General features: G+C 52.3%; 61 protein-coding genes, 1 pseudogene and 1 riboswitch (1 of these 63 cut by a window edge). Of the genes and pseudogenes, 58 read left to right on the top strand and 4 right to left on the bottom strand.

The annotated features are described in order from the left end of the window. The 15 genes from ilvB to B5E82_RS11610 all read left to right on the top strand — a co-directional run. Window positions 1–872: the 3' portion of a biosynthetic-type acetolactate synthase large subunit gene (gene ilvB / locus B5E82_RS11680; protein ID WP_087307713.1), read on the top strand. It extends 805 nt beyond the left edge of the window; the window shows 872 of its 1677 coding nt (coding positions 806–1677); its start codon lies off the left edge, out of view; the stop codon is at window positions 870–872. A 134-nt stretch (window positions 873–1006) separates the two neighbouring features. Continuing rightward, window positions 1007–2365 (top strand): L,D-transpeptidase family protein, encoded by a 1359-nt coding sequence (locus B5E82_RS11675; protein ID WP_162610767.1) that lies wholly within the window; start codon window positions 1007–1009, stop codon window positions 2363–2365. A gap of 144 nt (window positions 2366–2509) precedes the next feature. After that, window positions 2510–3589, top strand: a complete 1080-nt coding sequence (gene serC / locus B5E82_RS11670) for a 3-phosphoserine/phosphohydroxythreonine transaminase (protein ID WP_087307711.1) — start codon at window positions 2510–2512, stop codon at window positions 3587–3589. Window positions 3590–3592: 3 nt separating this feature from the next. Beyond that, window positions 3593–4756: a phosphoglycerate dehydrogenase gene (locus tag B5E82_RS11665; RefSeq protein WP_087307710.1), complete on the top strand. Its 1164-nt coding sequence runs from the start codon at window positions 3593–3595 to the stop codon at window positions 4754–4756. Continuing rightward, on the top strand, window positions 4756–6003 hold the full coding sequence (locus tag B5E82_RS11660; RefSeq protein ID WP_087307709.1) for a DUF1015 domain-containing protein: 1248 nt from the start codon (window positions 4756–4758) through the stop codon (window positions 6001–6003). Before B5E82_RS11665 ends, B5E82_RS11660 begins: the two co-directional genes overlap by 1 nt. Window positions 6004–6180: 177 nt before the next feature. Then, window positions 6181–6609: a DUF6465 family protein gene (locus tag B5E82_RS11655; RefSeq protein ID WP_087307708.1), complete on the top strand. Its 429-nt coding sequence runs from the start codon at window positions 6181–6183 to the stop codon at window positions 6607–6609. Window positions 6610–6818: 209 nt separating this feature from the next. Beyond that, on the top strand, window positions 6819–8018 hold the full coding sequence (locus tag B5E82_RS11650) for an ABC transporter substrate-binding protein (protein ID WP_087307707.1): 1200 nt from the start codon (window positions 6819–6821) through the stop codon (window positions 8016–8018). 124 nt (window positions 8019–8142) lie between these two features. Next, window positions 8143–9027 (top strand): branched-chain amino acid ABC transporter permease, encoded by an 885-nt coding sequence (locus B5E82_RS11645; protein WP_087307706.1) that lies wholly within the window; start codon window positions 8143–8145, stop codon window positions 9025–9027. A 14-nt stretch (window positions 9028–9041) separates the two neighbouring features. Continuing rightward, a complete protein-coding gene (locus B5E82_RS11640; RefSeq protein ID WP_087307705.1) occupies window positions 9042–10130 on the top strand; it encodes a branched-chain amino acid ABC transporter permease in 1089 nt (362 codons plus the stop codon). Next, a complete protein-coding gene (locus B5E82_RS11635) occupies window positions 10123–10974 on the top strand; it encodes an ABC transporter ATP-binding protein (protein ID WP_087307704.1) in 852 nt (283 codons plus the stop codon). The genes B5E82_RS11640 and B5E82_RS11635 overlap by 8 nt, the downstream gene beginning before the upstream one ends. 1 nt (window position 10975) lies before the next feature. Beyond that, on the top strand, window positions 10976–11683 hold the full coding sequence (locus B5E82_RS11630) for an ABC transporter ATP-binding protein (RefSeq protein ID WP_087307760.1): 708 nt from the start codon (window positions 10976–10978) through the stop codon (window positions 11681–11683). Window positions 11684–11802: 119 nt separating this feature from the next. Next, the gene (locus tag B5E82_RS11625) at window positions 11803–13083 is read left to right on the top strand and encodes an adenylosuccinate synthase (RefSeq protein ID WP_087307703.1); all 1281 of its coding nucleotides are present in this window, start codon (window positions 11803–11805) and stop codon (window positions 13081–13083) included. A gap of 13 nt (window positions 13084–13096) precedes the next feature. After that, window positions 13097–13720 carry an HAD family hydrolase gene (locus tag B5E82_RS11620; RefSeq protein WP_087307702.1) on the top strand — a complete coding sequence of 208 codons (624 nt, stop codon included), beginning with the start codon at window positions 13097–13099 and terminating at the stop codon, window positions 13718–13720. A gap of 167 nt (window positions 13721–13887) precedes the next feature. After that, entirely contained in the window at window positions 13888–14226 is a 339-nt protein-coding gene (locus B5E82_RS11615; protein ID WP_087307701.1) for a PadR family transcriptional regulator, read from the top strand. Next, window positions 14216–15832: a permease prefix domain 1-containing protein gene (locus B5E82_RS11610; RefSeq protein ID WP_087307700.1), complete on the top strand. Its 1617-nt coding sequence runs from the start codon at window positions 14216–14218 to the stop codon at window positions 15830–15832. Before B5E82_RS11615 ends, B5E82_RS11610 begins: the two co-directional genes overlap by 11 nt. Window positions 15833–15911: 79 nt before the next feature. On the opposite strand, the gene B5E82_RS11605 is transcribed toward B5E82_RS11610, so the two are convergent. Continuing rightward, window positions 15912–16109 carry a hypothetical protein gene (locus B5E82_RS11605; protein WP_087307699.1) on the bottom strand — a complete coding sequence of 66 codons (198 nt, stop codon included), beginning with the start codon at window positions 16107–16109 and terminating at the stop codon, window positions 15912–15914. Between the two features lie 548 nt (window positions 16110–16657). Between B5E82_RS11605 and B5E82_RS11595 the strand changes: the two genes are divergently transcribed. The 3 genes from B5E82_RS11595 to B5E82_RS11585 are packed head-to-tail and all read left to right on the top strand — an operon-like array spanning window position 16658 to window position 19005. Then, window positions 16658–17428 carry a hypothetical protein gene (locus B5E82_RS11595; protein ID WP_087307697.1) on the top strand — a complete coding sequence of 257 codons (771 nt, stop codon included), beginning with the start codon at window positions 16658–16660 and terminating at the stop codon, window positions 17426–17428. A gap of 11 nt (window positions 17429–17439) precedes the next feature. Continuing rightward, complete coding sequence (locus tag B5E82_RS11590; protein ID WP_087307696.1) at window positions 17440–18696, top strand: aminotransferase class III-fold pyridoxal phosphate-dependent enzyme; 1257 nt, start codon at window positions 17440–17442, stop codon at window positions 18694–18696. A 12-nt stretch (window positions 18697–18708) separates the two neighbouring features. Continuing rightward, the gene (locus B5E82_RS11585; protein WP_087307695.1) at window positions 18709–19005 is read left to right on the top strand and encodes a hypothetical protein; all 297 of its coding nucleotides are present in this window, start codon (window positions 18709–18711) and stop codon (window positions 19003–19005) included. Window positions 19006–19113: 108 nt separating this feature from the next. Here B5E82_RS11585 and B5E82_RS11580 read toward each other — a convergent pair whose 3' ends face one another. From B5E82_RS11580 to B5E82_RS11570, 3 genes are all read right to left on the bottom strand, one after another. After that, window positions 19114–19365 (bottom strand): TIGR03905 family TSCPD domain-containing protein, encoded by a 252-nt coding sequence (locus B5E82_RS11580; RefSeq protein WP_087307694.1) that lies wholly within the window; start codon window positions 19363–19365, stop codon window positions 19114–19116. Between the two features lie 32 nt (window positions 19366–19397). Further along, window positions 19398–20126: a YoaK family protein gene (locus tag B5E82_RS11575; RefSeq protein WP_087307693.1), complete on the bottom strand. Its 729-nt coding sequence runs from the start codon at window positions 20124–20126 to the stop codon at window positions 19398–19400. A gap of 151 nt (window positions 20127–20277) precedes the next feature. Beyond that, the gene (locus B5E82_RS11570) at window positions 20278–21918 is read right to left on the bottom strand and encodes an ABC-F family ATP-binding cassette domain-containing protein (RefSeq protein ID WP_087307692.1); all 1641 of its coding nucleotides are present in this window, start codon (window positions 21916–21918) and stop codon (window positions 20278–20280) included. 310 nt (window positions 21919–22228) lie between these two features. Here B5E82_RS11570 and B5E82_RS11565 point away from each other — a divergent pair, with 310 nt between their 5' ends. The 40 genes and pseudogenes from B5E82_RS11565 to B5E82_RS11350 form a co-directional block, all read left to right on the top strand. Next, on the top strand, window positions 22229–22894 hold the full coding sequence (locus tag B5E82_RS11565) for an HD domain-containing protein (RefSeq protein WP_087307691.1): 666 nt from the start codon (window positions 22229–22231) through the stop codon (window positions 22892–22894). Between the two features lie 121 nt (window positions 22895–23015). Next, a complete protein-coding gene (locus B5E82_RS11560; protein ID WP_087307690.1) occupies window positions 23016–23867 on the top strand; it encodes an aldo/keto reductase in 852 nt (283 codons plus the stop codon). Between the two features lie 134 nt (window positions 23868–24001). After that, window positions 24002–25378: a PhoH family protein gene (locus B5E82_RS11555; protein WP_087307759.1), complete on the top strand. Its 1377-nt coding sequence runs from the start codon at window positions 24002–24004 to the stop codon at window positions 25376–25378. 303 nt (window positions 25379–25681) lie between these two features. Continuing rightward, the gene (locus B5E82_RS11550) at window positions 25682–26125 is read left to right on the top strand and encodes an Hsp20/alpha crystallin family protein (protein WP_087307689.1); all 444 of its coding nucleotides are present in this window, start codon (window positions 25682–25684) and stop codon (window positions 26123–26125) included. Window positions 26126–26227: 102 nt separating this feature from the next. Then, window positions 26228–27286, top strand: coding sequence for a DnaJ C-terminal domain-containing protein (locus B5E82_RS11545; protein ID WP_206415684.1), 1059 nt, complete (start codon window positions 26228–26230; stop codon window positions 27284–27286). A 270-nt stretch (window positions 27287–27556) separates the two neighbouring features. Then, window positions 27557–28420: an energy-coupling factor transporter ATPase gene (locus B5E82_RS11540; protein ID WP_087307687.1), complete on the top strand. Its 864-nt coding sequence runs from the start codon at window positions 27557–27559 to the stop codon at window positions 28418–28420. After that, complete coding sequence (locus B5E82_RS11535; protein WP_087307686.1) at window positions 28405–29268, top strand: energy-coupling factor transporter ATPase; 864 nt, start codon at window positions 28405–28407, stop codon at window positions 29266–29268. The genes B5E82_RS11540 and B5E82_RS11535 overlap by 16 nt, the downstream gene beginning before the upstream one ends. After that, a complete protein-coding gene (locus tag B5E82_RS11530; protein WP_087307685.1) occupies window positions 29265–30068 on the top strand; it encodes an energy-coupling factor transporter transmembrane component T family protein in 804 nt (267 codons plus the stop codon). The genes B5E82_RS11535 and B5E82_RS11530 overlap by 4 nt, the downstream gene beginning before the upstream one ends. 20 nt (window positions 30069–30088) lie before the next feature. Further along, a complete protein-coding gene (truA, locus tag B5E82_RS11525) occupies window positions 30089–30871 on the top strand; it encodes a tRNA pseudouridine(38-40) synthase TruA (protein ID WP_087307758.1) in 783 nt (260 codons plus the stop codon). 77 nt (window positions 30872–30948) lie between these two features. Then, a riboswitch (TPP riboswitch) is annotated at window positions 30949–31052 on the top strand. Between the two features lie 105 nt (window positions 31053–31157). Then, window positions 31158–31790 (top strand): YkoF family thiamine/hydroxymethylpyrimidine-binding protein, encoded by a 633-nt coding sequence (locus B5E82_RS11520; RefSeq protein WP_087307684.1) that lies wholly within the window; start codon window positions 31158–31160, stop codon window positions 31788–31790. Between the two features lie 6 nt (window positions 31791–31796). After that, entirely contained in the window at window positions 31797–32387 is a 591-nt protein-coding gene (locus B5E82_RS11515) for an ECF transporter S component (protein ID WP_087307683.1), read from the top strand. Next, entirely contained in the window at window positions 32380–33867 is a 1488-nt protein-coding gene (locus B5E82_RS11510; protein WP_087307682.1) for an ABC transporter ATP-binding protein, read from the top strand. The genes B5E82_RS11515 and B5E82_RS11510 overlap by 8 nt, the downstream gene beginning before the upstream one ends. Next, window positions 33864–34580: an energy-coupling factor transporter transmembrane component T family protein gene (locus B5E82_RS11505; protein ID WP_087307681.1), complete on the top strand. Its 717-nt coding sequence runs from the start codon at window positions 33864–33866 to the stop codon at window positions 34578–34580. The genes B5E82_RS11510 and B5E82_RS11505 overlap by 4 nt, the downstream gene beginning before the upstream one ends. A 45-nt stretch (window positions 34581–34625) precedes the next feature. Continuing rightward, complete coding sequence (locus tag B5E82_RS11500; protein WP_087307757.1) at window positions 34626–35855, top strand: radical SAM protein; 1230 nt, start codon at window positions 34626–34628, stop codon at window positions 35853–35855. 17 nt (window positions 35856–35872) lie between these two features. Continuing rightward, on the top strand, window positions 35873–36436 hold the full coding sequence (locus B5E82_RS11495; RefSeq protein WP_087307680.1) for a hypothetical protein: 564 nt from the start codon (window positions 35873–35875) through the stop codon (window positions 36434–36436). 206 nt (window positions 36437–36642) lie between these two features. After that, window positions 36643–37071 carry a 50S ribosomal protein L13 gene (gene rplM / locus B5E82_RS11490; RefSeq protein WP_087307679.1) on the top strand — a complete coding sequence of 143 codons (429 nt, stop codon included), beginning with the start codon at window positions 36643–36645 and terminating at the stop codon, window positions 37069–37071. A 30-nt stretch (window positions 37072–37101) separates the two neighbouring features. Next, window positions 37102–37494, top strand: a complete 393-nt coding sequence (gene rpsI / locus B5E82_RS11485; RefSeq protein WP_087307678.1) for a 30S ribosomal protein S9 — start codon at window positions 37102–37104, stop codon at window positions 37492–37494. A gap of 452 nt (window positions 37495–37946) precedes the next feature. Then, window positions 37947–38768, top strand: coding sequence for a ParA family protein (locus B5E82_RS11475; protein ID WP_087307677.1), 822 nt, complete (start codon window positions 37947–37949; stop codon window positions 38766–38768). Continuing rightward, window positions 38725–39690: a ParB/RepB/Spo0J family partition protein gene (locus tag B5E82_RS11470; RefSeq protein ID WP_087307676.1), complete on the top strand. Its 966-nt coding sequence runs from the start codon at window positions 38725–38727 to the stop codon at window positions 39688–39690. Before B5E82_RS11475 ends, B5E82_RS11470 begins: the two co-directional genes overlap by 44 nt. Before the next feature lie 12 nt (window positions 39691–39702). Next, window positions 39703–39978 (top strand): DUF5720 family protein, encoded by a 276-nt coding sequence (locus B5E82_RS11465; RefSeq protein WP_087307675.1) that lies wholly within the window; start codon window positions 39703–39705, stop codon window positions 39976–39978. Window positions 39979–40005: 27 nt separating this feature from the next. After that, on the top strand, window positions 40006–40203 hold the full coding sequence (locus B5E82_RS11460; protein ID WP_087307674.1) for a hypothetical protein: 198 nt from the start codon (window positions 40006–40008) through the stop codon (window positions 40201–40203). A 69-nt stretch (window positions 40204–40272) separates the two neighbouring features. Next, window positions 40273–41145: a DUF6017 domain-containing protein gene (locus B5E82_RS11455; protein ID WP_087307673.1), complete on the top strand. Its 873-nt coding sequence runs from the start codon at window positions 40273–40275 to the stop codon at window positions 41143–41145. Window positions 41146–41193: 48 nt separating this feature from the next. Beyond that, complete coding sequence (locus B5E82_RS11450; protein ID WP_087307672.1) at window positions 41194–41556, top strand: DUF7768 domain-containing protein; 363 nt, start codon at window positions 41194–41196, stop codon at window positions 41554–41556. After that, window positions 41549–41860 (top strand): DUF5720 family protein, encoded by a 312-nt coding sequence (locus B5E82_RS11445; RefSeq protein ID WP_087307671.1) that lies wholly within the window; start codon window positions 41549–41551, stop codon window positions 41858–41860. The genes B5E82_RS11450 and B5E82_RS11445 overlap by 8 nt, the downstream gene beginning before the upstream one ends. A gap of 100 nt (window positions 41861–41960) precedes the next feature. After that, window positions 41961–42461: a PcfB family protein gene (locus B5E82_RS11440; RefSeq protein ID WP_087307670.1), complete on the top strand. Its 501-nt coding sequence runs from the start codon at window positions 41961–41963 to the stop codon at window positions 42459–42461. Then, window positions 42458–44287, top strand: coding sequence for a VirD4-like conjugal transfer protein, CD1115 family (locus B5E82_RS11435; RefSeq protein WP_087307669.1), 1830 nt, complete (start codon window positions 42458–42460; stop codon window positions 44285–44287). Before B5E82_RS11440 ends, B5E82_RS11435 begins: the two co-directional genes overlap by 4 nt. Before the next feature lie 214 nt (window positions 44288–44501). After that, window positions 44502–44642, top strand: coding sequence for a Maff2 family mobile element protein (locus tag B5E82_RS11425; RefSeq protein ID WP_087173337.1), 141 nt, complete (start codon window positions 44502–44504; stop codon window positions 44640–44642). 375 nt (window positions 44643–45017) lie between these two features. Further along, window positions 45018–46937, top strand: coding sequence for a TetM/TetW/TetO/TetS family tetracycline resistance ribosomal protection protein (gene tet / locus B5E82_RS11420; protein ID WP_070087585.1), 1920 nt, complete (start codon window positions 45018–45020; stop codon window positions 46935–46937). Between the two features lie 190 nt (window positions 46938–47127). Continuing rightward, window positions 47128–47994, top strand: a complete 867-nt coding sequence (locus B5E82_RS11415; protein ID WP_070087584.1) for an AraC family transcriptional regulator — start codon at window positions 47128–47130, stop codon at window positions 47992–47994. Window positions 47995–48197: 203 nt separating this feature from the next. Further along, window positions 48198–48511, top strand: a pseudogene (locus B5E82_RS11405) (sigma-70 family RNA polymerase sigma factor); the annotation flags it as partial. A gap of 62 nt (window positions 48512–48573) precedes the next feature. Then, window positions 48574–49392 (top strand): TrmH family RNA methyltransferase, encoded by an 819-nt coding sequence (locus B5E82_RS11400; RefSeq protein WP_070087583.1) that lies wholly within the window; start codon window positions 48574–48576, stop codon window positions 49390–49392. 252 nt (window positions 49393–49644) lie between these two features. After that, window positions 49645–50067: a sigma-70 family RNA polymerase sigma factor gene (locus B5E82_RS11390; RefSeq protein WP_070087582.1), complete on the top strand. Its 423-nt coding sequence runs from the start codon at window positions 49645–49647 to the stop codon at window positions 50065–50067. Continuing rightward, on the top strand, window positions 50060–50257 hold the full coding sequence (locus B5E82_RS11385; RefSeq protein WP_070087581.1) for a helix-turn-helix domain-containing protein: 198 nt from the start codon (window positions 50060–50062) through the stop codon (window positions 50255–50257). The genes B5E82_RS11390 and B5E82_RS11385 overlap by 8 nt, the downstream gene beginning before the upstream one ends. 760 nt (window positions 50258–51017) lie before the next feature. Further along, entirely contained in the window at window positions 51018–51416 is a 399-nt protein-coding gene (locus tag B5E82_RS11380; protein ID WP_066522956.1) for a plasmid mobilization protein, read from the top strand. Then, a complete protein-coding gene (locus tag B5E82_RS11375; RefSeq protein WP_066522957.1) occupies window positions 51388–53004 on the top strand; it encodes a relaxase/mobilization nuclease domain-containing protein in 1617 nt (538 codons plus the stop codon). Before B5E82_RS11380 ends, B5E82_RS11375 begins: the two co-directional genes overlap by 29 nt. Further along, complete coding sequence (locus B5E82_RS11370; protein WP_079699043.1) at window positions 52994–53380, top strand: cysteine-rich VLP domain-containing protein; 387 nt, start codon at window positions 52994–52996, stop codon at window positions 53378–53380. The genes B5E82_RS11375 and B5E82_RS11370 overlap by 11 nt, the downstream gene beginning before the upstream one ends. Window positions 53381–53512: 132 nt before the next feature. Further along, on the top strand, window positions 53513–54247 hold the full coding sequence (locus tag B5E82_RS11365; RefSeq protein WP_066522992.1) for a replication initiator protein A: 735 nt from the start codon (window positions 53513–53515) through the stop codon (window positions 54245–54247). Then, on the top strand, window positions 54244–55086 hold the full coding sequence (locus B5E82_RS11360; protein WP_066522962.1) for an ATP-binding protein: 843 nt from the start codon (window positions 54244–54246) through the stop codon (window positions 55084–55086). The genes B5E82_RS11365 and B5E82_RS11360 overlap by 4 nt, the downstream gene beginning before the upstream one ends. Before the next feature lie 14 nt (window positions 55087–55100). Beyond that, window positions 55101–55289, top strand: a complete 189-nt coding sequence (locus B5E82_RS11355) for a transposon-encoded TnpW family protein (RefSeq protein ID WP_066522963.1) — start codon at window positions 55101–55103, stop codon at window positions 55287–55289. 111 nt (window positions 55290–55400) lie between these two features. Next, window positions 55401–56797 (top strand): recombinase family protein (locus tag B5E82_RS11350; protein WP_087307755.1); only part of this gene is annotated, 1397 nt, incomplete at its 3' end.

The following is a 56797-nucleotide window of genomic DNA, read 5'->3' as shown; positions in this document are numbered from 1 at the left end:
GTGATCTGCTGATCACCATCGGCGCCAGATTCAGTGAGCGTGTGACGGGAGACGCTTCCCGGTTCGCGAAGAAGGCGAAGATTCTTCAGATCGATATCGATCCGGCTGAAATCAACAAGAATGTGATTGTAGACAGCAGCATCATCGGTGACGTGAAGTCGGTGCTTCAGGTGCTGAACCCGAGGCTTCCTGAAAAAGAACACAAGTCCTGGCTGGATGAAATCAATGCCCTGAAGAATAAATATCCGCTGAAATACAGCGAGGATCGACTGACCGGTCCTTACGTGCTCCAGGAGCTTTACCGGATTACAAAGGGCGACGCAGTGATTGTGACAGAGGTAGGCCAGAATCAGATGTGGGCGGCTCAGTATTACAAGTACCGGGAGCCGAGAACCTTCCTGACCTCCGGCGGCCTCGGAACCATGGGCTACGGCCTCGGCGCAAGTCTCGGCGCAAAGCTTGGATGCCCGGATAAGCTGGTGGTAAATGTGGCGGGAGACGGCTGTTTCCGCATGAATATGAATGAGCTGGCTACGGCCGCCCGCTATAACATTCCGGTGATTCAGCTTGTGCTGAACAATCATGTGCTGGGTATGGTGCGCCAGTGGCAGAATCTGTTTTACGGCCGGCGCTATTCCGCCACAATCCTGGATGACAATGTGGATTTCGTAAAGCTGGCGGAAGCGCTGGGCGCGGAAGGTATGCGCATCACGAAGCGCGAGGAGGTGGCCCCGGCTCTTGAGAAGGCCATCGCTCTGGGCCGTCCGGTGGTGATCGACTGTATCATCGACAATGACGACAAGGTATTTCCGATGATGCCGGCAGGCGCGCCGCTGGAGGATACCTTCGACGCGGACGATCTGGAGAAATAAGTTGCCATTCACAGTCCTGATTCAGACGTGGAAACAGATGCTTATGTGCCGGCACGGCACATCTGTTCCCGGGTCTGAATCGGCTGTGAATCGTAACAGAAATAAAAAAATAACTGACAATGGAGAACCTTAAAATGTTGAAACGTATACGCTGGTATCTTTGGATTCTGGCAGGAATCTTCCTGGCCTATCTTGCGGCTTCCGTATACTTTATGGAGCATTTTTTCCTGGGAACTGCGGTAAATGGAGAAAATGTGGAGTTTCAGACGGTGAAGCAGGTAAACAGCCTGATTCTGGAACAGGCGGAAGGGTACGGGCTGACGCTTCTGGAGCGGGGAGGTACGGAAGAAAGCGTGACGGCGCAGCAGCTGGGCATGAGCTTTTCCGAGACGGAGAACGTGAGGAACTACAAAAGGGTTCAGAACGGTTTTCTGTGGCCGCGGATGTTCTGGCAGCAGGATACTTACCAGATAGCACCGGATATCACCTTTGACGAAGAGACATTTGATGAAACTCTTGCATCCCTGTCCTGTGTGCGGGAGGGGGAGGAGCCGGAAGACGCCCGGGTGGAGCTGACGGCAGACGGCTATGAGCTTTACCCGGAGCAGCAGGGCTCCCGGATAAAAGAAGATGTATTAAAGGAACAGGTCCGCGCGGCGGCGGAGACTCTGACGGAGACGGTTGATCTGGAGGAAGCCGGCTGCTATGAGGCGCCCTCTCTGACCGCGGACTCGCCGGAGATTACGGAGCTTACCGCGAAGCTGGACCAGTGGTTTGCCACGGAAGTGACTTATGAGTTCGGTTCACAGACTGAGGTGGTGGACAGTTCGGTGGTGGCAGGCTTCATTCAGCTGGACGGCTGTGAGGCGTCACTGAGTGAGGAGGCTGTCAGAGCATGGGTAGCGGGGCTGGCAGACAGACGGGATACCTACAAGAAATCCCGCCAGTTCAACAGCACGCTGCGGGGTGTAATCACAGTCAGCGGAGGAAATTACGGCTGGCAGATCGATCAGGAGACGGAAACCGCAGCCCTGCTGGCTTCGGTGGAGAAGGGCGAGACAGCCGCAAAACAGCCTGCCTGGTCCCGGGAAGGAAAAGCCTGGGGAGACAACAATGATGTGGGCGATACCTATATCGAGGTGGATATGGGAGCCCAGCATATGTGGGCTTACAAAGACGGCGCTCTTCTGATAGACACAGACGTGGTGACCGGAAATATCAGCCGGAATTACGGTACGCCTTCCATGGTTGCCGCGATTCAGTACAAGGACCGGAACGCGGTGCTGCGGGGCGACAATTACGCCACTCCGGTCAAATACTGGATGCCCTTTTATGGCAATTATGGAATCCATGACGCCAGCTGGAGAAGAGAATTCGGCGGTACGGTCTATCTCACCAATGGCTCTCACGGATGTGTCAATACGCCTCCGGCAGCCATGAAGGTAATTTTTGAAAATATGGATTCCGGTACGCCGGTAGTACTGTATTATTAGATTTTCCGCGGCAGTTCGTCGGCAGAGATGGGCTGCCGTGAATTTATAAAGCAGGCTTTTGAGAAACGGAATTGACAGAAGATTAACGAAAGCATACAATAACAGAAAAGAACACTGCTTTACAAGAAGAGGAGGAAATGAAAAATGAGTCGTGTGTACAATTTTTCGGCGGGTCCTGCGGTTCTGCCGGAAGAGGTGCTGCGGGAAGCAGCAGCCGAGATGATGGACTATCAGGGAACAGGCATGTCTGTGATGGAGATGTCTCACCGTTCCAGGGCCTTTGAGAACATTCTGAATGAGGCGGAGCAGGATTTGAAGGATCTGATGCAGATTCCGGACAACTATAAGATTCTGTTCATGCAGGGCGGAGCTCATCTGCAGTTCGCGGCGATTCCCATGAATCTGATGAAGAACCGTGTGGCAGATTATATCATCACCGGACAGTGGGCGAAGAAGGCTTTCAAGGAAGCGCAGATCTACGGAAAGGCCAACGCCATCGCCTCTTCTGAGGATGAGACCTTTTCCTATATTCCGGACTGTTCGGATTTGAATATCAGCCCGGACGCGGATTATGTCTATATCTGTGAGAACAATACCATTTACGGCACCAAGTTCCATACGCTTCCCAATACCAAGGGCAAGCTCCTGGTATCCGATGTTTCCTCCTGTTTTCTCTCTGAGCCGGTGGATGTATCCAAATATGGTCTGATTTACGGCGGCGTTCAGAAAAATATCGGACCGGCTGGTATGGCTATCGTGATTATCCGTGAAGATCTGATTACGGAGGATACGCTGCCCTATACGCCGACCTATATGAAATACAAGATTCACGCGGACGCCAATTCTCTTTACAATACGCCCAACTGCTACTGCATCTACATGTGCGGCAAGGTCTTCAAATGGCTGAAGAAGCAGGGCGGTCTGGAAGTGATGAAGGCCAGAAACGAAGAAAAGGCAGCCGTCCTCTATGACTTCCTGGACAGCAGCCGGCTGTTTAAGGGAACAGTCCGCAAAGAGGACCGTTCCATGATGAACGTACCCTTTGTGACCGGCGACAAGGAGCTGGACGCGAAATTTGTGAAAGAGGCGGAAGAAGCCGGCCTTGTGAACCTGAAGGGCCACAGAAGCGTGGGCGGCATGCGGGCCAGCATCTACAATGCCATGCCTCTGGAGGGCGTAAAGGCTCTTGTGGAGTTCATGAAGAAGTTTGAGGAGGAGAACTAAGCGATGTATCAGTACAAATGCATGAATCAGATAGCGAAATTCGGTCTTGATCATTTTACCCGTGATTATGCGGAAGTAGAAGAGATAGAGGAAGCAGACGCCCTCCTGGTGAGAAGCGCGGCTCTCCATGATATGGAGTTTCCGAAGAACCTGAAGACCATTGCCCGGGCAGGCGCAGGCGTGAACAATATTCCCCTGGGAAAATGCGCGGAGCAGGGAATTGTGGTATTCAATACGCCGGGAGCCAATGCCAACGGCGTCAAGGAGCTGGTTCTGGCCGGCCTTCTGCTGGCGGCCAGAGACATCATCGGCGGCGTGAACTGGGTGCAGTCCGAGCGGATGAATGAGGAGATTTCCAAGCTGGCAGAGAAGCAGAAGAAGCAGTTTGCCGGCCATGAAATCGAGGGCAAAAAGCTGGGAATCATCGGCCTTGGAGCTATCGGCGTAAAGGTGGCGAACGCGGCGGTCCATCTGGGCATGGAAGTGCTTGGCTACGATCCCTATATTTCCGTGGACGCGGCCTGGAATCTGTCCAGAAGCATCCGCCATATCACCAATGTGGACGACATCTACAGGGAATGTGATTACATCACCATCCATGTGCCTCTTCTGGAAAGTACAAAGAAGATGATCAACACAGAGGCCATTGAGAAGATGAAGGATGGAGTGGTGGTCCTGAATTTTGCCAGAGATCTGCTGGTAGACGAGGACGCCATGGTGCTGGCTCTGAAGAAGGGCAAGGTAAAACGGTACGTCAGCGATTTCCCGAACCCCACCACAGCGGGAGCGAAGGGCTGCATCGTGATTCCCCATCTGGGAGCGTCTACCGAGGAGGCGGAGGAAAACTGCGCCCGCATGGCTGTGAAAGAGGTGCGCTGCTATCTGGAGCATGGAAATATCAAGAATTCCGTCAACTATCCGGACTGCGATATGGGAATCCCCAGCTACCCGGCCAGAGTCGCAATCTGCCACAGAAATGTCAAGAACATGCTGAGCCAGTTTACGACGATTCTCGGACAGGCAAATTATAATATCGGAAACATGACAAACAAGAGCCGGGGGGACTATGCCTACTCCATGTTTGACCTGGAAAGTCCCGCGAGCCGTGAGCTGGTAGAGCAGCTGGAGGCTGTAGACGGCGTCCTGAAAGTCAGGGTGATCTGCTGATGGCGGATATCAGGCCCTTTCCCGCAATCCGTCCTGCGAAGGGGAAAGAGGAAATGATCGCGGCCCTTCCCTACGATGTGTACAGCCGTGCCGAGGCCAGGGAGGCGGTAAAGGACAGGCCCTTAAGCTTTCTGCGCATTGACCGCGCGGAGACCCAGCTTCCGGAAGACGTGGATCTCTATGACGGCCGCGTCTATGAGAAAGCCAGAGAGCTTCTCTGGAGCATGGTGGAGCAGGGAGATTTTATCCAGGACGGCGCGCCCTGCTATTATCTCTATGAGCTGACCATGAACGGACGCAGCCAGACAGGTATCGTGGCCTGCGCTTCTGTGGACGATTATCTGGAGAACCGTATTAAAAAACATGAAAATACAAGGCGGGAAAAGGAAGAGGACCGGGTGCGCCATGTGGATGTCTGCGACGCTCAGACAGGCCCCATTTTCCTGGCTTACCGCAGGGAAGAGACGCTGAAAAGACTGACGGCTCAGGAAAAGCAGAAGGAGCCGCTCTTTGATTTTGTGTCAGAGGATGGAATCCGCCACAGAGGATGGAAGATATCCGGCTCAGAGGAGATCGCCGCGATCCGCTCCGCGTTTCAGAGAATGGACGCCTTGTACATCGCGGACGGCCATCACCGGGCGGCTTCAGCGGTCCGCGTGGGCGTAAAGAGAAGAGAAGAACATCCAGGCTATACGGGGGAAGAGGAGTTTAACTATTTCCTCTCCGTGATTTTCCCGGATGATGAGCTGATGATCATGGATTATAACCGGGTGGTAAAGGATCTGAACGGCCTGACGCCAGAGCAGTTTCTGGACAGGGTAAGGGAAGTATTTGAAGTGCGGAAGCTGGAAAAGGCGGCTCATCCGGAGAAAAAGGGAGAGGTAACGCTGTTCCTGGAGGATCAGTGGTATCTCCTGACTCTGAAGCCCGCTTACGAAAATACAGACCCGGTGGAAGGACTGGACGTGTCCGTGCTGCAGAAGCAGATTCTTGCTCCGGTGCTGGGTATTCAGGACCCCAAGACGGATAAACGGATCGATTTTGTGGGCGGAATCCGGGGCCTTTCCGAGCTGGAGCGCCGGGTACATACGGATATGAAGGCGGCTTTTGCCATGTATCCCACTTCGATCGGGGAGCTGTTTGCCGTGGCGGACGCGGGGCTTTTGATGCCTCCCAAATCCACCTGGTTTGAGCCGAAGCTCCGCAGCGGACTCTTCATCCACTCTCTGAAGGACGCTCTGTTTTAAATTGTCTGTATTTAATTAAAAACAAGAACATTCTTGCATTAATTGGAAAAATGCAATATAATAGGTCTGTCAAAAAGTATCATTGTACTGCACAGCTTCAGAGGAGCATGAATATGTGATTCTCTGCTGCTGTCCCTGACCGTATGACGGTGAGGTTTGAATTTGAGGAGGATTATTATGACTGCTAAGAAAGCAACAGCGACTACGAAGAAGGCAGCAGAGACCGCAGTGGCAAGCGATCCGGTGAAGACAGCAGAGCCTGTAAAGGCAGAGAAACCCGCAGAGACCAAGGCAGAGCCCGTAAAGGCTGAGCCGGCAAAGAAGACCGCAGCAAAGAAAGAGACTGCAAAGAAAGAGACTGCGAAGAAGACTACAGCGAAGAAGACAGTGAAGGCGGAGAAGCCCGCAGTGACACAGAACGTATACGTTCAGTTCGCGGGACTGGAGATTTCCACGGCAGACCTGACAGCGAAGGTAACTGAGGAGTGGGTTGCTCTCGGACACCGTGCCTCTTCCATCAAGAGCCTGGATCTCTATGTAAAGCCCGAGGATATGGCGGCTTACTATGTGATCAACGGCAAGGAGAGCGGAAAGATCGCACTGTAATCGGATATTCATACAACATACAGATAAAAAGAGAGACGTTCTGCATTTTCCGGTGCAGGGCGTCTTTTTATTTCTATTGAAATATTTACGCTTGAAATCTGGATCTAAAAGTGATATACTAAAGCGCGTATTAATAGCGCGCACAAATGTCTTTGAAGAACGTACATACATACAGGACAGTGTCTGCGTAAGCACAGGAGGGAATAGTTATGAAAAAACGAGTATTATCAGTATTGCTTGCGGCAGCCATGCTGAGCACACTGCTTGCAGGATGCGAGAGAACACCGGAATCCACATCGGACAGCTCTTCGGCTGCCGGCGGTGATGTGGTAAAGATCGGAGTGTTCGAGCCGGCGTCCGGCGACAATGGTGCAGGCGGAAAGCAGGAGACCCTTGGTATCCAGTACGCGAATTATGTGACTCCTACGGTAGAGATTGGCGGCAAGGAGTATACGGTTCAGCTGGATATTGTAGACAATGAGTCTTCCAACGACAAAGCGCCTTCAGCAGCAGCTACGCTGGTAAGCGACGGCGTGTCTGTGGTACTTGGCTCTTATGGTTCCGGTGTGTCCATCGCAGGCTCTGATACTTTCAAGGAAGCCGGCATTCCGGTGATCGGCGTGACCTGTACGAACCCGCAGATCACAGAGGGAAATACCCATTACTTCCGTATCTGCTTCCTGGACCCGTTCCAGGGCACGGTGCTTGCCAACTTTGCAAGCGATAATTTCTCAGCAGAGAAAGCCTATGTGCTGACAAAGCTGGGGGATGATTATTCTACAGGACTTGGATACTATTTCACAGAAGCTTTTGAGGCTCTTGGCGGAGAGGTTGTCTCCGAGACCTTCCAGGAAGGAAACAGCGATTTCACCTCCTACATCACTTCTGCAAAGAATGAAGGGGCAGAGGTATTCTTCGCTCCGTCCTCCACAGAGGTTGCCGCTCTTCTGATTGAGCAGGCCGCTTCCCAGGGACTGGGAATGCCGCTTCTGGCAGGCGACACCTGGGATTCCAATGTTATCCTGAACGCGGCAGAGGGCAAAGATGTAGATATCTATGTATCTACCTTCTATCAGGAAGGCGGAGATCCGGAATTTGACGCAGGCATTAAGGAATGGATCAACAGCGATTCCACAGCCAAGGCGAACAACGGAGGAGACGATACGGTTTCCGGTCTGACTGTTATGGGATATGACGCTTACTATGTGGCCCTTGAGGCTCTGAAGGCAGCAGGCTCCACCGATCCGGCAGCAGTCAATGAAGCGCTCTGGGATGTGACTTATACAGGTGTGAGCGGAGATATTTCCTTTAATGAAATTGGAGATGCGAACCGTGACGCGGCTTATGTAAAGAATGCGAATACTGAGACGGGCGCATGGGATTTCGTGGCGGAGCAGAGCGTTAACTAAGAGGACGCCGGCCGCTTAAGGTTATGAAAGACAGGTAACAGAGGCTCTATGGCGGGAGTGCAGAACAATCTCCCGCCATAGACGCGTCTTGAAGATAAAGTGATTCGGAAATCGGAGGTTCTTTATGGATTGGATAAGCAAGAACCTGCCATATCTGATGGCAGGAATCTCAGTGGGCGGCCAGTATGCCCTGATTGCCATTGGCTACACGATGGTCTATGGCATCCTGAGACTGATCAACTTTGCTCATGGCGATATTTTCATGGTGGCAGGACTGATTATGGTCTATGCCGTGACAGTTATGCCTATGCCCCTTGCGATTCTGCTGGTGATCGCGGCTACGGTGGCGCTGGGCTTTCTGGTGGAGCGGGCGGCTTATAAGCCTCTGCGGAGCGCTCCCCGTATGTCCGTTATGATTTCGGCTATCGGCGTATCGTATCTGCTGCAGAATCTGGCTCTGTACATCACGGGCGGACTGTCTCAGCAGTATCCGGCTATTCCCTGGCTCAGCGACACGGTTACGATTCTGGGAGCGACAACCAAGCGCGTGACGCTTGTGACGCCGGTTCTGACGGTTCTGCTGGTAGTTGTGCTGGTGCTTCTGATCAAATACACGAAGGTCGGCATGGCCATGCGGGCCGCTTCAAGAGATTTTGAGACCTCACAGCTGATGGGTATCAAAATCAATTCCGTCATCAGCATGACTTTTGTAATCGGAAGCTTTCTGGCAGCTATCGGAAGCATGCTTTACTTTACAAACTACACAGGCGTGACTCCGACGGCGGGAGCCATGCCCGGATTGAAGGCCTTTGTGGCGGCCGTATTCGGCGGAATCGGTTCCATACCGGGCGCCGTGATCGGAGCGTTTATCATTGGTATCTGTGAAAACATCATTAAGGGTCTGGGCTGGACCACCTTTTCCGACGCGTTCACCTTTGCCCTTCTGATTGTGATTCTGATCGCCAAGCCTACGGGACTCTTTGGTGAGAAGGCTATCGATAAGGTATAAGGAGGCGGCATAAGATGAAGAAACAGACAAAAGTAATATGGAATGTGGGACTCATCGCCGCTCTCCTGGGTCTCCTGTTTATCCTGGAGCAGGTGCTGCCTTCCAGTTCCATGCTCTTTATGGTATTGAAAAAGGGAGCGATTTACGCGCTGGTAGCAGTGTCCATGAACCTGCTGAACGGTTTTACGGGCCTGTTCTCGCTGGGACAGGCAGGCTTTATGCTGCTGGGCGCTTACACCTATGCGATTCTGACGATTCCGGTGGAATCCCGCGCCAGCGTCTATCAGTATTTTGACGGCGGAATCATACAGTTCGCGATTCCGGTTCCGCTGGCCCTGATTGCAGGCGGTCTTGTGGCGGCTGTGTTCGCCTATCTGATCGGACTTCCCGTTCTCCGCCTGAAGAGCGACTATCTGGCGATTGCGACTCTGGGATTCGCGGAAATCATCCGCGCGGTATTCCAGTGGGATAAGCTGGGCCCCCTGACAAACGGCTCCAACCTTCTGAGAAGCTTTCCGACCTTCCAGTCCGTCCTGTTCCCCTTTATTGTGGCGGGTATCTGCATCGGACTGATTGTGCTTCTGATCAATTCCACCTACGGACGCGCTTTTAAAGCTATCCGGGATGATGAGATTGCGGCGGAAGCCATGGGAATCAATCTGGCTCATCACAAGCGGCTGGCTTTCGTGATCAGCTCTTTCTTCGCGGGAGTGTCAGGCGGACTGCTGGCCATGTACCAGACTACGATTCAGGCGTCCATGTTCAAGTCAGCCATGACTTATGAGATTCTTCTGATTGTGGTAATCGGCGGAATCGGCTCCATCACAGGAAGCTGCATCGGTTCCTTCCTGTTTATCGCATGTTCGGAATGGTGGCTGCGTTTCCTGGACAACGAGAACCTTTATATCGGAGATATTCATCTGACGCTTCTGCGCCCCGGATTCCGCAAGGTTGTATTTTCCATCCTGATTATGGTTGTGGTGCTGTTCTACCGGAAGGGTATTATGGGCGACAGGGAGTTTTCTGTGGAAGCCATCCGGAAATTTTTCCGAAAACGGTTTAAAAAGAAACAGGCAGTAGAAGGAGGCTCCTCCCATGAGTAATGAAAAGGTATTAAAAGTCGAAAATGTAACCATGCAGTTTGGCGGCGTGATTGCTGTGGATAATATGAACCTTGAGGTTAACAAGGGAGAGATTGTGTCTCTGATCGGTCCGAACGGAGCGGGAAAAACCACGGCGTTTAACGTAATCACAGGCGTGTACGCGCCTACCAACGGGGCTGTATATTATAAAGGAGAAAAGATCATTCAGAATCACCCCCAGGGGAAGATGAAAAAGCTTTACCGGGGAGAGAATCCGGTCATGTATACCGGCCATAAGGTGCTGGCTCCTACGCCGGATAAGATCACAGCCCTGGGAATCGCCCGTACTTTCCAGAACATCCGTCTGTTCAAGAGCCAGACTGTGTTCGAAAACATTCTGATTGCAAAGCACCTGCGGCGGACCAGCAATGTGTTTACGGCTACCTTCCGCCTGAATGCGAAAGAAGAAGCGCAGATGCGCGCGGAGGCGGAAGAACTGCTGAAAATCGTGGATCTGACAGATGTGCGTGACGAGCTCGCTACTTCGCTGCCCTATGGAAAACAGCGCCATCTGGAGATAGCCAGAGCGCTGGCCACAAAGCCGGAGCTGCTTCTTCTGGATGAGCCGGCCGCGGGCATGAATCCCCAGGAGACTCTGGAACTTACAGAATTTATCGGCCGGATTCGGGACGAGTTTGGCCTTACCATCTTTATGATTGAGCATCACATGGACCTGGTTATGGAGATTTCCGACCGTATCTATGTGCTGGACTTCGGAAAGCCCATCGCAGAGGGAGTTCCGGAAGAGATCCGCAATAACCCGCGGGTCATCGAAGCTTATCTGGGAGGTGCGCAGGATGAGTAATATGCTTGAAATCAAGGATTTGAATGTATCCTACGGCGGAATCAAGGCGGTAAAGGATATCAGCTTTGTAGTGCCAAAGGGCGAGGTCGTGACCCTGATCGGCGCGAACGGAGCAGGAAAAAGCTCTACCTTACGTTCCATCGTGGGATTGGTAAAGCCGGAAAGCGGCAGCATCCTTTTCGAGGGAAGCGAGCTTGCGGGCCTGTCCACAGACCAGATCGTATCCAGGGGAATCACGCTGGTTCCCGAAGGGCGGCGGGTGTTCCCGGATATGACAGTGCTGGAAAATCTGAAAATCGGCGCTTATATGCGTAAGGATTCCCTGGAAGAGGATCTGAAATGGGTGCACGATCTGTTCCCGAGACTGAAGGAACGTTCCTGGCAGCTGGCCGGAACCCTCTCCGGAGGAGAACAGCAGATGCTGGCCATCGGCCGCGCCCTGATGTCCAAACCGGATCTGATTATGATGGATGAGCCTTCCCTGGGCCTGGCGCCCCTGATTGTCCAGAGCGTATTTGATATTATCCGAGAGATTAACAGACAGGGCGTGACGATTCTTCTGGTAGAGCAGAATGCGAATATGGCGCTGAAGGCAGCCAATCTCGGCTATGTTATGGAGACAGGGCGTATTACCATGACGGGCACCGGAGCAGAGCTTCTGGAGAATGAGGAAGTGAAGTCCGCATATCTGGGAAAGAGCAAGAAATAAAAGAAATGGATTTACTTTTGCCGGGAAAACATGTATACTAAAGGCGTTTGATTGATTTATACAGGCGCGGGGCGCGGATATACGCCCTGTGCCGAAAGCCAATGGAGGGATAACAGGTTATGGTAAAAGCAATTGTGGGAGCAAACTGGGGAGACGAGGGAAAAGGCAAGATTACAGACATGCTTGCTCAGGAGTCTGACATCATCGTCCGTTTTCAGGGCGGAGCCAATGCGGGCCACACAATCGTAAATAATTATGGAAAATTTGCGCTGCACACGCTGCCGTCCGGTGTGTTTTATGATCACACCACCAGTATCATCGGAAACGGCGTGGCGCTGAACATTCCGGTTTTGTTCCGTGAGATTCAGAGTATCGTGGATCAGGGAGTTCCGAAGCCGAAGATCCTTGTGTCTGACCGGGCTCAGATGGTAATGTCTTACCATATCCTGTTTGACCAGTGCGAGGAGGAGCGTCTGGGAGGAAAGTCCTTTGGCTCTACGAAATCAGGCATTGCGCCTTTTTATTCAGATAAATACGCAAAGATCGGTTTCCAGGTAAGCGAGCTGTTTGCCGACGAGACTTATCTGCGTGATAAAATCGCGAATGTATGCGTGCAGAAAAATATTCTTTTGGAAAATCTGTATCACAAGCCGGCTCTCGATCCGGACAAGCTCTATGAGGAGCTGATGGAGTATAAGGAAATGGTGGCTCCCTATGTGTGCGATGTGTCCGCATATCTCTGGGACGCTATCCGCGCGGGAAAGAATATTCTGCTGGAGGGACAGCTGGGTTCCATGAAGGACCCGGATCACGGTATCTATCCGATGGTAACCTCTTCCTCCACCCTGGCAGCGTACGGAGCTATCGGCGCCGGAATTCCGCCATATGAGATCAAGCAGATTATCGCAGTCTGCAAGGCATACTCCAGCGCAGTGGGAGCAGGCGCTTTTGTCAGCGAGATTTTCGGAGACGAGGCGGATGAGCTGAGACGCCGCGGCGGAGACGGAGGAGAGTACGGCGCCACCACAGGACGTCCCAGAAGAATGGGATGGTTCGACTGTGTGGCTTCCAAATACGGCTGCCGGATTCAGGGCGCTACAGATGTGGCCTTTACGGTGCTGGACGTGCTGGGATACCTGGATGAGATTCCGGTCTGCGTAGGCTATGAGATCGACGGACAGGTGACCACAGATTTCCCGACCACCCATAACCTTTCCAAGGCGAAGCCGGTATACGAGGTTCTTCCCGGATGGAAATGCGATATCCGCGGCATTAAGAAATACGAGGAGCTGCCGGAGAACTGCCGGAAGTACATCGAGTTTGTGGAGAAGCATATCGAGTGTCCGATCACTATGGTTTCCAACGGACCGGGTCGTGACGATATCATTTACAGAAAATAAGCTGGGCCGTCATATGATTGATACAGTGATTTTTGATATCGGCAGAGTGCTGGCCGGCTATGGCTGGGAGAAGTATCTCCGGAGTATTGTGCCGGAAGAAAAAGCATATCGGGCTGTGGAGCAGGCGGTGTTCCTGAGTCCGGCCTGGGTGGAGCACGACAAGGGACTTGAGACGGAAGAGGAGGAGATCCGCGATTTCGTCTCCGCGGCTCCGGAATATGAGAAGGAGATCCGGCAGGTATATGAAAATCTGGGCGAGTGTGTCTGGAAGCTTTCCTATGCGGTTCCCTGGGTGCAGGAGCTCAAAAGTCAGGGCATCCGCGTCTTTGCCCTCTCCAACTGGCCGAAGCATATCTACGACCAGAGGGAGGACAAGCTGGATTTTCTTGAACTGATGGACGGCTATATCCTTTCCTGGCAGGAGCATGTGATTAAACCCGACCCGGCGGTATTTCAGCTTCTGATGGAGCGTTATCAGATTGCGCCCGAACAGGCTGTTTTCATCGATGATACGCTGGTGAATATCGAGGCGGCTGGAAAGCTTGGAATCCACGGGATTCATTTCCAGTCCCTGGAGCAGGCCAAAGAAGAACTGAGAAAGCTTGGCGTAAGACAGGCAGATTGTTTACAGGGGTAGGACATGCCGCCCTCTGTATAGTATCTGGATAGTATATGGAAGTAAAAAGAATGCAGGAACAGAGAACCGAACCAGGGAAGCTGTTTCTGCATTTTTTCTGCTTGACATACCTAGATTTCCAAGGTATTCTATATACATAGAATATCTAGGTATAAAGGAGGGATGAGATGGATAAAAAGATGATGGCAGCCAGCACCTCCATGCTTCTTCTGAAGCTTCTGGAAGAGGAGGATATGTACGGATATCAGATGATCCGGAAGCTGGAGGAGAGAAGCGATCATGTATTTTCCCTGAAGGAAGGGACGATGTACCCGGTGCTTCATGCCCTGGAGGAGCAGGGAGCCGTGGAAAGCTATGAAAAAGCTGCCGAGAGCGGACGGATGCGCAAATACTATCATCTGACGAGGAAGGGGGAAAGGCTGCTGGGGAAAAAGAAGGAAGAGTGGGAGAAGTACGAGAAAGCCGTTCATGCCGTTCTGGAGGGAGGTGCCGTCTGTGCCTTCTGAAAGCTTTGAAAGGGTGGAAAATTATCTGAAGGATGTGGATGAGCAGATATCCTGCAAGATTGGCCTGGATTCGGTCAACAGAGAGCTGCGCGGCCACATCGAAGACAAGGCGGCTTTCTATATGGAATACGGAGTGGAGGAAAAAGAAGCCTACAGGCGGTCCGTGCGCGATATGGGAGCCCCGGACGTGGTCGGAATGGAACTGAATAAGCGCCACCGGCTGCGGATTGCAAAGCCCCTTCTGGTGCTCATTCTGGTTCTGATGGCGGTGGGCGCTGCGGGGGAACTGCTGCGGGACGGGATGGAGTGGAATCTGTCAGGGATTCTGTTTGAGATTTCGGATAAGCGGCATTATCTCTGGGGCCTGCTGGTGTTGTTTCTGGTCATGAGGTTCGGGTATCCGTTTCTGTTGAAGCATGCGAGAGGCATGTGCGTGATTTTTATTGCAGTCTGTGTGTGTCTGGGGGGACTGTATCTTTCCTTCACATTTTTTCCAGGATGGCTGGAATATGCATATAAGACAGAAAAGCTGCCCGGGACAGTGTCTGGAACGATCTGGACTCTGACCAGCTCCACGATCTTCCTGGGCGTTGTGCAGATAGGGATTCTGGTCGGAACCGTTATCTTTTACAGAAAAAGAAATCAGTATTTCAAGGGAATCGTTCTGCTGTTCCTCTATCAGGCAGCGGGCATTCTGCTGGCGGCAGGGCGTTACTGGGGGGAACGCACCTATATTCCGATTCTGGTCCTTCTGCTTAGCTGCCTGGGAGTTTCCCTGTATTTTCTGAAAAAGGGCTGGACCAATGTGGGAAAAGGAAAAGGAGCGGCGGCAGCTTTTGCCGGCTTTTTGATTCTGCTGATTCTCTGGGCTGCCCCGCAGTGGAACCGGGTAAAGGAAAGCTGGCAGGTATTTCTCGCTCCGGGAGAGCGGGCCTCTGTCACGGATGCGTGGGACGATGCCTACAACAATGTGCTGATCCGGGAACTCCTTCCACATGCAAGACCTTTCGGGGAGATTCAGCTGACAGAAGAAGAAATGCTTCGGTATGGCACGTCTCAATGGTACTATGAAGACGGAGAGGGGGTCTGGCACGGGGAAGAAGAACCTGCGGGAGATACTGCGGATTTTGAGAGGCACGTAGAATATGAAATGCAGTTTCTGGAGGAACCGTCGCTGCGGAACATTCTCCCGCAAAATTATCTGGGAAATTACCGCGTTTCCTGGTGGATACTGCGGTATGGCTGGGTTCCGGCCCTGTTTCTGACAGCGCTTGTGCTGGCGCTGCCGATCCTGGCGCTTGGCACCGCGTTCCGCATCAAAAACCGTCTGGGAAGAGCCGTGGCCTTTTCCGGCGGACTTGTATTTGCCGTTCAGACAGTGATTTATCTGATTGAGAATTTTGGTTTTCAGTTTGGAGCCTTCAGCAATTTTCCTTTTGTATCGGAAGGGATCGTAAGCATCACAGGAAGCGCAGTTCTTGCCGGTATGATTCTCTCCGTCTACCGATTTGACATTGTGATAGATGAGAGGGAACAGGAGCATGGTCTGAAAGACGCCCGGCAAAGACTGAATAGTAATAGCTTACCCGCAAGTAAAGAACAGTAAATGAAAACAGTAAAAGCAGGCGGTATTCCGGCGCGAAAGCGCCGCGGGGTACCGTCTGCCTGCATATTCTGTCTTCCCTTTATTTTTTCAGATTCCGGTACACCAGAAGATAGGCGTAGAAAAATACCGGGATAATGATGGTGCATATAATCGATGCCTTCAGCCAGTCCTTGGAGGCTGTGGGGTCCACAAAGGCCAGGATAAGCGTAATCAGGTACAGGCCCACGAGGATTACTACGCCCAGCAGGGCAACGACGCGTTTTATTTTAGGGGACATGGAAGTCACATCCTTTCTGTATATCTCTGTATATCTTGCGGTAAAAACGTGTTTTGGCAGTTAAAGAAGCAGAAGGACGCAGCGCAGTTCGTTCTTCCGGACAGAACTGGCAGCAAAGGTATCCTTTCCACTCTCTGAGATTAGCATATTTTTTCCGAAAAGTATAGAAGTTTTGAAAATTTCTGTATAAACCGGGGAAAGCGGGCTATACTAGGATTAGACAAAAGAGAAACGAATTACTTATATCCTCCCCTTTAGTAAAATCCCCGCTGGAGCGAACAGCGGGGATTTTTGTGGACTTCCTTTCTGTGGTATTCCGCTTTACGAAATTCCGCTGTCCATGATCTGAAAAATTCCGTTGTCAGCCATATATAAAATTCAGTTTGACATTTTCCCCTTGAAAATTTATACTGGACACAAAGAAAAAAGAGCGCATGCTGCGCTGGCGAAGATGCCGGACCTGACCGTTCGGCATTTTTGTGTGATGGCGCAGAAGAAAAGAAACGGGGCGTTCATTTTTGAGATTCAGGGAAAGGAAGAACAGATTTATGATTGGAAGACATAATACGGATGAAACCACCATGGCCTATATCAATCTTTACGCGGTGCTTGGCACCCTGGAGAATCTGGTTCAGGTGGATGAGGAGGCGAAGGCCCTGATTGCGGACAGAAAAATCAGCGTCGGTTTTGCGGTGTCTGGCGGCCCGTCGGCTTCGCTCTGCTTTGATCACGGAACCTGTACGCTGAAAAACGGTGTGGAGCACTGCGACATCAAGCTGCCGTTTTCCAGCGTGAAGAAGTTTAACGGAATGATTGACGGTACGGTGACGCCGATCCCTTCCAAGGGCTTTACGAAGATTAAATTTCTGCTGAAAGATTTTACGAAGCTTACGGACATTCTGACCCGTTATCTCAGAGCGTCGGAAGAGGATTTGAAGGACCCGGAATTTTTTGAAAAGAGTACGGCACTGATGTTCTATACGATTGTGTCGGCAATCAGCCAGATTGGAAACCATGATAAGGTGAGCCGGACCAGCGCTTCCTACATGCAGGATGGAATCATCCGGGTATCCATCGCCGGAGGTCCTGTGGCTTCCGTCTGCGTAAAGGATCATCAGCTGCGCACCGTAAAGAAGGCGCCGAAGGCGCCGGCTGCCAGCATGGAGTTTGGAAGTATTCAGACGGCCAGAGACCTGTTTGACGGAAAGGTGAATTCGCTGGCCTGTGTGGGCACCGGCGATATCCGCATGAGCGGCATGATTTCCATGATAGACAATATGAACCGGATTCTGGACCGTGTGAGTCTTTACCTGGCATAGAGGAGGAACGGATGATGAGAAAGATCAATACCTATACAAAGAGCAGAGAAGAGTTTGCCCGGGCGGTGAAGGTCATTCCTTCCGGCGTATACGGACATCTGGGCCCGGCGGAGGGCTGCTTTATTCCGGTGGAGGCATACCCGATGTTTGGAGAGCGGGCAAGGGGAAGTTATTTCTGGGACGTGGACGGCAACCGTTTTATTGACTATATGTGCGCTTACGGCCCCAACGTGCTGGGTTACTGTGATCCGGACGTGGACGCGGCAGCCAGGGCCCAGATGGAGCTGGGGAACTGCATGACCTCGCCTTCTACAAAAATGATTGATTTCGCGGAGCTACTGGTGGATACCGTACATTCGGCGGACTGGGCTTTCTTTGCCAAGAACGGAAACGATGTGACGACGCTGGCCGTCATGACGGCCAGAGCGTATACCCATAAAAAGAAAATCGTCTTCTTTAAAGGCTATTACCATGGGGTCGCTCCCTGGACCCAGAAGATAGACTATCCGGGAATCCTGGAGGAAGACGTCTGCAATAATATTTATGTGGAGTGGAACGATTATGAAGCCCTGGAGAGGGTTTTTGAGGAAAATAAGGATGAGATCGCGGCAGTGATTTCCCAGCCCTACATGCACGGAAATTTCGCTGATAATGAGATGCCCGCCGAGGGCTTCTGGCAGAAGGTGAGAAAGCTCTGCACAGAGAAAGACGCGGTCCTGATTATTGACGATGTGCGGGCCGGCTTCCGTATGGATATCGCCGGTTCCGATCATTATTTCGGCTTTGAGGCGGATCTCATCTGCTTCTGCAAGGCCCTTGCGAACGGCTACAACGTGTCCGCTCTCTGCGGAAAGGAATTTCTGAAAAATACAGTCAGCGGTCTTTCCTACACGGGAAGTTACTGGATGAGCGCCGTGCCTTTTGCGGCAGGAATTGCCTGCATCGAGAAGATGAAGAAACTGGATATTGCAAACCTGCTCAACGAGAAGGGAACAAAGGTAAAGGAAGGACTAACTGTGGCCGCGCGGAAGTTCGGCTTTGACCTTCATGTGACGGGAATGCCGTCCCTGTTCTACCTGCGGATTGCCGACGATCCCACTTTGAGCCTTCATCAGGAGTGGGTGGCCGAGTGCGTAAAGAGAGGCGTTTTTTTCACCAACCATCACAATCATTTCCTGAACGCGTCTCTGACGGATGAAGATATCGCGGAGACCGCTGCCGTAGCGGAGGAAGCCTTTGAGGTGGTAAGAAAGCGGCATCCGCTTTAAGGGGAGGATGTTATGATCGATCTGCACGGGCAGGCAGGCCTGCCTTATATCAATAAAGGAGTCTATACGGGGAGTTATCAGGGAATGCGCTACCGGCTCCGCAAAAAGGAAGAAGGGGAGGAAAAGCTTCTGGAGGCTGTGATTTATCCGGAGCCCTTCTGTTTCGAGTCCACTGCGGAGGAGCAGAAGGAGTACCGGGATTTTCCGTTTACCCAGGAGGGGTTTGACGGGGCCATTGCCTGGCTGAATGAACAGTACGAGGCTCAGAAAGAACGCTGGACTCAGGCGGGAAAAACCTCCTGGGTGTAGCAGGAAGCAAAGAAGAACAGAAGAACAGAAACAAAAAGAGGACGCGCCCATAAAATAAGGGAAGCGTCCTCTTTTGGCATTTGTACGGTACGCCCGCAGTTTCATTTCCTAAGCGGTCTCTTCCAGGGCCTTTTCCAGTGCTTTGGACAGCTGGTCGGGACAGGAAGTAGGTTTGCTGCCGCAGCGGATACCCTTCAGGCGGGAGATGGCCTCTTCCGCCTTCATGCCCTGGACCAGGCTGGCGACGCCCTGGGTATTTCCGGAGCAGCCTCCGATGAATTCTACCTTTTGAATCGTGTGATCCGGTTCAAGCTCCACAACAATTCCTACGGAGCAGGTTCCTTTTGTCTTGTATAACATAACAGTTTCCTCCTTTGAATGCTTTTGAATAATCAGAACCGTTCTGCTGAAGGAGCGTGTGCTCCTTTCAGAGAAAAGCGGCTGAGTGCAAAAAGTTTAAAAATAGCCGGGTGGCGCTCCTCATTCAGCACCAGCATTGCCAGAGGCAGAGCCAGCAGCGGCAGGCAGGCGTAGATGCTCTGCACTCCGAAAAAGCGCAGGCTGCCCCAGCAGTAGATGACGCCCAGATGGAAGCAGAGCAGTGTCCCGGCATAGAAGGCGCATTTGTGCTTCTGCTCCGGCTTCTTTTCATACAGGTACTCGCTCAGGGAAGCGAAGCACTGGCGCAGATTGTTGGTGGAAAATATGGTCGCGCTGTTGTAGCCTGCGGCGCCGGTAAAGGCCAGCCACTGTACGGCAGTGGCAAAGAACATCGGATAGAGAGCCAGTACCGGGTCCAGCTCTTCCGGAAGCTGGGCCAGCATCAGGCAGGCCAGTATGTCGATGCCGATGGAAATATAGCGGAAATCCGGTTTTTTCAGGATTTTCGGCATCAGCGTGGCAAATACAATTCCCGCAATATAGCAGACCAGGGCGCCCAGACGAATCAGAAATGAGTGGAGGGAGCCGGAGAGGCCGGCTACCACCAGATATATCAGATTCGAGGTCTCTGAGGAACCGAAGGTGGCGCTGCGGATCATGAGGGCGTACATGCCGAAAAAGCCGCCGGACAGGGCCATGGCATGATGGACTGCGGTTTCTTTTCTTTCATGAAGATTCATGGTTTCAACTCCTGTTCTAACAGAAAACAGCAGCAGGTCCGGATCAGGCCGGAGAAGCTGCGCGCGGATTCGGGACGCGCAGAAAAACAGGCGGTACGCCGGGCGGCTCCATGACCGGAGCGCGCCGCATACCACCTTTGGTATTGTGAGTTTAGTTGTCTTCTTCGTCGCTGGAAGATTTGGTGTAGACGGTCCTCTTTCTTGCCATCGCGTCGCTTTCCAGATACTCGTCGTAAGTGGTGATCTTGTCAATCATGGAACCGTTCGGCAGAAGCTCGATGATGCGGTTTGCCGTGGTCTGTACGATCTGATGGTCACGGGAGGAGAACAGCAGCACGCCCGGGAACTTGATCAGTCCATTGTTCAGGGCGGTGATAGCCTCCATGTCCAGATGGTCTGTGGGCTCGTCAAGAATCAGGACGTTGGCGCCGGAAATCATCAGCTTGGAAAGCATACAGCGCACCTTCTCGCCTCCGGACAGAACCTTGACCTTCTTGACGCCGTCTTCGCCGGCGAACAGCATACGTCCCAGGAAACCTCGCACATAGGTGGCGTCCTTGATTTCAGAATACTGAGTCAGCCAGTCTACGATGGTATCGTCGTTGTCGAACTCCGAGGAATTGTCCTTCGGGAAATAGGACTGGCTTGTGGTAACGCCCCATTTATAGGAGCCTTCGTCCGGCTCCATCTCGCCGGCCAGAATCTGGAACAGGGTGGTCTTGGCAAACTCATTTCCGCCTACAAAGGCTACCTTGTCGTCGTGTCCGAGAATGAAGGAAATGTTGTCCAGGACCTTCACGCCGTCGATGGTTTTTGAGATGCCTTCCACAGTCAGCACCTCGTTTCCGATTTCACGGTTGGGACGGAAATCGATGTACGGGTATTTTCTGCTGGAAGGACGAAGCTCATCCAGCTGAATCTTCTCCAGGGCTTTCTTTCTGGAGGTAGCCTGGCGGGATTTGGAAGCGTTCGCGGAGAAACGGGAGATGAACTCCTGCAGCTCCTTGATCTTCTCTTCCTTCTTCTTGTTGGCCTCTTTCATCTGACGGATCATCAGCTGGCTGGACTCATACCAGAAATCATAGTTTCCGGCGTAAAGCTGAATCTTGCCATAGTCGATGTCTGCGATCTGGGTACAGACCTTATTTAAGAAATAACGGTCATGGGAAACCACGATGACGGTATTGGGGAAGCCTATCAGGAACTCCTCCAGCCATGCGATGGCGTCCAGATCCAGGTGGTTCGTAGGCTCATCCAGCAGCAGAATGTCGGGATTGCCGAACAGGGCCTGGGCAAGAAGCACCTTGACCTTCTGGGCGCCCAGCAGATCCTTCATCAGATTGTAATGAAGCTCTGTCTCGATGCCAAGGCCGTTCAGAAGGGTGGCGGCGTCAGATTCCGCTTCCCAGCCGTTCATGTCGGCGAATTCCGCCTCCAGCTCGCTGGCCCGGATGCCGTCCTCGTCGGAGAAATCTTCCTTGGCATAGATGGCTTCCTTCTCCTTCATAATCTCATAGAGCCTTGCGTTTCCCATGATGACGGTATCCAGCACAGGGTACTCGTCATACTGGAAATGGTCCTGCTTCAGGAAAGAGAGACGCTGGCCCGGGGTGATGACCACTTCGCCGTTTGTGGAATCCAGTTCTCCGGAGAGAATTTTCAGAAACGTGGATTTTCCGGCGCCGTTGGCTCCGATCAGGCCGTAGCAGTTGCCCTCTGTAAATTTAATGTTTACATCTTCGAACAGGGCTTTTTTTCCGATTCGTAAGGTTACGTTATTGACACTAATCATTTCAAACTCCTCATAAAGTATATCCTTGCTCCGGCCGGAAAAGGAAATGCAGCCATTTTGGCTTTACTGCCCTCTGGTATGCCGGCGCCAGGGTATTGACATGAAACCTCTTCCTATTTTACAAGAAAAAATTGATTTTGCAAGACCTTTGTAGAAGTTTTGAACCAGTTTTACGCGCCTTTCCGGAAGTTTTGCGCCTGTTTCGGGACAGTTTCAGGCGGATTTGAAGAGTTAACCTGAATTTCATACGGATTTTACATAAGACGGGTACAATTTTCATATTGCTAAAGATGGAACAGGAGTGAGAAGAATGGAGAAAGTAACCGTAAAAGATGTGGTAAAAAATGAATATGTCGATCAGCTGATTGCGCGGGGCAATGAAATGCTTGGCGTGCTGGGATATACAGAACACTCGAAAATCCATGCGGGCCGGGTCTCCGCCACAGCGGGAAGAATCCTGAAGCAGCTGGATTATCCGAAGCGGCAGATTGAACTGGCCCGGATCGCGGGCTATATGCACGATGTGGGAAACGCGGTGAACCGCCATGACCATGCCCATTCCGGAGCCGTGCTGGTCTTTCAGATCCTGCGGGACATGGGGATGGAGCCGGCAGAGGTGGCGGCCGTGGTGAGCGCCGTAGGAAATCATGATGAAAATACCGGCACAGCCTTTGATCCGATTTCGGCGGCTCTCATTCTGGCGGACAAGACAGACGTGCGCCGGGACCGGGTGCGCAATAAGGATATGTCTACCTTTGACATTCATGACCGGGTGAACTACGCGGCGAAAAGCACGGAGCTTACAGTGAATGTGGAAAAAAAGGTGATTCATCTGGACATTCATCTGGATGATGAGATCTGCTCCATGCTGGATTATTTTGAAATCTTTCTGGAACGGATGCTGATGTGCAGGCGCGCGGCGGAGGTGCTGGGCTCCAGATTCAAGCTGACCGCCAACGGAAGCAAGGTGCTGTAATATGGACGGCCGGAACTTTCGCCTTTCTGCCAGCGTTTTTGAATGAAAAGAGTCTTTTCTCAAAGAAGCGGACATGTTACACTATATAACATGGAAATGTTTTTTAGGGGAGGAATCAAGGATGCGTCATACATTTACATTGGCCAACGGCGTGGAAATTCCGGCTGTAGGTTTCGGTACTTACAAGGCGGCGGACGGTCAGGGCGAGGCTGTTATCAGCGAGGCTATCCGTCAGGGATACCGGCACCTTGACACGGCTTCCGCCTATCTGAATGAGGAAGCGGTGGGAAAGGCTGTGCGGGAGAGCGGGATTCCCAGAGAGGAATTTTTTATTACTTCAAAGGTGTGGCGGAGCAGGCTTGGCTATGAATCCACACGAAAAGAATTTGAGACATCCCTGAAGAAGCTTGGGACGGATTATCTGGATCTGTATCTGATTCACTGGCCCCGGCCGGAGGATCTGAGCGCCGAGTGGAGAGAGCTGGATGTGGAGACCTGGAAGGCGATGGAGGAGCTTTACCGGGCCGGAAAGGTCCGGGCCATCGGCGTCAGCAATTTCCTGCCTCACCATCTGAATAACCTGATGGAGCGGACCGGGATCGTTCCTGTGGTGAACCAGCTGGAATTCCATCCGGGTTATATCCAGAAAGCGGCGGTGGACTTTTCCCAGAGGCTTGGCATCCAGGTGGAGGCATGGAGTCCCATAGGCCGGGCCCGTGTTCTGAAGGAGCCGCTGCTTGCGGAGCTGGCGGACAAATACCAGGTATCCGTGGCTCAGATCTGTATCCGGTTCGCCCTGCAGTGCGGGGTTCTGCCGCTGCCGAAGTCTTCTTCTCCGGAGCGCATGCGCCAGAACCTGGACGTGTTCGGCTTCACCATTGAGGATGACGACATGCACCGCCTGATGACGCTTCCGCAGATCGGATGGTCCGGAGAGCATCCGGATCGGGAAAGAGTGCCGGCGGAAGGATAAAGACAGGAAAGACAGAAACCGGAGCTTTCCGTACAGGGTTTACGGAGATTTTACGGAAAATTAAAAGAAGGCTGATAGAAAGGGCTCTCCCCGGATGTTATAGTGAAGATAAGAATACTATCCGGGGAGGTACTATGAAGAAGACTTACGTACTGGATACCAATGTACTGATTCAGGCGCCTTACGCGCTGCGCTGCTTTGAGGAGCACACGGTGGTTCTGCCGCTGGTAGTTCTGGAGGAGCTGGATGGACTGAAAAAAGCGGAAGGCGAGCGGGGGGCAAATGCGCGCACAGCAATCCGTATGCTGGAGGAACTGCGCCTGAGCGGAGATTTGTTTGAGGGGACGAGGCTGCCGGAAGGCGGCCTTTTGCGCATTGAGAAGAATTTTGTGCATGTGGAGCTTCCGCCGGATCTTCCGGAGGACAAGGCGGACAACCGGATTCTGATGGTCTGCCGGGGACTGCAGGAGCAGAACCCGGAGGAACAGGTCGTCCTGGTGACGAAGGATCTGGTTCTGCGGATTAAGGCGGATATTCTCGGCATCAAGGCGGAGGACTTTACGACGGAGCAGGTAAGCCCTGACGACGCATTGTACACCGGCCGCGCGGAGGTCTATCTGCCGGAGGAGCTGGCGAAGGAATTCAAAAAAAGCGGGATTCCCTCAGAGGCGGTCTATCAGACAGATGAAAGCGGGGAGAGGAAGAAACCGGAGCTTACAGAAAATGAGTTTCTTGTGCTGAGGCTGGACCAGTCTTCGAAAAAGACGCTGCTGGGCCGCGTAGAAGGGAACCGCATCGTTCCTCTCGTCTATAAGAAAAGCAGGCCCTATGGCGTGTCGCCCCGTAATGTGGGACAGTATTTTATCCAGGAGGCCCTGATGACGGGAGCCGACAAGGCGCCGCTTGTGATTATCAAAGGAATGGCAGGCACTGCAAAGACCTTTTATTCGCTGGCGGTGGGGCTGGAAAAGCTCTACAACAACCCCAACGGCGAGTACCGCCGGATTGTCATCAGCCGTCCCAACGCCCAGTTTGACGAGGATATTGGCTTCCTGCCCGGAGATGAGCAGGAAAAGATCGCGCCGCTCATGCGCCCTGTCATCGATAATCTGGAGCAGCTTCTGGATTCTGACGAAGGGCGCAGATATGAAAACGAGATGCTGCTGGGAGACAAGGTCAGCGAAATCTTTGAGCGGGGCCTGATTCAGACGGAAGCGCTGAATTTTATCCGGGGGCGCTCCATTGTGAAAACCTACCTGATTATTGATGAGGCGCAGAATATGACGCCCAACCAGGTCAAAGGAATAATCACCCGGGCAGGCCGGGGTACAAAGATCATTCTGCTCGGTGATCCCCAGCAGATTGACCGGCCGTTTCTAAATGAGCGGACCAACGGCCTGAGCTATGCGGCAAACTATATGAAAGGAAGCCCGCTCTGCTGGCAGATCAGCCTTTCTGCCCAGGAATGTGAGCGTTCCGATCTGGCCATGGACGCGGTAAAGCGGCTGTAAGCGGAGAGACAGGATGAGGCGGAAGATACCGGAAGGCTGGCTGCCGGAAAACAAAGAAATTGTACAGTAAATATTTCAAAATAATTATGATTCTTATACAAAAATTAAGAATATAAACAATTTATAAAATATTAGCACTCATGCTTGACGAGTGCTAATAAAGGTGGTATAACATACTCAGAACGAAGGAAGAGGGAAAATCGATAAAGAGTTTTGAAGATTTTCAGATAAAGCTTCCGGAGGTTCCGATGAGAAAGCTGGTACAGCGGTTGGAAAACCGCAGCAAATAAGGAGGAATGAGTTATGTTAATGCCGAGTATTTTTGGAGAAAGTTTACTGGATGATTTTATGAGTGATTTCGCGTTTCCGTATACAGGAAAGAGGACCTATGGGAAGGAAGCGGCAAACCTGATGCGCACCGATGTGAAGGACACAGCTTCCGCTTATGAGATTGAGATTGAACTGCCGGGCGTAAAGAAAGAGAACGTGAAGGCAGAGCTGAAAAACGGGTATCTGACCATCACGGCTTCTACTGGCAGCAATAAGGAAGAGAAGCAGGAGAACGGAACCTACATCCGCAGAGAACGTTACGCGGGAACCTGCAGCAGAAGCTTCTATGTAGGCGATGAGATGAAGCAGGAAGACATCAAGGCGAAGTTTGAAGATGGTGTTCTGAAGATTACAGTTCCGAAGAAGGAAGAAAAGCCTGTTGTAGAAAATAACAGCTATATTACAATTGAAGGCTGACGCCTTTTCAGATAGACGACAGAGGAACGGGGACGCCGGCCGGAGGGCTGGCGCCCCCGTTCCTCTGAGTATGACAATGCTTGGACTGGGAGGTGATTGCAGATGAAAAGGGATTACTACGAGGTGCTCGGCATCGGAAAGCAGGCTGACGAGAAAGAGATTAAGAAAGCATACCGGAAACTGGCAAAAAAGTATCATCCGGACATGAATCCGGATGACAAGGCAGCGGAACAGAAATTCAAGGAAGTAACAGAGGCTTATAACGTCTTAAGCGATCCGGAAAAGAAGAAGCTGTATGATCAGTTTGGATTCGCAGCCTTTGACGAGACGGGCGGAGCACGGGCTTCCGGTGCAGGCACAGGCAATGGCTCAGGCTTTTATGGAGGTTTTGGAAACGGAGGCTTTGGAAACGGCGGTTTTGGCACCGGAAGCTACCGTTCCAGCGACGGAACCTATCATGAGTTTCATTTTGACGGCAGCAATATGAACATGGACGATATGTTCGGGGATATTTTCGGGAATATATTCCATGGCAGCGGCCAGAGCGGCTTTGGCGGCAGGGCAGGCTCCGGTTTCCAGAGCGGGTACCGGCAGAGCTCTTATAAAGGAGAGGATCTGCACGCAGATATTACAGTCGGTTTCGAAGAGGCGGCCTTTGGGTGCGATAAGATGATCCACATTCAGGCAGCGGACGGGAGCGGCAGCGTGCAGTCCCTGAGCGTACACATCCCCGCGGGAATCGACGACGGCAAGAGCGTCCGCCTGCGCGGCAAGGGCCATCCGGGAATCGGCGGCGGAGAGAACGGCGATCTGCTTCTGAAGGTGCACATCGCGCCGAAAGCAGGTTATGAGCGGAAAGGAATGGACGTCTATACCACAGCGGATATTCCGTTTACGACAGCTGTATTTGGCGGAGAAGCCAGCTTCCCGACCCTCTATGGTAATGTGGTGTGCAAGGTTCCGGCCGGTACTCAGTCAGGCAAAAAGATCCGCCTGCGCGGCAAAGGGATCGTTTCCATGAAGGACAGTAAGGCGCACGGCGACCAGTATGTGACGATACAGATTCAGGTTCCCACCCAGCTGACGCCGGAAGAGAGACAGAAGCTGAAAGAATATGAGGAGCTCACAAAGAGAAGAGGACGCGGAGGAAGGGCCGCTTGAGATAGATAGAGGTTGTGTTTCAGAACGCAGCCTCTTTTTGTTTTGACAGGACAGGCGAGAGAGGCGGACAGTTTATCCAAATCTGGCGCGCGGACAGGTTTTTTCTTGCAAAAGCCCTGCAGATAGGATAAAATAAGCTGACATATTCCGTAGAGCGGGACGCCCGAACGGGAAATCAAGGATAAAAAAGGAAATAATAAGAAGAAATAGTAAAAGGAAATCCGGCGCAAAAGCCGTTCCGGTTGGAAAGTGAGAAGTGAAGAGACACGGATGGAAAAAAGACAGGAAATGATTAAGGCGGATAAGCTGGTATATAATTATAGAAAATACGATGAAGAGGGCCGGGAGAAGGAGACGATCCGGGCAGTGGATGGCGTGAGCTTTGAGGTGGAGAAGGGCGATTTTGTGGCGATCCTGGGACATAACGGTTCCGGCAAGTCTACACTCGCCAAGCATATCAATGCCCTTTTGACTCCCAGCGAAGGGACTCTTTGGGTAAACGGCCTGGATACCAGGGAGGAAGAAAATCTCTGGGATGTGCGCCAGAGCGCGGGAATGGTATTCCAGAATCCGGACAACCAGATCATCGGGACGATTGTGGAAGAGGATGTGGGATTCGGCCCGGAAAACATGGGAGTGCCCACAAAGGAAATCTGGGAACGTGTGGAGGAGAGCCTGAAAGCGGTCAATATGCTGAAATACAGGCATCATTCTCCGAACAAGCTTTCCGGCGGCCAGAAGCAGCGGGTAGCCATAGCCGGTGTGGTAGCCATGCATCCGAAATGTATCGTGCTGGACGAGCCTACGGCCATGCTGGACCCTAATGGGCGGAAGGAAGTCATCCGCGCGGTCCGGGCGTTGAATCAGGTGGAAGATATTACGGTCATTCTGATCACACATTATATGGAAGAAGTCATTTACGCAAATAAGGTTCTCGTCATGGATGACGGCAAAGTAGTCATGCAGGGGACGCCCCGGGAGATCTTCTCCCAGGTGGAGACGCTGAAATCCTACCGGCTGGATGTGCCCCAGGCCACACTGCTTGCCTGGGAACTGAAAAAAGCAGGGCTTGATCTGCCTGACGGGATTCTGACAAGAGAGGAACTGGTGGAAGCGTTATGTCAATTGTATTAGAGAACGTCAGTTATACCTACAGTCCGGATACGGCCTATGAGATTCACGCGTTGAAACAGGTCAGTCTGGAGATCCGGGATGGCCAGTTTATCGGCCTGATCGGCCATACGGGTTCCGGAAAATCCACGCTGGTCCAGCATCTGAACGGGCTGGTGAAAGCGACATCGGGACATATTTATTTTAATGGAGAAGACATTTATTCCGAGAATTATGACATGCGCCGTCTCCGCAGCAAGGTGGGGCTGGTCTTCCAGTATCCGGAGCACCAGCTTTTTGAAGTGGATGTACTCAGTGACGTGTGCTTTGGGCCGAAGAACCAGGGCCTTTCCCAGGAAGAGGCCGAGAAGCGTGCCAGAGAAGCCCTGCGCATGGTAGGAATTTCTGAGGAGTATGAGAAGCAGTCTCCCTTTGATCTGTCCGGCGGCCAGAAACGCCGGGTAGCTATCGCGGGCGTGCTGGCCATGGAGCCGGAGGTGCTGATTCTGGATGAGCCCACTGCAGGTCTGGACCCCAGGGGCAGGGACGAGATTCTCGATCAGATCAGTCTGCTTCATAAAGAGCGGGGAATCACGGTCATTCTGGTCTCCCACAGCATGGAGGATGTGGCAAAATATGTGGAACGCATCATTGTGATGAATCAGGGAGAAGTCATGTACGACGATGTCCCGCGGGAGGTGTTCCGCCACTATAAGGAGCTGGAAAGCGTGGGGCTTGCCGCGCCTCAGGTGACTTATATCATGCACACGCTGAAGGACAGGGGCTTTGACGCAGACGAAAATGCGACGACGATAGAAGAGGCCAGGGAAGAGATTCTGGAGGCCTTCCGGAAGAAGGGAAAGAAACTATGATAAGAGATATTACGCTGGGACAGTATTATCCGGCAGATTCCATTCTTCATAAGCTGGACCCGCGGGTAAAGCTGGTGGGCACGATTGGGTTTCTGGTGGCTCTGTTTCTGATTAACAGCTGGGTTGGATACGTGGTAGCGACTGTGTTTCTGATTGCCATGATCCGCCTTTCCAAGGTGCCTTTTCATTTTATTGTGCGTGGCTTAAAGACTATTTTCATTATTTTGATGATCACGCTGGTATTTAATCTGTTTCTGACGCCCGGAGACCGGGTGCTGGTGCAGATCTGGAAGCTGCGGATCACTGATCAGGGGCTCCGCACCGCCATCTTCATGGCGATCCGCCTGATTTACCTGATTATCGGCTCCTCGCTGATGACGCTGACCACGACGCCCAATGATCTCACGGACGGGCTGGAGACGCTGCTGGGACCGCTGAAGAAGCTTCATGTGCCGGTTCATGAGATCTCCATGATGATGTCTATCGCCCTCCGGTTTATCCCGATTCTGCTGGAGGAGACGGATAAGATCATGAAGGCGCAGATGGCCAGAGGAGCGGATTTTGAGCATGGAAATCTAATCCAGAGGGCAAAAAATCTGGTGCCCCTGCTGGTTCCGCTGTTTATCTCGGCGTTCCGGAGGGCCAATGATCTGGCCATGGCCATGGAGGCACGCTGCTACCGGGGCGGAGAGGGAAGGACCAAGATGAAGCCGCTTGTCTATGCAGGCAGGGATTACTGTGCTTACGGTATCCTTTTGCTGTTTCTGGCGGCCATCATTGCGGTGAGAGTGATATTATGAGCGCCGCTGAGAGTACGGTTATGAGTCAGAACCGAAAAAGGGTGCTGCTGTCAGTGGCTTATGACGGAACGAACTACTGCGGCTGGCAGGTGCAAAAGAACGGGGAGACCATAGAAGGGGTCCTGAACCGGGAGCTTTCTTCCCTGTTTCGGGAGGAGATTACAATCATCGGCGCCAGCCGGACGGATTCCGGCGTTCATGCGCTGGGAAACGTGGCGGTCTTTGACACGGCGGCCCGAATGCCGGCGGAGAAGATTTCCTATGCGCTGAACAGCCGCCTGCCGGAGGATATCCGGGTACAGTGTTCTCTGGAGGTGCCGGCTGATTTCCACCCCCGGAAGACCGCCTGCGTCAAGACCTATGAATACCGGATTCTGAACCGGGAGTTTGAATTGCCCGCATACCGGATGAATACTTATTTCTTCCGGAGAAAGCTGGACGTGGAGCGCATGAAGGCTGCCTGTCCGTATTTCCTCGGAGAACACGATTTCAAGAGCTTCTGCAGCATCCATACCCAGGCGGAGACCACAGTGCGGACCATCTACAGCCTGGAAGTGGAAGAGCAGAAACTTTCCGGACAGGGACGGCTGATCTGCATTCGTGTCACCGGAAACGGCTTTCTCTACAATATGGTGAGAATCCTGGCGGGAACGCTGATCCAGACCGGACTTGGCGCGTATGCGCCGGAGGACATGGCCGGTATCCTGGAGGCCTGTGATCGGCAGGCGGCAGGGCCTACGGCGCCCGCGAAAGGACTGACCCTTTTGGGAATGCGGTATCCGGAGTATCCGGAGCTTGGATGAGACACAGGGATTTCTGCTTGACACCGCCTTTATGACACGCTATAGTAGATGTGTAAAAAATCAGAACAGAATATAGTTTAGAATTCTAGGGGAACTCTTTGGAGCTGAGAGGACTGCATAAGTCCGACTCTTTGAACCTGCTCTGGTTAGGACCAGCGAAGGGAAGCGATTCTAATGGACAGAGCCGTCTGCGATCCGGGCGGTGATAATCAGGGTGCTTTTTTTCGTAAAAGCATCTTTTTTTGCTTCTGAACTATATTCCTCTGAGAGGAAAGGAGCAATTTTTATGGAAACAGCAAACTGCGGCTGCTGCCGCGACGATCTGCCCTGGGAAGGAAGAGGGACGAATCTGGACATCTCTGGATGCCGTTTTTCTCTGTATCCTATGACAGACAATTTTGTATCAGTGATTCTGGGCGCTCTGGAGAAGACAGACACTTCTGCGGTCTGGAGCCAGTCGGACGCCCTGTCCACCGTCTACCGGGGAAAGCTGCCCTATGTGGCGGATGCTGTGCGCGCCCTGTTTATCAACGCATGGCAGCCGGAGGTACATATGGCTCTGGAAGGACAGTTTTCCAAGGGGTGCCCGGGAGATACGGATGGAGACAGCCTTCTGGACCGGGAAGGAGAGGCGCCGAACCGGGCAAAAATCCAGGACCGGCATTTTCCGGTGCTCTGCAAGCTGGCTCTCTACCCTATGGGAACGGGAGATTACATTGATGAGATCGCCAAGGTGTGGCGCATGGCGGAGGCGGAAGGCCTGAACCCGAAGACCATCCATTACGCGACCCGCATAGAGGGAGACGTGCAGAAGGTTTTTGATTATCTGGAAGAGGTGTGCAGGCTGATGGAACAGTCCGTGCCCCATTATATTCTGCATTTTACATTATCTGTGAACAGTCCGACGAATGAGGGGTAAAGAACAATGGAAAAGAAGACAAACAGCTGGAAACTGAAAGAAATTATCATGGTGGCAATGATTTGTATTGTGTTCGGAGTCGTATACCTGGCGGGTGTCTACCTGTCCTCCTTTATCGCGGCGGCGCTGACTCCTGCAGGTCTCTCTCCGCTGGGGAATGAGATTGTGTTTGGAGTCTGGTTCATGGCCGCGACGCTGGCAGGCTATATCCTGCAGAAGCCCGGAGCAGCCGTTGTCGCTGAAGTGATCGCCGCTGTGATCGAGGTTCTGCTGGGCAACTGGTTCGGTCCGATGGTCATTGTGGCCGGCATTATCCAGGGAGCAGGAGCGGAGCTTGTATTTGCCGCTTACAAATACAAAAAGTTTAACGGAGGAGTGATGTATCTGGCGGCGGCCGGCAGCTGCGTGACCAGCTTCCTGTGGAGCTTTGTGCGCTCCGGCTACGGACAGTTTTCCGTGCCGTTCCTGGCCCTTCTCTTTGTAATCCGCCTGATCAGCTCCCTGATCTTTGCAGGCTTCATCTGCAAGCTGATTGGTGACGGACTGGCAAAGACCGGCCTTCTGAAAGGCTATGAGCTGGGACGCAGCCATGAGTAAGCAGGAGGTGCTGCTGTCCTGCAGGGACTTAAGCTTCCGCTACAGTGAAAAGACAGATCCGGTGTTCTCGGATCTGTCTTTGACCGTAAAAAGCGGAGAAACCGTCCTGCTTATGGGTCCTTCAGGCTGCGGAAAGAGTACGCTGGCGTACTGCCTTGCGGGGCTTTATCCGGAATATGCCGGTGAACTGACCGGGGAGATCACACTGATGGGAAGACCGCTGTCAGAATATGGTCCAGCCGAAAGAGCAAAGGCCGCATCTATTCTGTTCCAGAATCCCGACAATCAGTTCTGCATGGACCGGGTAGATCATGAAGTTCTGTTTGCCCTGGAAAACATCAACTATCAGGGAGACCTGCAGAAGCGGATGCGGGAGCTTCTGGAAAAGGTCGGGCTGGAGCAGGAAGCGGAGAGCCCGATTCATAATCTGTCCGGCGGCATGAAGCAGAAGCTGGCTCTCTGTACAGCTCTGGCTACGGAAGCACAGATGCTGATACTGGATGAGCCCTTTGCGAACCTGGACCCGGCATCCAGCGCTTCGCTGGCTTCCCTTCTGGAGCAGATGAACAGGCAGGGAATGACGCTTCTGGTTGTGGACCACCGCCTGGACTGGTGGCGGCCGTTTCTGTCCAGAGTGATTCTTTACAGCGATAAGGGAAATCTGGACGAGAACAGCATCACCTGCGGGGAGCTGGAGGAGAGACGGGAGGAATTTGCCGCCCGGGGTCTGTTCCTGGGAAGCGGATGGCTGGAAGAAAGGCATCCGCAGAAAGCTTCTTCCCAGGAAGAAATTATGGTGGAGGCAGAAGGACTTTCTCTTTATCACGAAAGAAAGACCTTTCTGGCCAATCTGTCTTTTCAGGCCCGGAAAGGAAGCGTCACAGCTCTGATAGGAAGCTGCGGAAGCGGAAAGACGACGCTGCTGCAGGCAGTGGCCGGGGTCGGGAAATACAAAGGAAGGCTGGAAAGGCATGGAAAGGCGGGCCTTGTATTCCAGAATCCCAGATTTCAGTTCTTAAGCACTTCTGTGAAGGAAGAGATCCTGGTGACGCTGCGGGCAGCGAGAGGGAAGGCGGAGGAAACGGCTCTTGGGGAGGAAGCGGATGGACTTCTGGAAGAGTTCGGGCTTCTGGAGTGGAAGGAGATGTCTCCCTACGCTTTAAGCCAGGGGCAGCAGAGACGTCTGGCCCTGCTCTCCATGCTGGCGGGGGACTGCCCGGTTCTGCTGCTGGACGAACCCACCTATGCGCAGGATGAGCGCTCTACCAGATTCATCCTGGATCTTCTGGAGAAGAAAATCTCTGAGGGACTGACGGTGATTATGGCCACCCACGATCTGGAGCTGGCTGCTGCCTGGGCCGGCCAGATACTGCTTCTGAAAGACGGAAGCCTGAAGCCGGTGGAAGCCCGGGAAGTGCTGGATTACGTGGAAGCGCTGGCGCAGGAGAAGGAAAACGGAGAAGGAGGAACGCATTTATGAAAAGCCTGAATCCGGGATATAAGCTGTTATCCCTTATTTTAGCGTCTCTTCTTCTTTCGGTTACCTTTCATATCCGCCTGAATCTGCTTATCGCGGCGGTCTGCCTGCTGGTGACCTTCTGTACGCCGGGTGTGAACCGCAGGAGGCTGCTTCTGGGTATGCTTCCTTTTTTTCTGGCGGCTCTGGGCATGTTTACCGCAGGCTTATATTTCGGAGCGGACGGCGGAAATCAGGGTGTGGAGACTACCATGTTCGGACAGAGGACCCTCTTTGCCAGCAATCTGACCACGGCTCTGCAGCTTTCTTCCAGAATTCTGGCCTACGGAGGCCTGGGAATGCTGTACGCGTTCACTTCCAATGCTTTTGAACTGGTCATGAGTCTGATGCAGCAGTTCCGCCTTCCGCCTAAATTCGCCTATGGAATTCTGGCGGCGTATCATTTCTTCCCGGTGGTGCGGGAGGAATACGGCATCGTGGGAGCCGCGCTGAAAGCCCGGGGCGTCAAGGCAGGGCCTTTGTCCACGAAGCGGCTGTTTCCCATGCTGGTGCAGGCCATGGAGCGCTCGGAAAGCCTGGCGATGGCCATGGAATCCCGGGGCTTTCAGAATGACGTTCCCAGAGCCGTGGCGTTCCGGACACGGGTGCGTCCGGTGGATTTTGTGTTTTTATTGGGATTGAACGGGCTGATTATCGCAGGCCTGCTGTTTCTGTAGAGAGTTATGTCCCGGCAGGAAGAGCAGAAGACAGGAGGAGAGAGAATGCAGGGAAAACGCGCGGAGTGGGAAAAGGCATGCCGGGAATATCCGGATCTGTCTCCCTTCGTTCTGCTGAAAATGAGTATGGTATGGCACGGAGCCGTGCTGACGGAAGCCGCCCTTGACCGGCTTCAGGAGCCGGATTACTGCTTCGGAAAGCTGGAGCCCTTCGGCATTTCCTTTGGAGGCCGTCCGGCGGACAAGGTGATGCCCGGAGGCATTCTGCTGCGGGACGCCACCTTCGTCTATATCAATTATGGAGAAAACTATCGGGACCCCTATCAGATAGACTGGGACGCCGGACGCGGAGAATTTCTGCTGAAGGAAGGGGAAGACGTGATCGATACGGTGGATTTTGTGCCCCGGCCGCAGTTTTTCGGAAAGACTACCAGCAGAGGGACTCCGATGGAGGCGGTGGCGGAAGCCAGGGCTCAGAAGCTGATTCTGACGGCCTATCAGAAATGCCGCCTCTGGGAGGGTGGAAAGCAGTGCCATTTCTGCGCCTTCTTTACTGGAGGGCACAGCCTGGGAGAGGTGGACTGTGAAGATGTGTACGAAACAGTGCGGGAAGCCCTGAAGGAACCCGGACGGTTTTCGGAAATCTATCTTTCCGGAGGTACGGATTTTGGTGGGGAGCCGCCCTTCTCCCGGGAAGTGGAGAGATATATCCGGGTGCTTCAGGCCATCGGACGGAATTTCTCCGGCAGGTTTTCCAGCCAGCTGATGGCTCCGGCCTATTCCCGGAAGGTACTGGAGCATATATATAAGGAAACGGGACTGACCAGCTATTGTCCCAATATTGAAATCTGGGATAAGAAACTGTTTCAGAAGCTCTGTCCCGGAAAGGAGCAGTGGATTGGCCATGACGAGTGGGTCCGCCGCACGGTGGACGCCGTGGAAGTCTTCGGCAGGGGAAAGGTCTGCACCCAGGTGGTGGCTGGCGCGGAGCTTGCCGGCCCCTGGGGCTTTGAGACGGTGGACGAGGCCCTGAAATCAAACCTGGAGGGCTGTGAGTTCTTTGCGAAGAACGGCGTGATTTTCCTGAGCACCATCTGGCGGCCTCACCGGGCCTCCCGCCTGGGATATCAGCCCATGCCGCCTCTGGATTATTATATCCGCCTGGCGAAGGGGCTTCATGAGATTCGGAAAAGCTACGGGCTGCTTTCTACCAACGATGATTACAAGCACTGCGGGAACCACCCGGACAGTGATCTGGAACGATTGGATGTGTGATGAGGATGACGGGAACAATGACAGAGAGAAACGAAGGGCAGGCACAGAGAGGACAAGAACAGAGAAAACAGAGCCAGGGAAAGCAGTGCCAGAAAAAGCAGCCCCGGCTGCTGCCGCCCTCTGCCCTGGAGCTTCTGAAGGCTCCGGACTGCCGGAAATATATCCGCTTTGCAGACGGAAAGACCGTTCTCTTTCCGTCCCTTTCCAGCCCGGACGGCCAGATACTGGCGCTGGCTCTGGAGGAAGAGCATACGGAGGCGGGGAGGGCTCTTTTGGACGCCCTCTGGTTTTCCCATCCGGTCTGTGTGATACTGGATGACGGGAACAGAATACAGGGATACCGGATGGAAGTGTACCGCTGCCATATTGCGGGACCGCTGTTTCTGAAAAAGCTTCTGGAGGTCCGGGCGGAAGATCCGGAAAAAGATATGGCTTCCGCCTGGGAACTTCATTTTCTGGAAGAGGAAGAACTGACGAAAGAGAAACGGGCGGCGCTTTTGGGCGCGGCGCCCGCGGACCGGGCAGAGATTCCGGAATGGCATCTGGATCATCCGGCCCTGCACGGGCAGACGGGGAGATGAGACCGGAAGCGCAGCTGGAAAGCAATTGTGGCAGAGGCCGAAAAAGCCCTGAAAAAGTCCGCAAAATTGGCAAAATAACGGTTGACACACACGGGCAAGTATAATATAATAATCCAATGTGACGTAGTGTGAAAATGTCTAAGCCATAGCCCCGGTAACGGCATTTTTCCATAGAAGTTTCAATTCATTTTTCAGGAGGAAAACCAATGAAAACTTACATGGCCAGCCCGGCAACAATCGAGAGAAAATGGTATGTAGTTGACGCTACAGGATATACATTAGGACGTTTGGCTTCGGAAGTGGCGAAGGTGCTCAGAGGAAAGAATAAGGCAGTCTTCACTCCCCACATTGATACCGGAGATTATGTAATCGTTGTAAACGCAGATAAGATCAAAGTAACCGGCAAGAAGCTGGATCAGAAGATTTACTATCGCCATTCCGAGTACGTAGGCGGCATGAAAGAGACCACCCTGCGTGAGATGATGGCAAAGAAACCTGAGAAAGTCGTAGAGCTCGCTGTAAAGGGCATGCTTCCGAAGGGACCGCTGGGAAGACAGATGTACACCAAGCTTCATGTATACGCTGGTCCGGAGCACAATCATCAGGCTCAGAAGCCGGAAGTATTAACGTTTTAATTGAGAGAAAGTTGAAGGAGGAAATCTACAGTGGCTAATTCAAAATTCTACGGAACAGGCAGAAGAAAGAAATCTATCGCCAGAGTGTACCTGGTACCTGGTACAGGAAAGGTTACGATCAATAAAAGAGACATCGACGAGTATCTCGGTCTTGAGACCCTGAAGGTTATCGTTCGCCAGCCCCTGGCAGCGACCGATACTGCAGATAAATTTGACGTGCTGGTAAATGTACGCGGCGGCGGCTACACCGGACAGGCAGGCGCTATCCGTCACGGCATCGCGAGAGCTCTGCTTCAGGCAGATCCGGACTACCGTCCGATCCTGAAGAAGGCCGGATACCTGACACGTGACCCGAGAATGAAAGAGAGAAAGAAGTACGGCCTCAAGGCTGCCCGTCGCGCTCCCCAGTTCAGCAAGCGCTAAACTTTATCAAAACGCTTCAAAAAGCCCGGAAAATCAAGGTTTTCCGGGCTTTTCCTTTTGATATAGTTTGATGAAGTTTGATATAACAAGACCCATTTTCATCCAATTTTTAGTGGTTACCAAGTGGATAACCGGCAAAAAAGAGGGTAAAAAGAGGGCAAAGTGGTTACCAAATAGGATAACCGAAGGCCGTTTTTTGCCCTTCGGAGAGGTGCTTTTTTCTGCTCCTTCATCGGCCATTTTCATCTGATTGGTTTGAGATAATCTGACCTAATTTGAATACAACAGAATAAATCTAATCGCCAAGCGCTCAGTATTTTTTACTGGGCGCTTTTTGCGTTTCCGGGGCATTTCATTCCGGGATCAGAAAAGGCCGTCACTTTTAATTTTTGAAGTGGCGGCTTTTTCTATTTCCAGAAGCCATAGAACAATTCAGAAATGAGGTGAAGTCATTGAACACGCAAATCATCGCCATCGCCAATCAAAAGGGCGGCGTTGGCAAGACAACCACCTGCGCGAACCTGGGGATCGGGCTGGCCCAGGCCGGGAAGAAAGTGCTGCTGATCGACGGGGACCCGCAAGGCAGCCTTACCATCAGCCTGGGCCACCCTCAGCCGGACAAGCTACCCTTTACCTTGTCCGACGCGATGGGCCGTATCCTGATGGACGAGCCGCTGCGCCCTGGCGAGGGTGTCCTGCACCACCCGGAAGGCGTTGACCTGATGCCCGCCGACATCCAGCTCTCCGGCATGGAGGTCTCCCTGGTGAACGCCATGAGCCGAGAGACAATCCTGCGGCAGTATCTGGACACGCTCAAGGGACAGTATTCCCATATCCTGATTGACTGCCAGCCTTCTCTGGGTATGCTCACGGTCAATGCCCTGGCCGCCGCCAACAGGGTCATAATCCCCGTCCAGGCGGAGTACCTGCCCGCCAAGGGCCTGGAACAGCTGCTCCAGACCGTAAATAAGGTGAAGCGGCAAATCAACCCCAAGCTCCAGATCGACGGTATATTGCTGACGATGGTAGACAACCGCACCAACTTTGCCAAGGAAATCGCCGCTCTGCTGCGAGAGACCTACGGCAGCAAAATCAAGGTGTTCGGCACCGAAATTCCCCATTCTGTCCGGGCAAAGGAAATCAGCGCCGAGGGCAAGAGCATTTTTGCCCATGACCCCAATGGCAAGGTGGCCGAGGGGTACAAAAATCTGACCCAGGAGGTGATAAAACTTGAAAAGCAGCGCGAAAAAAGTAGAGCTGGCCTCGGTAGATGATTTGTTTACCACCGAGCAGGAGCGTCAGCAGGCCGGTGAGGAGCGCGTTGTCCGCATCCCGCTTTCACAGCTCCATTACTTTAAGGGCTATCCGGCAATGCAGACAGAAGTTCCTTTTGCTGGTCAGCCCTACCGTGTCAAGGACGACGATCCTAAAATGTTAGAAACGCTGGATAGCATCAGGCAGCGCGGTGTTCGCACTCCTGGGCTTGTGCGCCCCGACCCGGATGGAGGGTATGAGATCATTTCCGGCCATCGGCGGCACCGTGCCAGCGAGTTGGCGGGTTTGGAAGATATGCCCGTCATTATCCGGGAGATGAACGATGAAGAAGCCGTCATTGAGATGGTGGACGCAAATATCCAGCGTGAAGATGTTTTGCCCAGCGAAAAGGCATGGGCTTACCGCATGAAGCTGGAAGCTATCAAACGGCAGGGAGAAAGGACCGATTTAACTTCGGCCCAAGTTGGGCCGAAGTTGACTGCGGCAGAAAAAATTGCAGAAAACAGCCCGGATAGCAAATCACAGATCAAGCGGTATATCCGTCTGACGGAGCTGATCCCCGAACTGCTGAATATGGTAGATGAAAAGAAAATCGCCCTCAATCCGGCCTATGAGCTGTCTTTCCTCAAAAAAGAGGAACAGCGGGACTTGCTGGACGCGATGGACAGCGAACAGGCTACCCCCTCTCTCTCCCAGGCCCAGCGGCTCAAGAAATACAGCCAGGAGGGACATCTGACCCTCGATATGATGCGCGTCATTATGGGCGAGGAAAAGAAAAGCGATCTCGACAAAGTGACCCTTTCTGCTGACATCCTGCGGAAGTATTTTCCCAAGAGCTACACGCCCCAGCGGATGCAGGAGACCATCATCAAGCTGCTGGAGGGGTGGCAGAAGAAGCGCCAGAGAGACCAGGAACGATGAAAGGAGCCGCCTATGAGGGATATTTCAGCCCGTGAGCTGAAAGGACACAACATTTTGGCCGTAGAGCGTTTTCAGGATAACACCCGCTGGATGATCGAGTTTTCCATCCTGCGTCCCTGTTCCTACGGTAGCCCCGGCGATGAAATGCGGCTGTTTCTCACCGAGGACGGGTATCAGGCCGCCCTCGTAAGCCAGAAGCGCCGGGAAATCAAAATCAAGCGGTATGCCCGTGTGATCGAGGGCCATGTCCTCGACTTCAAGCCGGACAAGCGCCGCCGCCACCCGTAAACCCATCATCACTACGAAAGGAAAGGAATGAATATGTGTACTGTCCAGAGCATCAAGGATGCTATCCGGGAAAACTGCCAGTCCCAATATGACATGGAATCCACCGACATTGACCGGGTTTTGCAGACCCTCCCGTTTTCGGGGCATGAATCGTTGTTCGACCAGCCGCCGCTGCCCAAGCGTCCCTACCGGCCCCGGAAGAACACGAAAATCAAGAACAGCTGAACGCCACAGTCTTTTTCACGAAAGATTGTGGCTTTTTTCATGCCCTGAGAACAGGAAGGAGTGAAGTCAATGGCGGTCTTTCGGATTGAAAGAACCCGCGACTATACGGTAATGAGTAATCATCACCTGCGGAACCATGAATTGTCGCTGAAGGCCAAGGGGTTGCTTTCCATGATGCTGTCCCTGCCGGATGACTGGAACTATACCACCCGTGGCCTTGCAAAAATCTGCAAGGAGGGTGTGGACGCCATCGGTAATGCGCTGCGGGAACTGGAAACCGCCGGTTACATCGTGCGCCACCAGCTGCGGGACCGGCAGGGTCGGATCAGCGACACCGAGTATGTCATCTATGAGCAGCCCCAGCAGCCGGAAACGCCCCAGCCGGATACGGCTTCACCAGATACGGAAAACCCGTATCTGGATAAACCGGATACGGAAAAGCCCGCAGAATTAAATATAGAGAAATCAAATACCCAAAAATTAATTACTCAGGGATCAAGTACCGATTCCATTCCCTTCCGGGAGCCAGCGGCAGCACAGCTGCCGGAACGGAAAGGAAGGGATGCGATGTCTGTCTCAGAGATGGAAAGTTATCGGGATTTGATTTTGGAGAACATCGAGTATGACCACCTGTGCCGGGAGTTTACCACCTACCGGGAGGACCTGGACGAGATCGTGGAGCTGATGGTGGAGACCGTCTGCGCCAAGCGGAAAACCACCCGGATCGCTGGCAGCGACTTCCCCCATGAGGTGGTCCGTTCCCGGTTTTTGAAGCTGGACAGCTCCCACATCGAGTTTGTCATGGAGTGCCTGCGGAACAATACCACCGAAATCCGCAACATGAAGCAGTATCTGCTTGCGGTGCTGTTCAATGCGCCGACCACGATCAGCAATCACTACACCGCACAAGTCAACCACGATATGTACGCAGGCGGCTGGTAAACAGCCGCTTTTCTGCTGCCCGGACACACCGGGAGAAAGGATTTTGCCATGAAACGACCCCTTGCTTACATTACGGCTCCCTGGAGCAACAGCCAGTATGAGAACGCCGAGAACGCTGCGGCCTACTGCCGCCAGGTGTACGACGCCGGGTATTCGCCCATCTGCCCGGTGCTGTTCCTGCCTACTTTTCTGAAGGACGAAATCCCCCAGGAACACAAGGACGGGCTGGATATGGCGCGGGACTACCTGCGCCGGTCCCATGTGCTGGTGGTCTGCGGCCACGGTATCGACGAGACTGTGAAGAATGACATTGCCACCGCCGAGCGCCTGCGGATCACCGCCACCACCCTGGACGGCATTTTGACCGTGAATGGCCAGGGGCGCGGGAAAGGAGGCGCACGCCATGCCTGAGCGTAAGACTGTGGGCCAGCTGATGGAGGAAATGCGCCTCAAGGCCGGGGCGCAGAACTATCACGGCCATGATTACATGGATTTGGAGCGGTTTGCCGAGGACACCCGGCACATGATTATTTTCGATGTGCTGACCTATGATTCCCCGGTGGGCTGGAAAGGCGAACGAACCCGCCTGTTTCTGACGGAGGCCGGATACCAGAAAAGCCTGGAGAACCAGGAAAAGGGCCACATCAAGATTCTCAGCCATGCCAAGGTGCGCCAGGGCCATCTGTACTATGACCGCTCCGACCAGCTGCGCTGAAAGGAGCCTGCCATACTGAAACACCTGCTGCGGCGGCTGGTGGTCCCGCCTTAGTATCAAGCGCCACCCCTGCAAAATCCGTGGAAAGGAGGCGAGAAAAATGCAGGAGGAAGTGGAAAACAGGACTTTGACGCTGGCAGTCAGCGGAACGAAGTTCACCGGGCGGCTGTTGAAAGCCGCCATCACCAAGTACCTTGCCTACCGCAAGGAAAAGAAGCTGCAAAAGCAGAAAAGCCGGGATACCCCCGTAATTCCCCACGGCAAGCAGACCGTGAAACAGCTGATCGGCCAGAATCAGGGTGTTTCCAACATCGAGATCACCGACCCCTCCATCAAGGAGTTTGAGAAGATCGCCCGGAAATACGGCGTGGACTATGCGGTGAAGAAGGACCGCAGCAACTCCCCGCCCAAGTACCTGATCTTTTTCAAAGGCCGGGATGCGGATGCCCTGACCGCTGCCTTTACCGAGTACACCGGCAAGAAGGTCAGAAAGGCGCAAAAAACAGAGCGTCCGTCCGTGCTGGCAAAGCTGAGCCAGTTCAAAGAGCTGGTGAAACACGCCGTCGTGGACCGGAACAAGCGGAAGGAGCTGGAACGATGAAAAAGCAGCTGGACATCAAGAAGCCCCTTTTGCTGAATTTGCCCTATATCCTGATGGGGCTGTTTGCTACCAACTTCGGGGAGGCGTGGCGGATGGCCGTGGGTGCGGACGCTTCGGCAAAAATGCTCTCGTTCTTCTCCACGCTGCCGGTGGCGCTGGCCAGCTGGTGGCCCAGCCTGCACCCCCTGGACCTGCTGGTGGGCCTGTGCTGCGGCGCTGGCCTGCGGCTGGCGGTCTATCTTAAAAGCAAGAACGCCAAGAAGTATCGCCACGGCATGGAGTACGGGTCCGCCCGATGGGGAACCCATGAGGACATCGCGCCTTACATCGACCCGGTGTTCCAGAACAATGTGATTCTGACGAAAACCGAGAGCCTGACCATGAACAGCCGCCCCAAGGACCCTAAGACCGCCAGAAACAAAAATGTTCTGGTGATCGGCGGCTCCGGTTCCGGCAAGACCCGGTTTTGGCTGAAGCCGAACCTGATGCAGATGCACAGCTCTTATGTGGTGACAGACCCCAAAGGCACCATCCTGGTGGAGTGCGGCAAAATGCTTCAGCGCGGCACCCCCAAGCTGGGCAAGGACGGCAAGCCCATGAAGGATAAGCGCGGCAAGGTCATCTATGAGCCGTACCGGATCAAAGTCCTCAACACCATCAACTTCAAAAAAAGTATGCACTACAACCCTTTTTCGTATATTCACAGCGAGAAAGACATTTTGAAGCTGGTCACGACGCTGATCGCCAATACCAAGGGAGAGGGCAAGGCCGGGGACGATTTTTGGGTCAAGGCGGAGACGCTGCTGTACTGCGCCCTTATCGGGTATATCCACTACGAGGCTCCGGTGGAGGAACAGAATTTCTCCACCCTCATCGAGTTCATCAACGCGATGGAGGTCCGGGAGGATGACGAGGAGTTCAAGAACCCGGTGGACCTGATGTTTGACGCGCTGGAGGCGGAGAAGCCCAACCACTTCGCCGTCCGCCAGTACAAGAAGTACAAGCTGGCTGCTGGCAAAACCGCAAAATCCATTCTGATTTCCTGCGGCGCGCGCCTCGCCGTGTTCGACATTGCGGAGTTGCGGGAGGTCACTTCCTACGACGAGCTGGAGCTGGACACCCTGGGAGACCAAAAAACCGCCCTGTTCCTCATTATGAGTGACACCGACGATAGCTTTAACTTCCTGATCTCCATGTGCTACACCCAGCTGTTCAATCTGCTCTGCGAAAAAGCGGACGATGTGTACGGCGGGCGGCTGCCGGTTCATGTGCGGTGTCTCATTGACGAGTGCGCCAACATCGGCCAGATTCCCAAGCTGGAGAAACTGGTCGCCACCATCCGCAGTCGTGAGATTTCCGCCTGCCTGGTGCTGCAAGCACAGTCCCAGCTCAAAGCTATTTACAAGGACAACGCCGATACCATCATCGGCAACATGGATACCTCCATCTTCCTGGGCGGCAAGGAGCCGACCACCCTCAAGGAGCTGGCCGCCGTGCTGGGCAAGGAGACCATCGACACCTACAACACCGGCGAGAACCGTGGGCGGGAAACCTCCCACTCTCTCAACTACCAGAAGCTCGGCAAAGAGCTTATGAGCCAGGATGAACTGGCCGTCATGGACGGCGGCAAGTGTATCCTCCAGCTGCGTGGTGTGCGGCCTTTCCTCTCGGACAAGTACGACATCACCAAGCACCCCAATTACCCATACACCGCCGACGCGGACCCCAAGAATGCCTTTGACATCGAGGCGTTCCTGTCCACCCGGCTCAAACTCAAGCCCAACGAGGTCTACGATGTGTACGAAGTAGACGCAGAGGGCGCGTAAATCTGTTCCGCTGTGAAAGGAGTGATCGTATCTACCCGCCTCAACCGCCCCTTTGGGGCCATTGGCGTACAAAGCGGACAATCACCAAAAAATAATGAAAAAAGGAGGACAGCCGGAATCAGCCCCCGGAAACCGGGCGGCAGATTGTTCCGGCTTTTGTATGCCTATGAATGACTAAATCAACCTTTTCAAATGATTCCGGCTAATTTTGTATATGGCATTTTTCAATCAGGCTATCACCGTTCTTCAGACCCTCGTTATCGCCCTCGGTGCCGGTCTGGGCATCTGGGGCGTCATCAACCTGCTGGAAGGTTACGGCAACGACAACCCCGGCGCGAATGCTCATGTGTCATAAAGAAACACACAAGAGATTGATAGACAGCAGCCTACTATTCCGTAAATTTTGTTTCAGGACTTTCTTTTTCAATGCCGATATGCTATAATATTTCTATTCCAAGTAAGGAGTTAAAAATATGCGGCAAGGTATTCTTAATTAACTATAATCAAATAGTGGGAACAAAGAATTGTAACCGTCCCTTGCAAGGGGCTTAGTTTTTTGTACCCTTTTTAAGAATACTTTTGCCTTATATATTTGACATATCAAAAGAGCGACCGCTGCTTGCAGTGCGTTGTATGTATGTGTATGTCTATTCGCTATATCCCCAGCGGTAAAAGTATTTTGCTGCTGGGGATTTTTATGCCCTTTGGGGGCTGAATGGAGGACAAACACATGAAAATAATCAATATCGGCATTCTTGCTCATGTAGACGCAGGAAAAACGACTTTGACAGAAAGCCTGCTCTATACCAGCGGAGCCGTTCCGGAATTAGGGAGTGTAGATAAGGGAACAACGCGGACAGACACCATGCTGTTGGAACGCCAGCGTGGGATTACCATTCAAACGGCCGTCACTTCTTTCGGCTGGAAGAATTATAAGATCAATATTGTCGATACCCCCGGCCATATGGACTTTTTGGCGGAAGTATATCGCTCACTTGCTGTTCTTGACGGAGCAATTTTAGTAGTTTCCGCAAAGGACGGCGTGCAGGCACAAACACGGGTACTGTTCCATGCGCTCCAGAAAATGAAAATCCCAACGATTATTTTTGTAAATAAGATAGACCAGGAGGGCATTGACTTACAGAGCGTTTATCAAAATATCAGAGAAAAACTTTCTGATGATGTCATGGTTATGCAAGATGTTTCGCTCACTCCGGAAGTGTCTCTGACAGACATTGAGGATATAGAAAAATGGGATTCTATTATTGCTGGAAATGATGAACTTTTGGAAAAATATATTGCGGGGGAACCTTTGAAAATACAAGATTTACAGAGGGAGAAATGCAGAAGAATGCAAAACGGTTCCCTGTTTCCTATTTATCATGGGAGTGCAAAGAACAATATCGGAACTGAAAAGCTGATTGAAGTGATTGCAGAAACATTTACTTCTGGTGCGGACAACGATCAATCCGAGCTATGCGGAAGCGTTTTTAAAATCGAGTACACAGACCAGAAAAAGCGGCTCGTTTATTTGCGGTTATACAGCGGGACACTTCATTTACGGGATACGATTCTCCTGCCCCAAAATCAAAAACTAAAAATCACAGAAATGAGGATTCCGTCAAACGGAGAGATTATACCGGCGGACACAGCCTGTTGCGGAGAAATTGTTATTTTGACCAATGACACTCTGAAGCTGAATGATACTCTCGGAAATGTAGAACTTTTGCCGCGCAAGGCATGGGAAAAAAATCCGATTCCTTTGCTTCGGACGACGGTGGAGCCGCAAAATCAGGAACAAAGAGACCTCCTGCTGAATGCCCTGACGGAAATTGCAGATACAGATCCGCTGTTGCATTACTATGTGGATACGATAACGCATGAAATCATCATTTCTTTTTTAGGAAAAGTCCAGTTAGAGGTTGTATGCTCTCTGTTAGTAGAGCGATACCATGTGAACATAAATGTGAAAGAACCTACGGTCATTTATCTGGAAAGGCCATTAAAAACAGCCAGTTACACGATTCATATTGAAGTGCCGCCGAATCCGTTTTGGGCATCCATTGGCTTAACTGTAACGCCACTTCCTGCCGGAAGTGGAACCCGGTTTAAAAGCAAAGTATCTCTCGGCTATTTAAACCAAAGTTTTCAAAATGCCGTTATGGAAGGGGTGCGTTATGGAATGGAGCAAGGCTTATACGGTTGGGAAGTGACAGATTGTGAAATTTGTTTTGACTATGGAGTTTATTACAGTCCAGTTAGTACCCCCGCAGATTTTCGTTCCCTTGCTCCTATCGTGTTAGAACAGGCATTGAAAAGAGCAGGAACACAATTATTGGAACCATACCTTTCCTTTACCCTTTTTGCACCGCAGGAATATATTTCACGGGCTTATAATGACGCACCGAAGTATTGTGCAGTGATTGAATCAACCTTGCTTAAAAATGATGAAGTTATTTTTACGGGAGAAATCCCCGCCCGCTGCATCGGCGAATATAGGAATGATTTAAATTTTTATACAAATGGGAGAAGCGTCTGCCTTACCGAATTAAAAGGGTACCAAGAAATTTCCGGGGAGCCTGTATTGCAGCCACGCCGTCCTAACAGCCGTTTAGATAAGGTTCGGCATATGTTTCAGAAAATAACGTAATATTTTGTGCGTTATCACGGATAAAAATCTTTGAATATAAGGAGAGTCTATGTTAGTTTTGTTTTCAAGTCGGTTTTGTGTAAACTTATATTGAGCAAACGGCCTTTATTTATAACCCGACTAATTTTGTATGCTAATGTCGAGCATATCTTTCTAAATTGTGATATTCCTATTCGGAAGGAGGGGCAATGTGTTAAAGAAATTGAATGACGCGATGGACTATATTGAAGCGCACCTGGAGGACGAGTTTTTACTTGAGAAGATTTCTGAGCATATAAATGTTTCAGATTATCATTTTAGAAAAATATTTTTTGCGCTTACCAATATGACGCTGAATGAGTATGTAAAAAACAGACGACTTTCAGAAGCTAACAAAGAATTGTTGCAGGGGGCGCAGGTAACAGATGTCGCTTATCAATATGGGTATCAATCCGTAGACGGATTTACACGTGCCTTTAAAAAATGGAGCGGTATCTTACCGTCACAAGTCGCAAAGTTGAAACAATGTAAATCATGCCAAAAGTTACAATTTGTTGTAACTATGAAGGGAGGAACTTTAATGGAATATAAAATTGTTGAAAAACCTGCTTTTACGTTTGCAGGTGTAAGTAAACGAGTGCCGTTACAATATGAGGGAGTAAACAACGCTATTTTGGAACTGGCACAAAGCATAACACAGGAACAGAAAGAAGAAATGCACCGGTTGCAAAACATTGAGCCATATGAAACTGTAAATGTTTCCTATGAATCAGATACGAACTTTCTTGAAGAAGCTGGTGAATTAACGCATTTAATTGGAGTTTTAACAACTAAAAATGACATTAGCAGTAATCTGGACACATTTCCTGTTAAAGCTCATACGTGGGCAGTTTTTCCAAATGAAGGAATCTTCCCGTTTACTTTGCAGGATACAATGGCAAGAATCTACTCCGAATGGTTTATGACGGCAGATTATGAACTGGCAGAGCCGTTTTCTTTCTCTTTTACAAAAATGGACGACAAAAAGCCCAACTACGCATACAGTGAAATTTGGATTCCAGTAACAAAAAAAGAATAAGCAATTACACTCAAATAGGAAAGCCAGCCGAGCCAGCGGGCAGTCAAGATAAACGGCGCATATGCGCCGCTGTTGACAGCCCCGCCCGCCTTTGCTGGTAGGCAATCAAGGGGCGACAGCAAGGGGTGCTGCCGCCCTCTGATATTATAAATGAAACCCGTCAACCATACAACGCCCTATGTGGGAGAAAGGGGGAATCATCTATGCCTTGCACAGAAGCATACAAAGAACACATCATGTACACGTTCAATGGCTTTGCAAGACCGTCATACACTATGCGGCTATCAACGCATGGCGTGACAGGAGCAGACGGCGGCAAAAAGAAATATCCCTTGAATACCTCACAGAAGAAAAGTTTTACCCTTTAGGCACAACAGACGAATATTTTGAAGCACCCCATGAAGAACACCCTATAACGATATGCGGTCAGGCAGTTATCCTCACCAATGGAAAACTTGCCGCCGTCCTGTTATCCCTGCCACAGAAAAACCGGGAAATCATTTTCCCTTATTTTTTCAAAAATGGGCTTACAATGGGTGAAAAATTCGAAAACCAAAGTATGATGAGGCAGGTATTGAAATGAAAGTTGTTTCTATATTAAATAAAAATAATGATTACCAGAGATTTGAAGTATTGAAGCATAATCGAAATAAAAGATATAAATATAATCAATTTATTGTTGAAGGCGTAAGAAGTTTAAATGAAGCGGTTAAAAATAACTGGAAGATTATTTCTTTTATTTATGACAAGAATAATCTGTCAGGCTGGGCAAAACATATGATAGAAACAGTAAAAACAGAAGTCAATTATACTCTTACGGCACAGTTGCTAAAGGAATTAAGTGGAAAAGAAGAAACTTCTGAATTATTGGCTATTATTGAAATGAGGGAAGACAGGTTAGAAAATGTTGCGTTATCTTCCAATCCATTTATTGTGTTATTTGACAGGCCCTCTAATAAAGGAAATTTAGGTACGATGATACGTTCATGTGATGCGTTGGGAGTAGATATGTTGATAATTACTGGACATGCGGTTGATTTGTATGAGCCTGATGTAATTGTTTCGGCGATGGGTTCTTTTTTCAATCTTCCGGTGATTCGAATCATTCACAATGAGGATTTATATAAATTCGTTGAAAGCCTTAGAATAAAATACCCTGGCTTTAAGATCATAGGCACAACAGCCCACCACGAAAAGCCTATCTATCATGAGGACTTGAAAACCCCGGTTATGTTAATGATGGGAAATGAAACCATGGGATTAAATAAGGCATTTAAGGAATATTGTGATGTTTTATGTACGATTCCTATGGCTGAAGATTCCTATGCCAGTTCTTTCAATGTCAGTTGTGCTGCATCTATAATGATGTATGAAATAGTAAGACAACGAATGAATTAGACAGCATAACCCTTTTGAGAGTGAGCCAGAGAAAAGGGAGGAGCAGGCGTTCTACCTCAAAAGTCTGCAAATAAAAAAAGAATAAGCAATTACACTCAAATGGCAAAGCCAGCCGAGCCAGTCAACAGTCAAGATGAACGGCGCATATGCGCCGCCGTTGACAGCCCCGCCCGCCTTTGCAGATAGGCAATCAAGGGGCGACAGCAAGGAGTGCTGCCGCCCCGCACTATTATTCAGAGAGGGGGAATTTCCATGACCGAAGATGAAGCCTACAAAGTGCATATCCAGTACACATTCAATGCCTTTTGCAAGATTGTCATTCGTCACGCAGCCATAGATATAATCTTAAAGCTGCGCCGGAGGTGGGAACGGGAAGTTTCTCTTGACTATCTGATGAATGAGAAGTTTGTCCAGCTTGCCGAACCGGAGCAGCTTGAAGAATATCTTTTTACCGCCTGCGGCCAGACCGCCGTTCTGTACCATGCGGAACTTGCCGCCGCCCTTGCCCTCTTGCCGGAGCAGACACAGGAAGAGATTTTCCGTTACTATTTCCTGCGCCAGCCGCAGCGAGTGATCGGCGTACATATTGGCCGGACACGCAGCACAGCGGGGCGGCATATCCAGCTTGCCTTGCAGCGGCTACGGCGGCTCATGGAGGGAAAAGACCATGAGTAAACTTCTCCCCTATGAAACAATCGTCAAAGCCCATGAGGGCGACCCGGACGCAATCGACACCGTCCTTTCCCACTATGCCGGATATATCCGCTACTTTTCCAAAGTACACGGTCAGGTTAACGCCGAGGTTGAGGAATATGTGAAGCAGCAGCTAATCTCCGCACTATTCAAGTTTCGCTTTGACCGATAAGCCCCAAAACTGAATACCAGCCGCCCACCAGCGGCCAGTGAAAGCAGTAAGTCTGAAAAAGATTTGCTGCTTTTTTTGTTGTCCATTTGGCAAAATCGCAAAGTCACCCGTAGTAGGTAGGTGAAGCCAGAAAAAGCTGCCTGCTCCGTTTGGCAAATTTCAAAACGCAGTGTTGTAGGGAGTGAAAGGAAAAATTCTCTGCCCCGTAGGTTGCCAAAATCCTGTTTCCCGGATTACTAAGGCAAAAGAAAATTTGAAAAATCCCCGGACAGCGGGTAGCTGGCGGCCTTTTGAATGTATCTTTGGCGAAAGAAAAAAAAGACCGCGCACAGCGGGCTGAAAGCCCCGCCCCGTTCGCTCTATGTACGGAAAAGCCCGGACAGGGGCAGTCTGCGGCTTACTAAGAGCAAGTTTCTACCACGGTGCCAAAATCCGCAATTCTGCGGTTTTGCCCCTCGCGGGAAACTTGTTGGGGAGTGCCTTCCCCAAACCCTGCTTTGCGCCCTTGCGGGCGAAAAAACTGAAAACAGTTTTTGTTATTTTCCAAAAAGTTGCCCAATGGGAGAAGTAGAGAGTTTTTTACCCCAAACGCAAAAAAATTTTTGTTATTTCCCGAAAAGTTCAGCAATGAAAGGGGTAGAGAGATTTCTCCGCCCAAAGTAGAAAAAAGTTGCCCAATAGGAGGAGTGAGGGGAAAAATTCTCCGCCCAAAATCCGAAAAAATTCAGCAATAGGAATAGTGAGAGGAGGTTTTCAGCCTATGCCGAAGCGATACAACACACCCCACCGCAGCCGCGTTGTGAAAACCCGGCTGTCCGAAGATGAATACGCCGACTTCACAGCGCGGCTTGCGCCCTATGGTATCAGCCAGTCCGAATTTCTCCGGCAGGCGATACGGCGCACCGCCATACGCCCCGTTATCCATGTATCAGCGGTCAATGACGAGCTGCTTTCCGCTGTCGGGAAACTCACAGCCGAGTACGGCAAAATCGGCGGCAACCTTAACCAGATAGCCCGGTGTCTGAACGAGTACGGCGCACCCTACAACGCGCTGTCCGGCGAGGTACGCGCCGCCATAGCCGACCTTGCCGCCCTCAAGTATGAAGTCTTACAGAAAGTAGGTGACGCGGTTGGCAACACTCAAGCATATCAACTCTAAAAACGCCGACTACGGAGCCGCCGAACAGTATCTGCTGTTTGAGCATGACGAGTTTACCATGAAGCCCGTCCTTGATGAAACCGGCAGGCTTATCCCCCGCGAGGACTACCGGCTGTCCACGCTGAACTGCGGCGGGGAGGATTTTGCCGTTGCGTGTATGCGGGCAAATCTCCGCTATGAGAAAAACCAGCGGCGGGAAGATGTGAAAAGCCACCACTATATCATCAGCTTTGACCCACGGGACGGGCCGGACAACGGCTTGACCGTAGACCGGGCGCAGGCATTGGGCGAGAAGTTTTGCGCCGAACATTTCCCCGGCCACCAAGCCCTTGTATGCACTCACCCGGACGGGCATAACCACAGCGGCAATATCCATGTGCATATCGTCATTAACAGCCTGCGGATTGAGGAAGTGCCGTTCCTGCCCTACATGGACAGGCCAGCCGACACGAAAGCCGGGTGCAAGCACCGCTGTACCGACGCGGCCTTGCGCTACTTCAAGTCCGAAGTCATGGAGATGTGCCACCGGGAGGGGCTTTATCAAATCGACCTCTTGAACGGCAGCAAGAACCGCGTCACAGACCGAGAGTATTGGGCGCAGAAAAAGGGACAGGCCGCGCTGGATAAGCAGAACGCCCCCATGATTGCAGGCGGTATCACGCCCCGGCAGACCAAGTTTGAAACGAACAAGGAGAAGCTGCGGCAGACCATACGCGCCGCGCTGTCTGCGGCGGCCTCATTCGAGGACTTTTCCTCTCTGCTGCTGCGGGAGGGCGTGGCCGTCAAGGAGAGCCGGGGGCGGCTTAGTTACCTCACGCCAGACAGGACAAAGCCCATTACCGCCCGCAAGCTGGGCGACGATTTTGAACGCGCCGCTGTCCTTGCCGTTTTGGAACAGAACGCCGCCAGAACCGCAGAAAAGGCCGCAGCTATATCCAGTACGCCGCCCTCTATCAAAGACCAACTGCGGGCAGACAGAGCCGCCCGAACCGCCCCGAATGTGCAGCGGCTTGTGGACATTGAGCAGAAGAAAGCCGAGGGCAAAGGCCGGGGCTATGAACGCTGGGCGACCATGCACAACCTCAAACAGATGGCCGCGACGCTGAATGTGTATCAGGAATACGGCTTTACTTCCCCGGAGCAGTTAGAAGCCGCCGTTGATACTGCCTATCAGGAAATGCGCCAGACCAGCGGCGAACTGAAAGCACTGGAAACGAAGCTGCAAGGGAAAAAGGAATTGCAGCGGCAGGTGCTTGCCTACGCCAAGACCAAGCCCGCCCGCGACGGGCTGAAAGCGCAGAAATCCGAGAAAGCCCGCGCCGCATACCGGCAGGCGCATGAGAGCGACTTTATCATAGCCGACGCAGCCGCCCGGTATTTCAAGGCGCATGGTATTACCAAGCTGCCCGCCCGGAAAGCGTTGCGGGACGAGATCGAGCAGCTTGTTTCCAAGAAATCCGGCCTGTATAACACCTACCACGAACAGAAACAGCGGTATGCGGAGTTGCAGACCGTCAAGCGGAACATCGACCAGATTTTGCGCCGGGAGGAACCCCGCCGCAGAAAGGAGCAGAGCCATGAACGATAAGCTGCCCCGCATGGACTACCGACAGCACCGGCGGGCGCGGCGGCTGGTGCATGAGTGCTGTAACTACGATGGAGGGAACTGTCTGCTGTTAGATGACGGGGAGCCTTGCGTGTGCGTCCAGAGCATTTCCCTTTCCCTCATGTGCCGGTGGTTCCGTGTGGCTGTCCTGCCCCTTGACGGGGAACTGGCCGCAGCCCTCTTGTACCGGGGGAGCCGGAAACGGTGCGCCGTCTGCGGCGCGGCCTTTGTCCCCAAATCCAACCGGGGAAAATACTGCCCCGACTGCGCCGGACGCATGAAGAAAATCAAAGCCGCCGAGCGAAAACGGAAACAAAGGCATAAATGTCACGCTTTAGAGCCTTTCAAACCCGCATAAATCAAGGCTTTTTTCGTGGGTGTCAAAGGGTGTGCGATACATTTATCCTTTTCCTCCGGAAACGGCGTTCTAAATGCGTACAAACCGCCAAAATCAACCCGAACACAGGGAGGTGATACTATCGCTGATTATATCACGGCAGACACGAAGCTGCCCGCCTATCTGCCCTATCCCCGTTTCCTGTTCAAAATGGAGATTTCCCAGACCGCCAAGCTGCTCTATGCGCTGCTGTTAGACCGCTCCACCCTCTCCCAGAAGAACAAGTGGCAGGACGACGAGGGCAGGATTTATATTATCTATCCCATCGCGGAGATAGCCGAAATACTGGATAAAGGCAGCACCACCATAAAGGGGGCGCTTAACGAACTGGACATGGCGGGGCTTTTGGAACGGGAACGGGGCGGCTTCTCCGCACCGAACCGGCTATATGTGAAAGTGCCGCGTGTGCCACAGGTACAGTTTTCCGACCAACTGATGGCCGGAAATCCGACCCTCACAGAGCCGGAAAACCGACCTACTGATGGTCAGAAAACCGACCTTATGATGGTCGGAAAACCGTCCCCTAACCAAACTACTATAAACAACCTTACAGAGAACCAAACAATGGGAGCGAGTGGGGAGCCGCCCGCAGCTTTTGGCAGATACCAGAATATTTTTCTGTCACAGACCGAATACGACGAGTTGCAGGCAGAGTACCCCGACAGGCTGGAACGGTTCATCGAGGAATTGAGCCAGTATATCGCCGCCACCGGGAAAGATTACCGCAACTATGCCGCCGCTGTCCGTATGTGGGCAGACCGGGACAGAAAGGGAGCCGCAAAACAGGGCGTCCCCGATTACTCATTCAAGGAGGGAGAGAGCCTATGAACACCACATTTTCAGAAATGATTGACAGATTGACCGCCACCACCCCGGAGCAGGAGGACTACACCGGCGAGGACGGTTTACTGTACTGCGGCAAGTGCCATAAGCCGAAAGAAGCCTATTTTGCGCCGGACAAGGCCGCTATCTTTGGCCGTGACCGCCACCCGGCAGAGTGCGACTGCCAGAGAGCCGCCCGCGAGGAACGGGAAGCCGCCGAGAAACGGCAAAAGCACCTTGACACCGTAGAGGACTTGAAACGCCGGGGCTTTACCGACCCCGCCATGCGGGACTGGACTTTTGAGAACGACAACGGCCAGAACCCGCAGGCAATCCGGGCGCGCAACTATGTGAAGAACTGGGAACGGGCTTACGCCGGGAATGTGGGCTGCCTGTTCTGGGGGAGCGTCGGCACCGGCAAGAGTTACCTTGCGGGCTGTATCGCAAACGCCCTCATGGAGAAAGAAATCCCCGTCTATATGACGAATTTTGCCCTTATCCTCAATGACCTTGCCGCCAGCTTTGAGGGCAGGAATGAATATATTTCCCGTCTTTGCCGCTATCCGCTGCTAATCCTTGACGACTTCGGTATGGAGCGCGGGACAGAATACGGGCTGGAACAGGTTTTCCATGTGATTGACAGCCGTTACCGCAGCCGCAAGCCGCTGATCGTCACGACCAACCTCACGCTTTCAGAGTTGCAGCACCCAAAAGACACCGCCCATTCCCGGATTTATGACCGGGTGCTGGAAATGTGTCCCCCGGTGTGCTGTACCGGCGGCAATTTCCGCAAAAAGGCCGCACAGGACAAGCTGGGGCTTTTGAAAGAACTGATGAACGAGTGAAAGGAGTATTGCCTATGGCAGATAACAAGCAGCCCGACACCCGCACCGCCCGCCGCCCCGACTGTGTGACGGAAATCCGCATGGGCAATTCCGTCCTTGTCGTGTCCGGCTATTTCAAGAAAGACACTACCACCACCGCCGCCGACAAAATGGCGCGGGTACTGGAAGCGGAAGCCGCTGCTACACAAAAACCGGCGATTTGACAAGCTGTAAAGAAGCAGATTTGACACTTTTGCCGCTATACAACCAGCCCTGTTCCGTGGTACAATGAAACCACGGAATAGTGGGGCTGGCTGTCGGAAACGGAGGATTTTATGTTAAGACAAGCCACCCAAAACCTCATTACCGCCCTTTATCCGAGATTGTCCCATGAGGACGAATTGCAAGGCGAGAGTAATTCCATATCGAACCAAAAACGGATACTCGAAACCTTTGCAAAACAGAATGGCTTTACCAACCTGCGCTGGTACACCGACGACGGCTATTCCGGCGCGAACTTTCAAAGGCCCGGTTTTCAAGCCATGCTTGCAGACATTGAAGCCGGGAAAGTGGGTACGGTCATCGTCAAGGACATGAGCCGGTTAGGGCGTAACTACTTGCAGGTGGGATTTTACACGGAAATGCTGTTCCCTCAAAAGGGAGTGCGTTTTATCGCTGTCAACGACAATGTGGACAGCGCAAACGGCGGCATGGACAACGATTTTACCCCTCTGCGAAATCTGTTCAACGAATGGCTGGTGAGAGATACGAGCAAGAAAATCAAGGCAGTAAAACGAGCAAAAGGCATGAGCGGCAAGCCCGTTACCAGCAAGCCGGTGTATGGCTACCTCATGGACGAGGACGAGAACTATATCGTTGACGAGGAAACCGCGCCGGTAGTCAAGCAGATATACCAGCTTTGCCTTGCCGGGAACGGCCCGACCAAGATTGCCCGTATGCTTACGGAGCAGCAAATCCCCACGCCGGGGACGCTGGAATATCAGCGGACTGGCAGCACACGCCGCTATCACCCCGGCTATGAGTGCAAATGGGCGACAAATACCGTTGTCCACCTGTTGGAAAACCGGGAGTACACCGGCTGTCTGGTAAACTTCAAGACGGAGAAGCCCTCTTACAAGACCAAGCACAGCGTAGAGAACCCCATCGAGAAGCAGGCCATTTTCCCGAACCACCATGAGCCGATTATCGACACGGAAACATGGGAGCGCGTGCAGGAGTTACGCAAGCAGCGCAAACGCCCGAACCGCTATGATGAAGTGGGGCTGTTCTCCGGTATGCTGTTCTGCGCCGACTGCGGCCATGTGATGTACCAGCAGCGGTATCAGAACAAGAACCGCAAGCAGGACTGTTACATCTGCGGCAGCTACAAGAAGCGCACCCGCGACTGTACGGCGCACTTTATCCGCACCGACCTGTTGACCGCCGGTGTCCTCTCCAATCTCCGGCAAGTGACCGAGTATGCCGCCAAGCATGAGAGCCGCTTTGTGAAGCTGCTTATCCAGCAGAACGAGATCGGCGGCAAGAGAAAGACCGCCGCAGCCACGAAGCAGCTTGAACAGGCACAGGAGCGCATTTCTGAAGTGAGCCGCATAATCAAGCGGCTGTATGAGGACAATGTGAACGGCAAAATCAGCGACGAGCGTTTCATGGAACTGTCGGCAGACTATGAGCAGGAACAGCGGGAACTGAAAGACCGCGCCGCCGCTTTGCA

Origin of the sequence: Lachnoclostridium sp. An138, assembly GCF_002160765.1 — a bacterium.
Classification (GTDB): domain Bacteria; phylum Bacillota; class Clostridia; order Lachnospirales; family Lachnospiraceae; genus Laedolimicola; species Laedolimicola faecalis.
The sequence above is the reverse complement of the archived record's forward strand: the minus strand, read 5'-3'. Positions and strand labels throughout refer to the sequence as shown.

Coding starts and splice junctions, on each gene's coding strand:
- B5E82_RS11595 (WP_087307697.1), top strand. CDS start 16,658: ATGATTGGAAGACATAATACGGATGAAACCACCATGGCCTATATCAAT.
- B5E82_RS11570 (WP_087307692.1), bottom strand. CDS start 21,918: ATGATTAGTGTCAATAACGTAACCTTACGAATCGGAAAAAAAGCCCTG.
- B5E82_RS11655 (WP_087307708.1), top strand. CDS start 6,181: ATGACTGCTAAGAAAGCAACAGCGACTACGAAGAAGGCAGCAGAGACC.
- B5E82_RS11605 (WP_087307699.1), bottom strand. CDS start 16,109: ATGTCCCCTAAAATAAAACGCGTCGTTGCCCTGCTGGGCGTAGTAATC.
- B5E82_RS11645 (WP_087307706.1), top strand. CDS start 8,143: ATGGATTGGATAAGCAAGAACCTGCCATATCTGATGGCAGGAATCTCA.
- B5E82_RS11455 (WP_087307673.1), top strand. CDS start 40,273: ATGGCGGTCTTTCGGATTGAAAGAACCCGCGACTATACGGTAATGAGT.
- B5E82_RS11615 (WP_087307701.1), top strand. CDS start 13,888: ATGGATAAAAAGATGATGGCAGCCAGCACCTCCATGCTTCTTCTGAAG.
- B5E82_RS11400 (WP_070087583.1), top strand. CDS start 48,574: ATGAAAGTTGTTTCTATATTAAATAAAAATAATGATTACCAGAGATTT.
- B5E82_RS11465 (WP_087307675.1), top strand. CDS start 39,703: ATGAGGGATATTTCAGCCCGTGAGCTGAAAGGACACAACATTTTGGCC.
- B5E82_RS11530 (WP_087307685.1), top strand. CDS start 29,265: ATGATAAGAGATATTACGCTGGGACAGTATTATCCGGCAGATTCCATT.
- B5E82_RS11425 (WP_087173337.1), top strand. CDS start 44,502: ATGGCATTTTTCAATCAGGCTATCACCGTTCTTCAGACCCTCGTTATC.
- B5E82_RS11355 (WP_066522963.1), top strand. CDS start 55,101: ATGGCAGATAACAAGCAGCCCGACACCCGCACCGCCCGCCGCCCCGAC.
- B5E82_RS11540 (WP_087307687.1), top strand. CDS start 27,557: ATGGAAAAAAGACAGGAAATGATTAAGGCGGATAAGCTGGTATATAAT.
- B5E82_RS11635 (WP_087307704.1), top strand. CDS start 10,123: ATGAGTAATGAAAAGGTATTAAAAGTCGAAAATGTAACCATGCAGTTT.
- B5E82_RS11640 (WP_087307705.1), top strand. CDS start 9,042: ATGAAGAAACAGACAAAAGTAATATGGAATGTGGGACTCATCGCCGCT.
- B5E82_RS11370 (WP_079699043.1), top strand. CDS start 52,994: ATGAACGATAAGCTGCCCCGCATGGACTACCGACAGCACCGGCGGGCG.
- B5E82_RS11515 (WP_087307683.1), top strand. CDS start 31,797: ATGGAAAAGAAGACAAACAGCTGGAAACTGAAAGAAATTATCATGGTG.
- serC (WP_087307711.1), top strand. CDS start 2,510: ATGAGTCGTGTGTACAATTTTTCGGCGGGTCCTGCGGTTCTGCCGGAA.
- B5E82_RS11505 (WP_087307681.1), top strand. CDS start 33,864: ATGAAAAGCCTGAATCCGGGATATAAGCTGTTATCCCTTATTTTAGCG.
- B5E82_RS11495 (WP_087307680.1), top strand. CDS start 35,873: ATGACAGAGAGAAACGAAGGGCAGGCACAGAGAGGACAAGAACAGAGA.
- B5E82_RS11500 (WP_087307757.1), top strand. CDS start 34,626: ATGCAGGGAAAACGCGCGGAGTGGGAAAAGGCATGCCGGGAATATCCG.
- B5E82_RS11520 (WP_087307684.1), top strand. CDS start 31,158: ATGGAAACAGCAAACTGCGGCTGCTGCCGCGACGATCTGCCCTGGGAA.
- B5E82_RS11675 (WP_162610767.1), top strand. CDS start 1,007: ATGTTGAAACGTATACGCTGGTATCTTTGGATTCTGGCAGGAATCTTC.
- B5E82_RS11445 (WP_087307671.1), top strand. CDS start 41,549: ATGCCTGAGCGTAAGACTGTGGGCCAGCTGATGGAGGAAATGCGCCTC.
- B5E82_RS11545 (WP_206415684.1), top strand. CDS start 26,228: ATGAAAAGGGATTACTACGAGGTGCTCGGCATCGGAAAGCAGGCTGAC.
- B5E82_RS11650 (WP_087307707.1), top strand. CDS start 6,819: ATGAAAAAACGAGTATTATCAGTATTGCTTGCGGCAGCCATGCTGAGC.
- B5E82_RS11660 (WP_087307709.1), top strand. CDS start 4,756: ATGGCGGATATCAGGCCCTTTCCCGCAATCCGTCCTGCGAAGGGGAAA.
- B5E82_RS11620 (WP_087307702.1), top strand. CDS start 13,097: ATGATTGATACAGTGATTTTTGATATCGGCAGAGTGCTGGCCGGCTAT.
- B5E82_RS11450 (WP_087307672.1), top strand. CDS start 41,194: ATGAAACGACCCCTTGCTTACATTACGGCTCCCTGGAGCAACAGCCAG.
- B5E82_RS11665 (WP_087307710.1), top strand. CDS start 3,593: ATGTATCAGTACAAATGCATGAATCAGATAGCGAAATTCGGTCTTGAT.
- rplM (WP_087307679.1), top strand. CDS start 36,643: ATGAAAACTTACATGGCCAGCCCGGCAACAATCGAGAGAAAATGGTAT.
- B5E82_RS11550 (WP_087307689.1), top strand. CDS start 25,682: ATGTTAATGCCGAGTATTTTTGGAGAAAGTTTACTGGATGATTTTATG.
- B5E82_RS11385 (WP_070087581.1), top strand. CDS start 50,060: ATGAGTAAACTTCTCCCCTATGAAACAATCGTCAAAGCCCATGAGGGC.
- B5E82_RS11585 (WP_087307695.1), top strand. CDS start 18,709: ATGATCGATCTGCACGGGCAGGCAGGCCTGCCTTATATCAATAAAGGA.
- B5E82_RS11575 (WP_087307693.1), bottom strand. CDS start 20,126: ATGAATCTTCATGAAAGAAAAGAAACCGCAGTCCATCATGCCATGGCC.
- B5E82_RS11560 (WP_087307690.1), top strand. CDS start 23,016: ATGCGTCATACATTTACATTGGCCAACGGCGTGGAAATTCCGGCTGTA.
- B5E82_RS11440 (WP_087307670.1), top strand. CDS start 41,961: ATGCAGGAGGAAGTGGAAAACAGGACTTTGACGCTGGCAGTCAGCGGA.
- B5E82_RS11510 (WP_087307682.1), top strand. CDS start 32,380: ATGAGTAAGCAGGAGGTGCTGCTGTCCTGCAGGGACTTAAGCTTCCGC.
- B5E82_RS11380 (WP_066522956.1), top strand. CDS start 51,018: ATGCCGAAGCGATACAACACACCCCACCGCAGCCGCGTTGTGAAAACC.
- B5E82_RS11535 (WP_087307686.1), top strand. CDS start 28,405: ATGTCAATTGTATTAGAGAACGTCAGTTATACCTACAGTCCGGATACG.
- B5E82_RS11555 (WP_087307759.1), top strand. CDS start 24,002: ATGAAGAAGACTTACGTACTGGATACCAATGTACTGATTCAGGCGCCT.
- B5E82_RS11580 (WP_087307694.1), bottom strand. CDS start 19,365: ATGTTATACAAGACAAAAGGAACCTGCTCCGTAGGAATTGTTGTGGAG.
- B5E82_RS11460 (WP_087307674.1), top strand. CDS start 40,006: ATGAATATGTGTACTGTCCAGAGCATCAAGGATGCTATCCGGGAAAAC.
- truA (WP_087307758.1), top strand. CDS start 30,089: ATGAGTCAGAACCGAAAAAGGGTGCTGCTGTCAGTGGCTTATGACGGA.
- B5E82_RS11435 (WP_087307669.1), top strand. CDS start 42,458: ATGAAAAAGCAGCTGGACATCAAGAAGCCCCTTTTGCTGAATTTGCCC.
- B5E82_RS11630 (WP_087307760.1), top strand. CDS start 10,976: ATGCTTGAAATCAAGGATTTGAATGTATCCTACGGCGGAATCAAGGCG.
- B5E82_RS11360 (WP_066522962.1), top strand. CDS start 54,244: ATGAACACCACATTTTCAGAAATGATTGACAGATTGACCGCCACCACC.
- tet (WP_070087585.1), top strand. CDS start 45,018: ATGAAAATAATCAATATCGGCATTCTTGCTCATGTAGACGCAGGAAAA.
- B5E82_RS11390 (WP_070087582.1), top strand. CDS start 49,645: ATGACCGAAGATGAAGCCTACAAAGTGCATATCCAGTACACATTCAAT.
- B5E82_RS11625 (WP_087307703.1), top strand. CDS start 11,803: ATGGTAAAAGCAATTGTGGGAGCAAACTGGGGAGACGAGGGAAAAGGC.
- B5E82_RS11565 (WP_087307691.1), top strand. CDS start 22,229: ATGGAGAAAGTAACCGTAAAAGATGTGGTAAAAAATGAATATGTCGAT.
- B5E82_RS11590 (WP_087307696.1), top strand. CDS start 17,440: ATGATGAGAAAGATCAATACCTATACAAAGAGCAGAGAAGAGTTTGCC.